The organism is Bacillus sp. UNC322MFChir4.1 (assembly GCF_000746135.1).
Lineage (GTDB): Bacteria > Bacillota > Bacilli > Bacillales > Bacillaceae_G > Bacillus_A.
In genome coordinates, this window is the sequence record NZ_KN050811.1 from 31,035 (window position 1) to 88,705 (window position 57,671).

The 57,671-nt window shown below is 35.6% G+C and carries 63 protein-coding genes, 2 pseudogenes, 1 riboswitch and 3 other annotated features (1 of these 69 only partly in view); of the genes and pseudogenes, 19 read left to right on the plus strand and 46 right to left on the minus strand.

The annotated features are described in order from the left end of the window. Nucleotides 1–552, plus strand: a 552-nt coding sequence (locus tag BR72_RS27210; protein WP_035436482.1) for an IS3 family transposase, incomplete at its 5' end; no start/stop codon positions are given. A gap of 68 nt (nt 553–620) precedes the next feature. Here the strand turns inward: BR72_RS27210 and BR72_RS20790 are convergent. The 4 genes and pseudogenes from BR72_RS20790 to BR72_RS20800 all read right to left on the minus strand — a co-directional run bounded on the left by BR72_RS20790 (nt 621) and on the right by BR72_RS20800 (nt 4,981). Continuing rightward, nucleotides 621–2,351, minus strand: coding sequence for a right-handed parallel beta-helix repeat-containing protein (locus tag BR72_RS20790; RefSeq protein WP_051957374.1), 1,731 nt, complete (start codon nt 2,349–2,351; stop codon nt 621–623). Nucleotides 2,352–2,512: 161 nt separating this feature from the next. Beyond that, nucleotides 2,513–2,752 (minus strand): SH3 domain-containing protein, encoded by a 240-nt coding sequence (locus BR72_RS27215; RefSeq protein ID WP_051957375.1) that lies wholly within the window; start codon nt 2,750–2,752, stop codon nt 2,513–2,515. A 192-nt stretch (nt 2,753–2,944) separates the two neighbouring features. After that, nucleotides 2,945–3,155 (minus strand): annotated as a pseudogene (locus BR72_RS27220) (N-acetylmuramoyl-L-alanine amidase); the annotation flags it as partial. 839 nt (nt 3,156–3,994) lie between these two features. Continuing rightward, nucleotides 3,995–4,981: a tryptophan--tRNA ligase gene (locus BR72_RS20800; protein WP_035436484.1), complete on the minus strand. Its 987-nt coding sequence runs from the start codon at nt 4,979–4,981 to the stop codon at nt 3,995–3,997. A gap of 41 nt (nt 4,982–5,022) precedes the next feature. Next, nucleotides 5,023–5,236 (minus strand) — a binding site (T-box leader). A 136-nt stretch (nt 5,237–5,372) separates the two neighbouring features. Between BR72_RS20800 and BR72_RS20805 the strand changes: the two genes are divergently transcribed. The 3 genes from BR72_RS20805 (at nt 5,373) to BR72_RS26835 (ending at nt 7,463) form a co-directional block, all read left to right on the plus strand. After that, entirely contained in the window at nt 5,373–6,527 is a 1,155-nt protein-coding gene (locus BR72_RS20805) for a 1-deoxy-D-xylulose-5-phosphate reductoisomerase (RefSeq protein ID WP_035436487.1), read from the plus strand. Between the two features lie 64 nt (nt 6,528–6,591). After that, nucleotides 6,592–7,044, plus strand: a complete 453-nt coding sequence (locus BR72_RS20810) for a GNAT family N-acetyltransferase (protein ID WP_035436490.1) — start codon at nt 6,592–6,594, stop codon at nt 7,042–7,044. A gap of 36 nt (nt 7,045–7,080) precedes the next feature. Further along, nucleotides 7,081–7,222: riboswitch (cyclic di-AMP (ydaO/yuaA leader) on the plus strand. A 97-nt stretch (nt 7,223–7,319) separates the two neighbouring features. After that, nucleotides 7,320–7,463 carry a hypothetical protein gene (locus tag BR72_RS26835; protein WP_090997202.1) on the plus strand — a complete coding sequence of 48 codons (144 nt, stop codon included), beginning with the start codon at nt 7,320–7,322 and terminating at the stop codon, nt 7,461–7,463. Between the two features lie 38 nt (nt 7,464–7,501). Here BR72_RS26835 and BR72_RS20815 read toward each other — a convergent pair whose 3' ends face one another. Then, the gene (locus BR72_RS20815) at nt 7,502–8,023 is read right to left on the minus strand and encodes a CGNR zinc finger domain-containing protein (protein ID WP_035437029.1); all 522 of its coding nucleotides are present in this window, start codon (nt 8,021–8,023) and stop codon (nt 7,502–7,504) included. A 139-nt stretch (nt 8,024–8,162) separates the two neighbouring features. Between BR72_RS20815 and BR72_RS20820 the strand changes: the two genes are divergently transcribed. The 3 genes from BR72_RS20820 (at nt 8,163) to BR72_RS20830 (ending at nt 10,260) form a co-directional block, all read left to right on the plus strand. Next, the gene (locus tag BR72_RS20820; RefSeq protein WP_035436492.1) at nt 8,163–9,350 is read left to right on the plus strand and encodes an MDR family MFS transporter; all 1,188 of its coding nucleotides are present in this window, start codon (nt 8,163–8,165) and stop codon (nt 9,348–9,350) included. A gap of 121 nt (nt 9,351–9,471) precedes the next feature. After that, entirely contained in the window at nt 9,472–9,903 is a 432-nt protein-coding gene (locus BR72_RS20825) for a DUF5391 family protein (protein WP_231559744.1), read from the plus strand. 36 nt (nt 9,904–9,939) lie between these two features. Then, nucleotides 9,940–10,260: a YqfO family protein gene (locus BR72_RS20830; RefSeq protein ID WP_035436495.1), complete on the plus strand. Its 321-nt coding sequence runs from the start codon at nt 9,940–9,942 to the stop codon at nt 10,258–10,260. 317 nt (nt 10,261–10,577) lie between these two features. On the opposite strand, the gene BR72_RS20835 is transcribed toward BR72_RS20830, so the two are convergent. Further along, nucleotides 10,578–10,967, minus strand: coding sequence for a hypothetical protein (locus BR72_RS20835; RefSeq protein ID WP_035436498.1), 390 nt, complete (start codon nt 10,965–10,967; stop codon nt 10,578–10,580). Between the two features lie 741 nt (nt 10,968–11,708). Between BR72_RS20835 and BR72_RS20840 the strand changes: the two genes are divergently transcribed. Then, on the plus strand, nt 11,709–12,725 hold the full coding sequence (locus tag BR72_RS20840) for a response regulator aspartate phosphatase (RefSeq protein WP_231559740.1): 1,017 nt from the start codon (nt 11,709–11,711) through the stop codon (nt 12,723–12,725). 113 nt (nt 12,726–12,838) lie between these two features. Here the strand turns inward: BR72_RS20840 and BR72_RS20845 are convergent, their stop codons facing one another. The 5 genes from BR72_RS20845 to BR72_RS20865 form a co-directional block, all read right to left on the minus strand. Next, the gene (locus BR72_RS20845; RefSeq protein WP_035436501.1) at nt 12,839–13,411 is read right to left on the minus strand and encodes a histidine phosphatase family protein; all 573 of its coding nucleotides are present in this window, start codon (nt 13,409–13,411) and stop codon (nt 12,839–12,841) included. 84 nt (nt 13,412–13,495) lie between these two features. After that, complete coding sequence (locus BR72_RS20850) at nt 13,496–14,212, minus strand: class I SAM-dependent methyltransferase (RefSeq protein WP_035436503.1); 717 nt, start codon at nt 14,210–14,212, stop codon at nt 13,496–13,498. A 133-nt stretch (nt 14,213–14,345) separates the two neighbouring features. After that, entirely contained in the window at nt 14,346–14,702 is a 357-nt protein-coding gene (locus BR72_RS20855) for a hypothetical protein (protein WP_051957377.1), read from the minus strand. Between the two features lie 120 nt (nt 14,703–14,822). Beyond that, complete coding sequence (locus tag BR72_RS20860) at nt 14,823–16,145, minus strand: hemolysin family protein (protein WP_035436505.1); 1,323 nt, start codon at nt 16,143–16,145, stop codon at nt 14,823–14,825. Nucleotides 16,146–16,269: 124 nt separating this feature from the next. Continuing rightward, nucleotides 16,270–16,677, minus strand: coding sequence for a MerR family transcriptional regulator (locus tag BR72_RS20865; RefSeq protein WP_081904956.1), 408 nt, complete (start codon nt 16,675–16,677; stop codon nt 16,270–16,272). A gap of 239 nt (nt 16,678–16,916) precedes the next feature. Between BR72_RS20865 and BR72_RS20875 the strand changes: the two are divergent. Then, nucleotides 16,917–18,066 (plus strand): annotated as a pseudogene (locus tag BR72_RS20875) (IS3 family transposase). Between the two features lie 336 nt (nt 18,067–18,402). Here the strand turns inward: BR72_RS20875 and BR72_RS20880 are convergent. Then, nucleotides 18,403–18,954 carry a cysteine hydrolase family protein gene (locus BR72_RS20880; protein WP_035436509.1) on the minus strand — a complete coding sequence of 184 codons (552 nt, stop codon included), beginning with the start codon at nt 18,952–18,954 and terminating at the stop codon, nt 18,403–18,405. Between the two features lie 106 nt (nt 18,955–19,060). Between BR72_RS20880 and BR72_RS20885 the strand changes: the two genes are divergently transcribed. Together BR72_RS20885 and BR72_RS20890 are read left to right on the plus strand one after the other, a co-directional pair. Next, nucleotides 19,061–19,507: an Lrp/AsnC family transcriptional regulator gene (locus BR72_RS20885; protein WP_231559741.1), complete on the plus strand. Its 447-nt coding sequence runs from the start codon at nt 19,061–19,063 to the stop codon at nt 19,505–19,507. Nucleotides 19,508–19,642: 135 nt separating this feature from the next. Further along, a complete protein-coding gene (locus BR72_RS20890) occupies nt 19,643–20,575 on the plus strand; it encodes a DMT family transporter (protein WP_035436515.1) in 933 nt (310 codons plus the stop codon). A gap of 56 nt (nt 20,576–20,631) precedes the next feature. On the opposite strand, the gene BR72_RS20895 is transcribed toward BR72_RS20890, so the two are convergent. Continuing rightward, complete coding sequence (locus BR72_RS20895) at nt 20,632–21,090, minus strand: Lrp/AsnC family transcriptional regulator (protein WP_035436518.1); 459 nt, start codon at nt 21,088–21,090, stop codon at nt 20,632–20,634. 138 nt (nt 21,091–21,228) lie between these two features. Between BR72_RS20895 and BR72_RS20900 the strand changes: the two genes are divergently transcribed. Continuing rightward, nucleotides 21,229–21,402 carry a DUF1272 domain-containing protein gene (locus BR72_RS20900; RefSeq protein WP_035436521.1) on the plus strand — a complete coding sequence of 58 codons (174 nt, stop codon included), beginning with the start codon at nt 21,229–21,231 and terminating at the stop codon, nt 21,400–21,402. A 59-nt stretch (nt 21,403–21,461) separates the two neighbouring features. Here BR72_RS20900 and BR72_RS20905 read toward each other — a convergent pair whose 3' ends face one another. The 3 genes from BR72_RS20905 to BR72_RS20915 are packed head-to-tail and all read right to left on the minus strand — an operon-like array spanning nt 21,462 to nt 23,375. After that, nucleotides 21,462–22,031, minus strand: a complete 570-nt coding sequence (locus BR72_RS20905) for an SGNH/GDSL hydrolase family protein (RefSeq protein WP_035436524.1) — start codon at nt 22,029–22,031, stop codon at nt 21,462–21,464. A gap of 46 nt (nt 22,032–22,077) precedes the next feature. Continuing rightward, nucleotides 22,078–22,902 carry an MBL fold metallo-hydrolase gene (locus tag BR72_RS20910; protein WP_035436526.1) on the minus strand — a complete coding sequence of 275 codons (825 nt, stop codon included), beginning with the start codon at nt 22,900–22,902 and terminating at the stop codon, nt 22,078–22,080. Between the two features lie 20 nt (nt 22,903–22,922). Further along, nucleotides 22,923–23,375, minus strand: a complete 453-nt coding sequence (locus BR72_RS20915) for a DinB family protein (RefSeq protein WP_035436528.1) — start codon at nt 23,373–23,375, stop codon at nt 22,923–22,925. A gap of 365 nt (nt 23,376–23,740) precedes the next feature. Here BR72_RS20915 and brnQ point away from each other — a divergent pair, with 365 nt between their 5' ends. Then, on the plus strand, nt 23,741–25,108 hold the full coding sequence (gene brnQ, locus BR72_RS20920) for a branched-chain amino acid transport system II carrier protein (RefSeq protein WP_035436530.1): 1,368 nt from the start codon (nt 23,741–23,743) through the stop codon (nt 25,106–25,108). Nucleotides 25,109–25,136: 28 nt separating this feature from the next. On the opposite strand, the gene BR72_RS25075 is transcribed toward brnQ, so the two are convergent. Genes BR72_RS25075 through BR72_RS20935 form a run of 3 tightly spaced genes read right to left on the minus strand, consistent with a single transcriptional unit; the run spans nt 25,137 to nt 27,919 of the window. Further along, complete coding sequence (locus BR72_RS25075) at nt 25,137–25,838, minus strand: hypothetical protein (protein WP_051957378.1); 702 nt, start codon at nt 25,836–25,838, stop codon at nt 25,137–25,139. A gap of 54 nt (nt 25,839–25,892) precedes the next feature. Continuing rightward, a complete protein-coding gene (locus BR72_RS20930; protein ID WP_035436533.1) occupies nt 25,893–26,993 on the minus strand; it encodes a DUF58 domain-containing protein in 1,101 nt (366 codons plus the stop codon). Then, nucleotides 26,990–27,919 carry an AAA family ATPase gene (locus BR72_RS20935; protein ID WP_035436536.1) on the minus strand — a complete coding sequence of 310 codons (930 nt, stop codon included), beginning with the start codon at nt 27,917–27,919 and terminating at the stop codon, nt 26,990–26,992. The genes BR72_RS20930 and BR72_RS20935 overlap by 4 nt, the downstream gene beginning before the upstream one ends. A 260-nt stretch (nt 27,920–28,179) precedes the next feature. After that, nucleotides 28,180–28,411: a binding site (T-box leader), on the plus strand. 42 nt (nt 28,412–28,453) lie between these two features. Beyond that, nucleotides 28,454–28,683, plus strand: a binding site (T-box leader). Nucleotides 28,684–28,729: 46 nt separating this feature from the next. Here BR72_RS20935 and thrS point away from each other — a divergent pair. Then, on the plus strand, nt 28,730–30,652 hold the full coding sequence (gene thrS / locus BR72_RS20940) for a threonine--tRNA ligase (protein WP_035436538.1): 1,923 nt from the start codon (nt 28,730–28,732) through the stop codon (nt 30,650–30,652). Between the two features lie 224 nt (nt 30,653–30,876). On the opposite strand, the gene BR72_RS20945 is transcribed toward thrS, so the two are convergent. The 6 genes from BR72_RS20945 to BR72_RS20965 form a co-directional block, all read right to left on the minus strand. Then, nucleotides 30,877–31,386 carry a GNAT family N-acetyltransferase gene (locus tag BR72_RS20945; protein ID WP_035436540.1) on the minus strand — a complete coding sequence of 170 codons (510 nt, stop codon included), beginning with the start codon at nt 31,384–31,386 and terminating at the stop codon, nt 30,877–30,879. Between the two features lie 257 nt (nt 31,387–31,643). Next, nucleotides 31,644–32,168: a P-loop nucleotide/nucleoside kinase family protein gene (locus tag BR72_RS20950; RefSeq protein ID WP_035436542.1), complete on the minus strand. Its 525-nt coding sequence runs from the start codon at nt 32,166–32,168 to the stop codon at nt 31,644–31,646. A gap of 76 nt (nt 32,169–32,244) precedes the next feature. Beyond that, the gene (gene tsaA / locus BR72_RS20955) at nt 32,245–32,700 is read right to left on the minus strand and encodes a tRNA (N6-threonylcarbamoyladenosine(37)-N6)-methyltransferase TrmO (protein WP_035436545.1); all 456 of its coding nucleotides are present in this window, start codon (nt 32,698–32,700) and stop codon (nt 32,245–32,247) included. A gap of 60 nt (nt 32,701–32,760) precedes the next feature. Then, on the minus strand, nt 32,761–33,639 hold the full coding sequence (locus BR72_RS20960) for a methyltransferase domain-containing protein (protein ID WP_035436548.1): 879 nt from the start codon (nt 33,637–33,639) through the stop codon (nt 32,761–32,763). A 69-nt stretch (nt 33,640–33,708) separates the two neighbouring features. After that, nucleotides 33,709–33,837: a hypothetical protein gene (locus tag BR72_RS27375; protein WP_268865104.1), complete on the minus strand. Its 129-nt coding sequence runs from the start codon at nt 33,835–33,837 to the stop codon at nt 33,709–33,711. 87 nt (nt 33,838–33,924) lie between these two features. Continuing rightward, complete coding sequence (locus tag BR72_RS20965) at nt 33,925–34,671, minus strand: WecB/TagA/CpsF family glycosyltransferase (protein ID WP_035437045.1); 747 nt, start codon at nt 34,669–34,671, stop codon at nt 33,925–33,927. A gap of 182 nt (nt 34,672–34,853) precedes the next feature. Between BR72_RS20965 and BR72_RS20970 the strand changes: the two genes are divergently transcribed. Then, nucleotides 34,854–35,528, plus strand: coding sequence for an alpha/beta fold hydrolase (locus BR72_RS20970; protein ID WP_197059961.1), 675 nt, complete (start codon nt 34,854–34,856; stop codon nt 35,526–35,528). Between the two features lie 65 nt (nt 35,529–35,593). On the opposite strand, the gene BR72_RS20975 is transcribed toward BR72_RS20970, so the two are convergent. From BR72_RS20975 to tatA, 14 genes are all read right to left on the minus strand, one after another. After that, entirely contained in the window at nt 35,594–36,304 is a 711-nt protein-coding gene (locus BR72_RS20975; RefSeq protein ID WP_081904957.1) for an HAD family hydrolase, read from the minus strand. Between the two features lie 141 nt (nt 36,305–36,445). Further along, entirely contained in the window at nt 36,446–37,447 is a 1,002-nt protein-coding gene (hypE, locus tag BR72_RS20980) for a hydrogenase expression/formation protein HypE (protein ID WP_035436553.1), read from the minus strand. Next, a complete protein-coding gene (gene hypD / locus BR72_RS20985; RefSeq protein ID WP_035436556.1) occupies nt 37,447–38,559 on the minus strand; it encodes a hydrogenase formation protein HypD in 1,113 nt (370 codons plus the stop codon). The genes hypE and hypD overlap by 1 nt, the downstream gene beginning before the upstream one ends. After that, nucleotides 38,531–38,767, minus strand: coding sequence for a HypC/HybG/HupF family hydrogenase formation chaperone (locus BR72_RS20990; protein WP_035436559.1), 237 nt, complete (start codon nt 38,765–38,767; stop codon nt 38,531–38,533). Before BR72_RS20990 ends, hypD begins: the two co-directional genes overlap by 29 nt. Beyond that, complete coding sequence (hypF, locus tag BR72_RS20995) at nt 38,758–41,037, minus strand: carbamoyltransferase HypF (RefSeq protein WP_035436560.1); 2,280 nt, start codon at nt 41,035–41,037, stop codon at nt 38,758–38,760. The genes BR72_RS20990 and hypF overlap by 10 nt, the downstream gene beginning before the upstream one ends. Further along, the gene (hypB, locus tag BR72_RS21000; protein WP_035436562.1) at nt 41,025–41,681 is read right to left on the minus strand and encodes a hydrogenase nickel incorporation protein HypB; all 657 of its coding nucleotides are present in this window, start codon (nt 41,679–41,681) and stop codon (nt 41,025–41,027) included. The genes hypF and hypB overlap by 13 nt, the downstream gene beginning before the upstream one ends. Next, nucleotides 41,681–42,037 carry a hydrogenase maturation nickel metallochaperone HypA/HybF gene (locus BR72_RS21005; protein WP_035436564.1) on the minus strand — a complete coding sequence of 119 codons (357 nt, stop codon included), beginning with the start codon at nt 42,035–42,037 and terminating at the stop codon, nt 41,681–41,683. Before BR72_RS21005 ends, hypB begins: the two co-directional genes overlap by 1 nt. Nucleotides 42,038–42,042: 5 nt before the next feature. After that, nucleotides 42,043–42,471, minus strand: coding sequence for a Rieske (2Fe-2S) protein (locus tag BR72_RS21010; protein WP_035436567.1), 429 nt, complete (start codon nt 42,469–42,471; stop codon nt 42,043–42,045). Beyond that, nucleotides 42,468–42,953: a HyaD/HybD family hydrogenase maturation endopeptidase gene (locus BR72_RS21015; protein ID WP_081904958.1), complete on the minus strand. Its 486-nt coding sequence runs from the start codon at nt 42,951–42,953 to the stop codon at nt 42,468–42,470. The genes BR72_RS21010 and BR72_RS21015 overlap by 4 nt, the downstream gene beginning before the upstream one ends. Then, nucleotides 42,940–43,734 (minus strand): Ni/Fe-hydrogenase, b-type cytochrome subunit, encoded by a 795-nt coding sequence (gene cybH / locus BR72_RS21020; protein ID WP_156107967.1) that lies wholly within the window; start codon nt 43,732–43,734, stop codon nt 42,940–42,942. Before cybH ends, BR72_RS21015 begins: the two co-directional genes overlap by 14 nt. Nucleotides 43,735–43,747: 13 nt before the next feature. Continuing rightward, nucleotides 43,748–45,472, minus strand: coding sequence for a nickel-dependent hydrogenase large subunit (locus BR72_RS21025; protein ID WP_035436572.1), 1,725 nt, complete (start codon nt 45,470–45,472; stop codon nt 43,748–43,750). Beyond that, entirely contained in the window at nt 45,469–46,542 is a 1,074-nt protein-coding gene (locus BR72_RS21030) for a hydrogenase small subunit (RefSeq protein WP_035436575.1), read from the minus strand. The genes BR72_RS21025 and BR72_RS21030 overlap by 4 nt, the downstream gene beginning before the upstream one ends. Nucleotides 46,543–46,677: 135 nt before the next feature. Beyond that, entirely contained in the window at nt 46,678–47,442 is a 765-nt protein-coding gene (tatC, locus tag BR72_RS21035) for a twin-arginine translocase subunit TatC (RefSeq protein ID WP_035436578.1), read from the minus strand. 107 nt (nt 47,443–47,549) lie between these two features. Then, entirely contained in the window at nt 47,550–47,756 is a 207-nt protein-coding gene (tatA, locus tag BR72_RS21040; RefSeq protein ID WP_035436588.1) for a twin-arginine translocase TatA/TatE family subunit, read from the minus strand. A 391-nt stretch (nt 47,757–48,147) separates the two neighbouring features. On the opposite strand from tatA, the gene BR72_RS21045 reads away from it, so the two are divergent. Next, nucleotides 48,148–48,864, plus strand: coding sequence for a HoxN/HupN/NixA family nickel/cobalt transporter (locus tag BR72_RS21045; protein ID WP_035436591.1), 717 nt, complete (start codon nt 48,148–48,150; stop codon nt 48,862–48,864). 7 nt (nt 48,865–48,871) lie between these two features. On the opposite strand, the gene BR72_RS26535 is transcribed toward BR72_RS21045, so the two are convergent. The 3 genes from BR72_RS26535 to BR72_RS21060 form a co-directional block, all read right to left on the minus strand. Then, nucleotides 48,872–49,030: a hypothetical protein gene (locus tag BR72_RS26535; RefSeq protein ID WP_156107968.1), complete on the minus strand. Its 159-nt coding sequence runs from the start codon at nt 49,028–49,030 to the stop codon at nt 48,872–48,874. A 344-nt stretch (nt 49,031–49,374) separates the two neighbouring features. Then, nucleotides 49,375–49,620: a hypothetical protein gene (locus BR72_RS21055; protein WP_035436597.1), complete on the minus strand. Its 246-nt coding sequence runs from the start codon at nt 49,618–49,620 to the stop codon at nt 49,375–49,377. A gap of 83 nt (nt 49,621–49,703) precedes the next feature. After that, the gene (locus BR72_RS21060) at nt 49,704–50,570 is read right to left on the minus strand and encodes a PhzF family phenazine biosynthesis protein (protein ID WP_035436598.1); all 867 of its coding nucleotides are present in this window, start codon (nt 50,568–50,570) and stop codon (nt 49,704–49,706) included. 140 nt (nt 50,571–50,710) lie between these two features. On the opposite strand from BR72_RS21060, the gene BR72_RS21065 reads away from it, so the two are divergent. After that, nucleotides 50,711–51,430, plus strand: coding sequence for an alpha/beta fold hydrolase (locus BR72_RS21065; protein ID WP_035436600.1), 720 nt, complete (start codon nt 50,711–50,713; stop codon nt 51,428–51,430). Nucleotides 51,431–51,475: 45 nt separating this feature from the next. Here BR72_RS21065 and BR72_RS21070 read toward each other — a convergent pair whose 3' ends face one another. Genes BR72_RS21070 through BR72_RS21085 form a run of 4 tightly spaced genes read right to left on the minus strand, consistent with a single transcriptional unit; the run spans nt 51,476 to nt 55,629 of the window. Further along, entirely contained in the window at nt 51,476–51,973 is a 498-nt protein-coding gene (locus BR72_RS21070) for an NUDIX hydrolase (protein WP_035436602.1), read from the minus strand. A gap of 18 nt (nt 51,974–51,991) precedes the next feature. Further along, on the minus strand, nt 51,992–52,738 hold the full coding sequence (locus BR72_RS21075) for a Nif3-like dinuclear metal center hexameric protein (RefSeq protein ID WP_035436604.1): 747 nt from the start codon (nt 52,736–52,738) through the stop codon (nt 51,992–51,994). A gap of 38 nt (nt 52,739–52,776) precedes the next feature. Next, nucleotides 52,777–53,415, minus strand: a complete 639-nt coding sequence (locus tag BR72_RS21080) for an ABC transporter ATP-binding protein (protein ID WP_035436607.1) — start codon at nt 53,413–53,415, stop codon at nt 52,777–52,779. A gap of 9 nt (nt 53,416–53,424) precedes the next feature. Then, entirely contained in the window at nt 53,425–55,629 is a 2,205-nt protein-coding gene (locus BR72_RS21085; RefSeq protein WP_035436609.1) for a bacteriocin-associated integral membrane family protein, read from the minus strand. A gap of 364 nt (nt 55,630–55,993) precedes the next feature. Between BR72_RS21085 and BR72_RS21090 the strand changes: the two genes are divergently transcribed. Further along, nucleotides 55,994–57,037 carry an ArsR/SmtB family transcription factor gene (locus BR72_RS21090; protein WP_035436611.1) on the plus strand — a complete coding sequence of 348 codons (1,044 nt, stop codon included), beginning with the start codon at nt 55,994–55,996 and terminating at the stop codon, nt 57,035–57,037. A 4-nt stretch (nt 57,038–57,041) separates the two neighbouring features. After that, on the plus strand, nt 57,042–57,671 hold the 5' portion of the coding sequence (locus BR72_RS21095; RefSeq protein WP_035436621.1) for an MFS transporter. 603 nt of this gene lie beyond the right edge of the window; only the first 630 of its 1,233 coding nucleotides appear in the window; its start codon is at nt 57,042–57,044; the stop codon falls past the right edge of the window.

Consider the following 57,671-nt stretch of genomic DNA (forward strand, 5'->3'; position numbering starts at 1 on the left):
TATAAAGGAACTGTTGGAAAGATTGCACCGAATATTTTAAATCGCAACTTCCAAGCTGAAAAACCAAATGAAAAATGGGTTACAGATATTACGGAGTTTAAATTGTTTGGAGAGAAGTTATATTTATCACCGATGCTAGATTTATTTAATGGCGAAATTATCACGTATACAATTGGATCAAGACCAACTTATTCACTAGTTTCAAGGATGTTAGACCAAGCTTTTGAACGCTTAACAGATGAGGACACACTCCTTATCCATTCTGATCAAGGTTGGCACTATCAAATGAAACAATACCGGCATTCCCTCAATAAACGTGGCATTACACAGAGTATGTCCCGTAAAGGGAACTGTTACGATAACGCAGTGATTGAAAACTTCTTTGGCATCATGAAGTCAGAATTACTTTATCTAAAAGAATTTGAAAGTGTTGAACACTTTAAGCAAGAATTAGCAAAGTATATTGAATACTATAATCATAAAAGAATTAAGGCAAAACTAAAGGGCATGAGCCCGGTACAATACCGAGCTCATGCCCAAGAAGCTGCCTAATGAAATAATCTGTCTAACTTTTCGGGTTCACTACATAAGAGCCGGCTTTTTTCCATCTCGTCCTCTACTTATACAGGGCTAGAAACTAAAGTACCATTATTGTCAATGGTTACTTTTCTTTTTACACCATTCGTATCATAAGCGAAGAAACCAACAAATCCTGCAGATGAGGATACTAAAACACAACCTGTTTTCCCTTCCACATCATTATTAAATACTTGTACATTAGAACATGTAGGAGTAACTTCAATCCCATATTTATTTTTATTTTCGGTAGTTGACATCCTCACTCTATTATCACGAATGTACCCTTCTTTAGAAGCACTACCAACTAAAATAGCACTACGTTGATTGTCAGCTTCAAGCGAAGTATTGCGAATGTTATTCTTATCAATAAAGAATCTTGTAATAGATTGGAGGAAGATCCCTACACGACCTGAGTTAATCATAATATTATTAGAAATATCAACATCCTCTAAAAAATCAGTGTTATCTGAAGAAGTTAATGCTGTATTATAGATGAATTCATTTCGTGAATCTTCAAAAGAATTATATTTAATTTCTAACTTTCTACATTGTTTGAAAAGAATATGTCTAAATGATTTCTTGAATGTATTACCTCTAATTTTACATCTGTCAACATACGAAAGTACGATAGTAGCAAAATCTTCGGGTGAATTCCTCTCTTTAAATTCATTATCAATAATTTTAACGCTATCAAAGAAAGCTGCTTTCTTATCATTTTGCCATCCAACAATATAGATATCTTCTCGTCTTGTTCCTGAGAATGTATTTTCTTTTACAACAAAGTTATAACCTGATTCTGGCATTCCTGTGTCATTACCTTCGCGGTCTTTTTGCCCCTCACCAGGACTTCCATCAGGATTCGAATGTGCTATAGCTCTCTCACAATTTAAGAATGTATTTCCTTGTATAGTCATATCGCCAAATTTTAAAGCACGAACACCTGCATAAGTTGCATTCTCAAATGTATTATTGATAACTTTAATATTTCTATTGAAAAGGAACATTACAGAAGAATGATTTCCTATTCCCGTGGCTATCGGATTCATCCCTTTCGTATCACTACTACCAAAATAACAGTCACGAATAGTTATATTATCACAAGGTTCTCCATCCCATGCTCCAAAATCAGAAAATCCTAACTTAGTATGGTTAGAGATTTGAATAGATTCTGCATACCCTCTTGATTTATCCGTGGTTGCATCTTTGTAGCCTAAAAACTTACATCTCTCAATTACAACATTACGACAAGCGTTAATATCCATCATATGAGCATTAATAACATCTTTGAAAGTAATATCTCTAAACGTTAGATTTCCCCCTCGAGCCCATCCTGTCATGTTAAACCCTTGGGGAAACTCAAGGACATTACCATCAAACGTTCCACCTTCAATACTTATGTTGCCGTTACCATTATAACCTTCAAACAAATCTCCTGAATTTCCATTTTTCATAATACCTCCTGGATGCCCTCTTAATAAAATCGCATTTTTCCCCAGACGTATTTTCGTATTTTTGTAAACAGTTAAATATTTTGTTATACGATAAATACCTGAAGGAATAAAAATATCAACTCCTCCTTCATTTAATGCAATATCTAATGCTTTTTGTATAGCTTCGGTTGTTAATGTACCTTGTGTTCCGTCTGCTTTTGCACCATACATTCTTACATCAACATAAGGAAAAGTTGAGTCCTCAGTTTTCACATTAGTTTCCATTTCAATATTCTCGTTACCTAAGGATTTATTTGAATTATTATCTATTTGATGAAACATGTTATCTCTCCTTTTTATAGAAACAGTTAAAGTTATATAATATTATATTATATTGTTATATATTTATCTTACTAGTCGTAATATAAAAGATTTCCCCTCACTACGTGATTTTAAAAACAAAAATACAGAAAAAATCCGACTCATAAGAGCCGGCTCTCGTCTTATCTAAGCCAATTTACATAAGATTCATCAAAATACACCCAACCTTCAACACCTTCACCTGCGACATAAATCCAGTCAGCATATCGATAATGTACTTCATAAGCAGAACGTTTTGTAATTTTATTGATGACAACATCGCCAGCACTTGCACCTTTTCGAAGGTTTACACCAGTAGCATTTACCCATACAACACCTTTCGTTTTACCATCCTTGTTAATTGATACAACATCATCTCTCATCCAATTGTCAATAGCTACCTTATACCAAAAATGAGTACCATCATATGACCACTAATAATACGTATGCCCTTGCCCTTTTGTGGCTTGATGCATAATAGTTGCATTTACATTAGGCTCTTTACGAATATTAGCTACATCAGCAGTCGTTGTAAGGTATCCTAAAACTTCTACTTGTGGAGGAACAAGTTGAGAATCACTTCCTATAAACCATTCTAGTGACTTATCGCCATTTAAACGGTTCACATCACAATTTCCAATTCCTTCAACATAAATCTGCATATTGCCAAAGATCACAAGGATATGCAGGTTTTGTCCCATAACGAGGAATCCAAAGGAAATCAGCTTTTACATTTTGTAATCCATAGGAACTATACATATGATGAGATACATAGAAACCTACTTCTGTAATGGTTACTTTTCCTTTAATGGCTTCTGCTTGTGTTTCAAGTGTTGCTTGTGTCCGCTTTATTTGTTCACCTTGTGTTGTTTGTGTTTTAGAAATACTTTCTATACTCTGTTTAATAGAATCAGTTGTACGAGTAAATTCTTAGTCTCCACTTCCCTTGAGCCTTCGCTATCTGCTCTTTTTTCAAAACAAATTAGCTATATTTACTAATGTTATTTCTCGAAAAATCATGTTAAAGTTGCATAGCATAAGTTTTTACATGTCAGTATTACATTTTAGGTCTCGTATATTAACGAGACCTCTTTTTTAGCGCAAATACGAACCTTTGAATTGGACACATTTACCAATATAATTTTTTGAAAATTCATGTTAAATTTACTTAGTCGAGTACGCCATTACTTGACACATTACCCGTAGAAGTCCCGTATACCCCGGACTTCTTTTTTAAGCATTCCTGAGTTAATCAACAAAAAATTATGTTTCCTTTTTAATTGCTTCAATATAATTTCCAAGATGCGGATGTCCAGTTGGTTTAATTCCTGTTAACATAACCTTTTTATTCACAACTCCCCCTCCTTTTACATATAAAAAAGCCCCTCAATCCTAAAAAGGACGAGGGACTCCCGTGGTACTACCTTTATTAGCTACAATTTCATAGCTCTCTTTATGATCTGAATAACGTCGAAACAACCGTCAAAGCCTACTCAATTCAGCTTACAGCTCCAGAGTCCATTCCATATTTTTCCCTTTTGTTTTAACCTATAATGCTCACTTTTGTGCAGGTCATAAACGCCCTCCACACCTAAGTGAAATAAATCCATTGGGTGGTTTTCACCTTAACACCCAATCCGTTTTTTTATTTCCGCTAAATTCCCCTTAGCAATTTCCCTTGCCCGCTCTACCCCTTTTTCCATTGCTTCTTGAAGTAAGTGCGGTTTATCCATATACATTTTATATTTCTTCCTCGGCTCTTCTAACTCACGATTGATGACATGAAATAGTTCTTTTTTTACATCACCCCAGCCGATGCCTGTTGCGTATTTTTCTTTCATTTTTGCGATTTCCTCAGTTGTCGCAAATTCTTTATACAATATAAATAATGTTTCAAGTTCCTTCGGTTCACTTGGTAAGGAAGAATCTGTTTTAATTTTGAAAATCAGTTTTTTCAGCTTTTCTTGTTCTTCAAATAATGGAATGACATTTCCATAGCTTTTACTCATTTTTCGTCCATCAAGGCCTGGTACAATTGCTCCTTCTTCTTGAATGATGTACTCGGGCAATGTAAAGATTTCCCCAAATGTGTTGTTAAAATATGAAGCAATATCTCGCGCAATTTCTACATGCTGAATTTGATCTTTTCCAACTGGAACATAATTTGATTGAAATAATAAAATATCAGCTGCCATTAAAATAGGATACGTATATAATCCCATGTTTACACCAGTATCTACATCTACTCCTGCTTCTATATTTTGATCAACTTTTGCTTTGTAAGCATGAGCACGGTTCATTAAGCCTTTCGGAGTAAGGCAAGCTAAAATCCAGTATAATTCTAAGATTTCTGGTACATCTGATTGACGATAAAAGATTACATGCTCATCCAAACCTAATGATAACCATGTCGCTGCTACTTCCTTCGTATACTCACGAAACTTACTTGGATCTTGTACAGCATTTAATGCATGATAATCGGCAATAAAATATAACGCTTCCCCTTTTCTTTGTTTAGAAAGCTGTAATGCTGGTTTAATTGCTCCAATATAATTTCCAAGATGCGGATGTCCAGTCGGTTTAATTCCTGTTAACATAACCTTTTTATTCACAACTACCCCTCCTTTTACATATAAAAAAGCCCCTCAATCCTAAAAAGGACGAGGGACTCCCGCGGTACCACCTTTATTAACTACAAATTCATAGTTCTCTTTATGATTCGAATAACGTCGAAACAACCGTCAAATCCTACTCAATTCGGCTTGCAGCTCCAGAGCCCATTCCATATTTTCCCCTTACTGATTCCCACCAACCATCAGTTCTCTGCGAAGTTCCAAATATGTACTCTTCTCTTTCATCGCTTTTTCTTTAATTTCCCCTTATTATACCACAGTTTTTTAGATAAAAGGGAACTTTCTGTCTTATTAAGCAGGAATTTTCCTTTTTTTATCTAATTACATATAAGTTCACGGAAAAGATTCATTCAACTATGGAGGATTTATTATGGTAAAATACATTTCAATTCTAGGATCAACTGGTTCAATTGGGACATCAGCTCTAGATGTAGTCGCTGCTCACCCAGAACATTTTCAAATTATCGGTTTAACTGCAAATGAAAATATTGAAATGTTGGAACAACAAATCCAAACATTTCAACCACGTATTGTAAGCGTGAGTAAGAAAGAATTAGCAGATACACTGCGCTCACGAATTTCTACTCAAACAAAAGTTGTATACGGAGAAGATGGCTTGATTGAAGTTGCTACGCACCCCGATAGTAATCTTGTCTTAACTTCTGTCGTCGGTGTAGCAGGACTGCTTCCAACAATCGAAGCATTAAAAGCGAAAAAAGACATTGCGATTGCGAATAAAGAAACATTAGTGGCAGCAGGTCATATTGTTACAGAATTAGCAAAGAAAAATGATTGTCGCCTTATTCCAGTAGATAGTGAGCATTCTGCTATTTTCCAATGCTTAAATGGTGAAAATAATAAAGAAATTGAAAAGTTAATTGTAACAGCATCTGGCGGTGCATTTAGAGATAAAACACGTGAAGAAATGAAACTTCTCAAAGCGAAAGATGCGCTAAAACATCCAAACTGGCTAATGGGAGCAAAATTAACAATTGACTGTGCAACATTACTAAATAAAGGATTTGAAGTAATGGAAGCACGTTGGTTATTTGACGTTCCCTATGAAAAAATCGATGTTATGATTCATAAGGAGAGCATTATTCACTCTCTTGTAGAGTTTGTAGATGGCTCTATTATGGCTCAGCTTGGGGCATCTGATATGCGTATGCCGATTCAATATGCATTCCACTATCCATCGCGTTTAGCATCTTCTTTTAAAAAATTAAATTTATTAGAAGTTGGCAGCTTGCATTTTGAAAAACCTGACTTAGAGAAATTCCCTTGCCTTCACTATGCTTATGAATCCGGGAAAATTGGAGGGACAACTCCGGCTGTATTAAATGCTGCAAATGAAATTGCGAATGCTTTATATTTACAAGATAAAATTTCATTTTTTGACATTGAAAAAACGATCTATTCTGCATTAGAAGCTCATCATAATATTGCGACTCCTTCATTAGAAGAAGTATTAGCAGCAGATCAATGGGCACGCCGATATGCCAATGAATTACTGGTGAAGATGTAAAAATAATGATACGAAAGAGTGAGAATCTTATATTCTCACTCTTTTCATAAAAGGAGACCTTTATATGATTCGAAAATTATCTCCTTCTTCTATTGAAGAAGCTACTAAAATTTTAGAAGTTCAAATTCCCGCATATAAAATTGAAGCACAGTACCTTGAAAACAATTCAATTCCACGATTATATGACACAATTACTGATATTCAAAATTGCAATGAAGTCTTTTACGGATACTTCATTGATGATACGTTAGCTGGATTTATTTCATTTTTAAATGCGGATGATGTCGTTGATATTCATCGCCTCGTTGTTTCTCCTACGTATTTTCATAGAGGAATCGCAACCGCACTACTGCAACACCTATTTCAACTACATGAAGAAACGACAAACTATATAGTACAAACTGGTAAGAAAAACGCGCCTGCGATTTCTTTATATAAGAAGTATAATTTTATAGAAACAAAAGAAATTCCATTACCAGACGGTCTCGTTCTTGTACAATTAACAAAGCTAAAATAGATTGATTAACTTGGATCAATATGTTAATTTTATTTATATAACCTTTTGTTGAATCCAAATTTTGGAGCGGGGAAACCACTTCTGTGGCATATGCCACTTGGGGCGAATCTTATTAGTAGGGATACTCTCACATTCCGAGTCCGACAGCTAACCTCGTAAGCGCATTGAGAGAGGAAGGTGCTTTTTACTTATGCTACCAAGCATTCCTCCTTAACTCTAACAATATGTTTTTTATGTAATTCAATTATATTGTTAGATAAAAGGAGATGATTTTCATGTTACGTATATCCGACCATGACAAGAAAACAATGGAGCAAAGAGTAAAATTAGAACAACAACGTCCGTATTATACAGCCAAAACAGCAAGTTGCATTCAACATAAATATGTTATGCAGCATATTGTTCAGTCCAAAAATTGAGAAAATAACAGAAGCCTTGCATAACTGCAAGGCTTCTACTATTTTATATAACTTGAACTTGCTTTTCTCTTCGCTCGGTGCCTTTTTACTTTTGCGATTGTCCCGCAAGCTCGTCCCCCTTCTCCTTCTGCATACATACCACACCAACGTTTACTACCGTTACGAGATTGATCGTAAAATACCCATTTACAATCTGGACAAGCTTTCAATCTTTCCCACTGTTTGTTTGTAATCGCAGAGATTATAATTCGCAATGAAAACGTATATAAATTTTCCTCACCAATTGCTCGATATGTAATGATGTCAGCTTCATCCATCGTCATTACTTGCAATGGATATTTTTCAAACAATGGCTTTAATGGCTTTTGTTGTTCCACTGCCTCACGAATCGTATCCCGGAAATTTTTCACTTCATTCACTGAACCAAAAGGGAGTTTTTCATTCCACTGTTCAATCATAAACTGATGTATATCTTCTTCTGATTCAAAAAAATCAACTGGTTCTCTCGTCTCATTTGGTATTCGCCATGTATTTAAAAGTGACCTTATACTTTCTAACATCTCTGGTGCAGTTTGATTGTTACTCAAAATCACCACCAACTTTCCAAAGTTTACTTTATCTCTTATTTTCAGTATAATCATAACATAAAATAGTTAACCATTAAAAATAATAGATGGTTAACAAAAAGGAGTGAATACTTTGAGATCTTTTTCATTACCTATTCGTTTTGTATTATTTTCTTCTTTTTTCATGACGCTCGGTCATTTTGCTGTGATGGCTTTTCTTGCTATCTATTTATCTAATTCTTTACATTTTTCCGCTATGCAAGTTGGTACAATTTTAACAGCCCTTACGATTACCTCTCGAATATTCCCACTATGTACTGGAATACTTGCAGATCGGATTGGCTATATTACAATGATGATAATCGGAATGATTTTAAGAGGGATCGGTTTTCTTTCTTTAGGCATATTTTCTGGATTCCATCCCATTATGATTGCAACAATATTCATTGGATTTGGAACGGCTTTCTATGAACCTTCTGCACGCGCTGTCTTTGGTTCCCAACCAGCCCATATTAGAAAAGATACCTTTACATACTTAAACCTCTTTCTAAACGGCGGAGCAATTATTGGACCGATCGTAGGGAGTATATTGCTTAAGTGGAATCCTATGTACCCTTTTATATTTACCGGATCACTCATGTTAGTTCTAGCATTCCTATTCTTTCTTCTTAGATCTCGCTTTCATGTTACAGTGCATGAAACACAACTTTTAACAGGAATAAAAGCAGCTGGACAAAACAAATCCTTTTTATCCTTTTCACTGATCATGGTGTTTTTTTATTCGATGTTTACACAACTTACGGTTGCATTACCTCTTCATATGAATAATATAAGCCACGATCAAAACTTAGTAGGACTCGTCATTACAATAAACGCCATTACAGGTTTTTTATTTATGATCACATTTAAATATCTCTTCAAAAAATATCATGCTCTTTCTCTTGTAAAGTATGGTGTATTACTAATGGGGATCTCTTTTCTTCTCATCCCGTTTTCTTTTCATCCAAATTGGCTACTAATGTGTGTCGTTTTATTTACAATCGGAGAAACACTTGTATTACCGAATGCCGATATCGCTGTTGCAAACTTTAGCAACGAACAATACACAGCAACCTATTTTGGTTTTTTCCAACTATCACTTGCCCTTGGATTTACGATTGGCAACTATACAGGAACTTTCTTTACGAAATATTGGCAAAATATGAGTTTCCCTTGGATTATTTTTGGCCTTTTAGGCGTTGTTGGATTTTCACTTCTTCATTTTTTAAATCGAGCTGTTAAAATGGATGAAAATCTATTGCATATAAAACAGAGTATGTAACATTTTTACATACTCTGTTTTCACCTTCGTATACGTTAAGTCACTCTATAAAATTCCAAATATAACCTCTTGTTCATATATTTGTTATAATGTGAATAGGGAATAAATTACTTTGAAAGGAATGAAACAGATTATGACAAAAGACACAAACAAATTTCGTGTTATTTTCATGACGTTAGTTTCCGCGTTACTCTTTTGCTCTTTAATAGTCGCAGGTTCACTTTCTCCACTTACTGATTCTGGGCCTAAAGTCAATAAATTTGGTACTTACGGTATGTGGGCAAGTATAGGTATGATTCTTGTATTTTATATTCTGCCTTTAATTTTATATATGGTAGGAGTAAATGTAATGAAAATCATCATGGCCGTTTTTTGTGGATTTGGGATTCTCGCAATCTTGACAATACTCGCGGTTATTTTAACGATGGGTAAATCCCCTATTTTACTAGTACTTTGCATTGCTACATTAATCGCTAATATTCTGTGGTATTTCATGGCTTTTCATTCTCCCTCAAAGCTAAATCAGCAAAAACGCATTATCGTAAATAACTAGTTATTTACGATAATATTTACTTTAAGGAGCCAAAAAATGGAAATTACATTTGTAAAGATTGAGGTGTTATTACCAGAAGGATACATAGAAACATTGAGAAATAAACTAAACGAAGTGGGCATTTTAGCGGTAGGTAAGTATGATCATGTTCTTTCTTACTCACTTGTTAAAGGATCTTGGAGGCCGTTAGAAGGAGCGAAACCTTTTAGTGGTAATACAGGTGAAATATGCTTTGGCACGGAATATAAAATGGAATTTAGATGTTTGTATGAGAAAATTGAAGAAGTGTTAAGTATTATCAATAGTATTCATCCTTATGAGGAACCCATAATTCATGTATTGCCATTATTGTTCTGAGTAAAGCATAATAAAATCTGTTTAACATTTTCCCAAAAGAATTTCCCTTCCTCAAGGAATGAGAAGGATGTGAAGTGGTGGGTAGTTGACCTCTTGAGCAAATTCTACTATCTCCCTTCTTCTTATCCAATTTATAATTATTTCTTTTTCATTATTTCAGTAACATTCAAAATCGTTTTTATCGTGTAAAAAACCTCTTGGAAAGCCTTTAAATAATTTATTTACAAATGTGAACCAACTATGTTGTTCTTCTTTTAAATGATTTAGCCAAGCATATCAATTACCTATTGAATGTAAATGAAACTGAGATTTGATTTTTAACAATTTGCAAATACATAATACCCTTTCTGCCATCGTACTTTTAACCATCTTAATTTATATTCCAGGTTGGGTTCATATAAAGCAGCTGATTCCATAAGATTAAATTGCTCTACTATCTCCAGACATCTCTTAGGTTTGGTAAGCCTACGTATAAAATCAATGTCTTCAGTCTCTAATGATCCCCATATAACCCCTTTAAAACTGACTGGGAGTAACTCTAATATGTCCTCTCTACTTAATCCCGATGACTCCAAAAAATTTTGAAGATAGGATAATGATAAGTATGTCCACATGGTACTTTGATATTCATCTTCAAAAGGTATATAAGTGTAATTCTCTGCAGTATTAAATTCGATATTCTTAATTGCTTCTATTCCCCATTTCACATTTACCCCTCCAAAATTATCATTTCTTTAGATGACAAACATTTATAGACATAAATCCTTTCCACTTACTTTTCATTATTAGAATAGATATCTTTATCTCTGCCTTTCAAACAACGCATATTAAGATAAATTGTACAAAATATATTAAATATCATTACTGGAAAACTATAAAAAACTGTAATTCCTAAAATGTCAAAAAACAGTAAAATTACCATACAAAACACATAAGCAAATAACAGCCTGTCCAAGATAGACAAATGTCATTACCCCTTTTTATAAGTAATACTTTGGTTTATTTTTTCCTCTTATAGTTCGCTGGCAATTTCCCTAAAACCATTATTCCACATTTAGACTTATCGCTATAATCAACACTTGAATTAAAAATCATAATGGATTTACTGATTCCCTCCTTATCTTTAAATAAGACAAGCAACATACCCGTTTCCCTAAAATTTTCTTTTACTTTAAATATATATAAATACTCATAGTAAATTAAGAGTTATAAAAATTTATCACTATTTTTTATAGATAAAAAATAGTGCCTAGTTTCAATTAATAAACTAAGGTATATTTCATTCAACAAAGTAATGGATTTACTTTACAATTTCAAATATATATAAAAGCAAAAAATTTTTCTTTTTCCAAAAAAAACAATAGCATTTTCATGAAAAATAACTTCCTCAATAACTAAATATCCCAAAATTTGGTACAATTAAATGAATATATTAGGAGGGGTTATACATGGAGATTACAAAAGTTACGTTAGAACAACTCACATCTCTACTAAATAAATGGTATGATTCAATTCGTAGTCAAGATACTGTTCTTGCACTTGAAATTAGAAATGATATAAAGGAGAAAATTGACAGGATTGATGAAAATCAAAACATTTTACTATACTATTCCTTATTAGAATTTAGATATCAATTACTTATAAATGATTATAAAGAATCAAAAACTTTACTAGAAAAAATTAATAGCTTTGAAAAACCAGCTGATGATTTTATCACGTATTACTATTATTTTTTTAAGGCAATACATGCTACTGAGGTTGGTAAATTTAAAGAAGCTAACGAGTACTTTAGCAATGCTAAAGAGTTATTAAAGAATATACCTGACGAAGCTGAGAAAGCTGAATTTTTCTACAAAGCTGCAGCATTCTACTATCAAATTCGTCAACCGCTTGTGGCTATCAATTATGCAACAAAAGCCAAAAAATATTATCAAAACTTATTAGGATATGAGATTAATATTGCTGGTTGTACAAATATTTTAGGACTTACATGTACTTCTTTAAGTCAATATGAAGCAGCTGAAGAATATTTCATAAATGCTTTAGATATTGTTAATAAAAAGAATAATACACTACTTGCTCAAAAAATCAGACATAATTTAGGTTTCTTATATGCCGAGCAAAACTTATCTGAAGCTGCTATTAGAAATTTATCTGCTTCCATTGAAGATCCGGAAACTGACTATAAATGTACCTTCCTATTAGCAAGAGAGCATTTTAAATTAGGTCATACTGAAGAAACAAATAAATTTATTGAAAAAGGATTGGAAATTTGTAATCGTTTACAAGTGGTTGAATATAAACACCACTTTTCCATCCTTCATGCATTAAATACAGAAGTACCAACTAATACATTTGAAACAATAATTAAAGAAGGAATTCAATACTTTGAGGAAGAAGGTTTATTAGGGTTCGTACATGACTATTCTAAACGCGTCACCACGGACACACTTGTCTTAAGCTAATCGCTACTACTGCCTTCACGACTCGGGACTTGAACCTTAGAGAATAGACGCATGCTGGGCACACAACGAAAAGGCGAAGCTGCTCAGCTTCGCCTTCTTTAAAATAGTCAAAATCATTCTGCCCATAATCTCTTTATATCAATTAATTCCTCACCATTAAATTTCATCCTGTATACATCCGGTTTTGATGTCTCCATTAAAAACTCATATCCATATCGACTATCAAAATGTTCCATCATTAAAGTCATAACAAGTCCATGAGTACCCATTACAATTTTATGCCCTCTAAAATCCTTTAATATTTGCTTCAACACTGCCACAGCACGGCTCTGACAATCTGTTTTTGATTCCCCGCCTTGTAATGCAAAATCCGGACTCGAAAACATTCTCTTTACAAGCGGATATAATTCCTTATCTGATATTATCGTATCCCCACTTGTAAACATACATTCTTTAAGGTTTTCGTCTACTAATATTTCCTTCTCGTAAAAATGAGCTAACTCCTCTATCGTCAACATAGCTCGGCTATATGGGCTTGAAATGAACGTGTCTACTCCTTCATCTTTCAATAATTCAGTTACTCTAATTGCATCAATTTTTCCCTTCTCAGTCAATCCGCGTGTTCGTTCGTCTCCTTCTGTTTTTGGCGATTCACCATGTCTAACCATGTAAATGTATGTATACATAATTTCCTCCTGAAATTATTGTAATTTTTTATTTATCGACACCACTAAAATGTAACATCTTACACGACAATTTCCATTGCATTCTTAGAGTCTCTTTTTCTTTGCCTTTATAATTAAAAAACTTGGTTGTTTTAATAACTTTTCATAAGATGATGGGTAATTTTGTCTTAATTCTTCTGTTGGGATCGGTTCAATTATTTTTTCAATTTCAAAATGATGAAGTGTATCATTTATAATGTCTTGCAGTGGTCGGCGATAAAAATACATATCAATATACTTACCGCTTTTCTTCCATTTATCATGAAGAAATTCACAGTTAAAGTATTCCTTATTCTCCGATAACTGAATATCCATCGCTGGATGATGAACGGAAAACAAAAGTGTTCCATTTTGTTTTAATACCCTCTCAAATTCAGCAAATGTACGGTTCCAATCTGCAATATAGTGAAGAGCTAACGAACTGACAATGCAATCAAATGTACTATCCGCAAAAGGTAACGTATTTTCAAAATCTAGTTGATAAACCTCTGCTTTCTCCCCTATTCTTCTTTTGGTAGCCGCAACCATCTCGCTACTAACATCAATCGCCATTACATTTGCTTCCCTAGTTAGAAACTGTTCTGTATACCATCCTGCTGCACACCCTGCATCGAGTATATTCATCCCTGTCATACTGCTAGGCAACTGACTCATCATAGCCGGACGTTCATAATCTGTATTATACGGACTCTCATAATCAACACAATGTTCATAATGACTAGCTAATATATCGTATGCATCAATAATTTGCTGTTTATTCATACTCTATCTTCCTTTCTTAATTGAAGACGTAACTTTCATTCTAACAAATTTTATACACTTAAAGACATTAACCAAAAACACTCTACTCTTTAAAAAGAGCCACTAAAAAATCCTCAAATATGCAAAAGAAAAGCTATTCTTTCATAGTTCTTTCCATTCTCTTCCGTTTAAAAAGGCGAAAAAGTAACCAAATCAGCAACAAGGTCCAAACTAGAATATATATATGCCCACCAAGTGTATAAAACGTCCAGCTTTCTCCTTGAGAGACAGACAACTTAATATGATCCCACTCATTTCCCTCTCTTGCAATACTGTTCAAGGCTGAGAACACTGGAACAAACAAAATACAGCAAATATTAATGATACTGCCTATCATACTGATGCGTTGTTTCTTTTTCTGGGAGAGGTAAAGACAAGAAAGGCTGAATGCGATTAATAAACCACCATAGTAGATTGCCCAAAACCAACTAGGTAAAGAAGAAAATATCATAGGACTCCACCTCCCGTTTGAAAAGACGCAATTTTCATTTTATCACAATTACAAATAATTGAAAATATTCAAACATAACACAGGTCATTATTTTCACATGAATATAAGAAGAAGCAGCAACTATACAGTTGCTGCTTCTTCCTGTTGTACATCCATTTTACGAATTTCGATACGCTTGATTTGATGTGCATCTTTTTCTAAAACTTTAAATTCATATCCTTCTGCTTCAACCGATTGTCCTTCTTGAATTTCGTGATTTTGTGTCATCACCCAACCGCCAATTGTATCAACTTCTACTTCATCAATGTGTAATCCAAATAAATCTTGAATTTCACTAATCAATACTTTACCATCGACAATTTTATGATGCTCATCAACATGATGAATTGGAGGATGCTCATCTTCATCATATTCATCACGAATTTCACCAACAATTTCTTCTAATATATCTTCGAGCGTCACAATTCCCGCTGTCCCGCCATATTCATCATATAACACAGCCATTGGAATTCGCTTCTTTTGCATTTGCAGAAGTAAATCATGGATTGGAATTGTCTCCATTACTTCAATAATAGGACGCATAAATGTTTTGATAGATTGTAGGTCTTCTTTATCGTTTTTCATATAACGAATAAAGAAATCTTTTACGTTTACCATCCCGATAATATCGTCTTTATCTTCTCCAAAGATTGGGTAACGTGTGTACTTTTCACTTCGGATTACTTTCATATGATCTTCTACTGAATCTTCAAGATAGAAACCAACGATTTCTGTCCGTGGCACCATAATCTCTTTTGCAATACGATTATCGAACTCAAAAATATTGTTTACATATTTATACTCCGCCTGATTAATTTCCCCATTTTCATAGCTCTCTGAAAGAATTAAACGTAATTCCTCTTCCGAGTGCGCTACTTCATGCTCAGATGCTGGTTTTAATCCGAATAACCCCGTTACAAGACGCGCCGATTTATTTAACATCCAAATAAACGGGAACATGATTTTGTAAAACATGATAAGCGGTGCTGCAAACAACATTGTAATTTTTTCTGCCTTTTGAATTGCTACTGTTTTCGGTGCTAGCTCACCAACAACTACATGTAAAAAGGTAACCGTTGCAAATGCAAGAATATACGATACTGAATTGGCAACTGTATCTGGAAAATGTAGATCTTGAAATAACGGCTGTAATATACGATGAACCGTAGGCTCTCCAAGCGATCCGAGCGCAAGAGCTGTAATAGTTATCCCTAATTGACACGCCGATAAATATTCATCTAAATTCGCTGTTACCTTTTTGGCTGCTAATGCGCCTCGTCTTCCCTCTGCGACAAGTTGATCAATACGACTTGAACGCACCTTAACCATAGCAAACTCTGCTGCCACGAAAAATCCAGTAAATGCGATTAAAATCGCAATCATAACTAAATTAAATATTTCCAAAGAATCCCCCTTAGTTTGAAAACTAAGGTGTCCACCTCCTGTATAAATAATTACTTTCTTTTACTCTTTAAATTTAGAAAATAAAGCGCTATACAGAAATTAAAAGCGTGGATAGCTCTATCTACTATAATAGTAAGATAAGAGATTGGATTAAAGCTGTCGTTTGAGTTGATAAATGTTTCGTTAGTTTTTCGCGCTGTGAATCTGTTAACCCATCTAATAACGGTTTTAATTCTACTAATTCCGTCTCCAAACGGTGGATACGCTCTGTTACATCATTTACTTGTTCCGAAACGTTTTCATTAACACCGAGCAGCTTTGTTTTCTCCTCGATCCTATCCTTAATTTCAGAAAGCGGTATATGCATTTCTTTACATCTCTCAATAAAACGTAATGTTTCAATTGCTGTTTCGTCGTAGTAGCGATAATTGGATTGAGATCGCTCCGCTTTCAAAATACCTAGATTCGTATAATAATCAATCGTTCGTTTCGAAACATGAGCCATGTGAGCCAACTGTCCGATTCGGTACACCTTCCCAACGACCTTCCCTCCCCAGTATGTGTTACAAATATCATACAATACATAAACTGTACAGTCAAACGTTATGGTTAAGAATAACATTTTATAAATATATTAAGATTTATCTTTTTCTGGTCAAAAAGAAGCAGCTATAAAGTGAAACTTTGTAATGCCCCAGTAAAATGAGACAAGGATAAAACACCCCATCTGTCGTATGTAGATGTAAACGACAAATTGGAGGTGTTTTTTCTATGGGTAAAAAGAAAAATTATTATCCTGAATTTGTGAAGAGACAAGTGATTGAATTGAAGTTGGAGGGAAAGTTAACCAATCGTGAAATTATGGAGAAGTTCGGTATTCGTGATGTATCGCAGATCAAAAGATGGATGAAATGGTTTCGAAATGGGGAAGAACATCGATTAGCACAACCAATCGGCAAGCAGTATAGTTATGGGAAATGCCCTGCAGACTTAACGGAAGTGGAAGCGTTAAAACGAACAAATGCTTATCTTGAGATGAAAAAAAAGTATCAGGAAATCGAAAGGAGATGGTCCCAGAAATCATCATTACACTCGTAGAGGAAATGAAAAATCGTTATTCCATCGGTCTTATCTGTGAATGCATGGGAATCTCCCGTGCTACCTATTATCGCTGGAGGAAAAAGTCATGGGACTTGTCTCCTTTAGAAAGCAAATTAAAAATTTTTGTATAACTTACAAATTTCGAATTGGACACCGCACCGTTACGGGGTTATTACGAACAAAATTAACAATAAACGTTAACCGAAAGACAGTACAAAGAATTATGCAAAAATACAACCTTCAGTGTAGCGTAAAACCAAAACGAAAAGTGAAGATAGTAGGAGAAAGTCAGAAAGTGGTACCAAATCGTTTAGAACAAAACTTTCAAGCAGACAGACCGAATCAAAAGTGGGTAACGGATATTACGTACTTACCTTTTGGTGAGTCTATGATATATTTATCGACGATTATGGACTTGTATAATAACGAAATCATTGCGTATCGGGTGAAAGAAAGTCAAGATGTATCTCTTGTGCTAGAGACTTTACAAGCTGCTTGCGAGAACCGTGAAGTAAAAGGAATCACGCTTCATAGTGATCAGGGATCCGTCTATACTTATTATGCCTTTCAGAATTTAGCCGAAGAAAAAGGCATTATCACAAGCATGTCCCGGAAAGGGAACTGCTTCGATAATGCCGTCATAGAATCCTTCCACTCCACCATAAAGTCGGAAGAATTCTATACCCCAAAAAGGGTACGCCTTACAAATTCTATTGTACTAGAAAAAGTGAATGATTTCATGCATTATTATAATCACATGCGACCGTTTAAAAAATTAAACTACCTGTCCCCGATTGAGTATAGGGAACAGGTAGCATAGGTGTTTTATTCCTGTCTCACATCAGTGGTCCAGTTCACTTTAATCAGTGGGGTTTTTTTTCATCCCCCACTGATTATTAGTTGAACCAATCGGGCTTTTACGGGCAGTTTATCTCCCACCTAACTTCTTAAGAAAAGCAGAAGCGGCTCGTTCAGAATCGCAGGACGCCCACGCCCCTGACAAAGAGGCGCTTTTTGCCTCGTCCGAGGGGGCGAAACGACCGGAGATTCTAGCCGCTGGAGCTGGACAATGCTTTCGCTGAATTTTGAGGTGGGAGTATTACTGCCCGTTAATGCGGGATAAATCTACTTGTCGTAGAATAGCTTCAATTTCTTACTACATTTTACTTGATAAAAATTCTGTTGTTTTTATTACATTTGCAAACATTTTTTCTAAAGCACCCATGAATGCCGTATGAACACGTTTAGCCTGAATCGTTTCATCGTTAAATACAAGGTCTTTTGTCGTACAGGCATCTTCAATTACTGTACATCCAAACTCCAAATCACTAGCAGCTCTAACTGTTGTATCGATACACATGTGCGTCATCATTCCGCATATCACCAAATGTTCAATCCCTTCTTGTTTAAGTAACTCGAATAAATTAGTTTCTCGAAAACTATTCGGATAATTTTTTTGTACAACAAATTCATTTTTAAGAGGCGCTATATGAGGATGAATTTTTACCCCTTCTGTATTCGGAATAAAAAAAGTAGCCCCTTCTTTTACTGATATATGTTGCACGTGAAATATAGGTAAATTCATTCCCCTAAAAAAACCTATCACTTTTTTTGCGTTTTCTACCGCTTTTAACGGTTCATGTAATTCACACCTGCCTCCTGGAAAATAATCATTTTGTATATCAATTAATACAAGTCCTGTTTTCATTTTCGGCCTCCAATATTTTGAAAATTAAGTTATAATCTTATTATAGAGCTTTATCGAGTTAGCCATAACATTCTCATGAAAGACTTTGACGTCATATGATTTCACCATGAAAGGGTTTGGAACCATGATTGATTCAACAGATTTGCAAATTCTTGATTTACTAAAGAACAACTCTCGAATGCAGTGGAAAGATATTGGAAAAAACGTTCATATGACAGGCCAATCCGTTGGAAACCGTATTCGAAAAATGGAAGATGGAGGAGTAATAAAAGCGTATACCATTTTAGTAGATCATTTGAAATTAGGCATGCAGTATACTGCTTTCATCACGGTTTTTATGAAGACAAATGAACATACTACATTCACGTCATTTATTACAAAAGAAGATTCCATCGTTGAAGCTCATAAAATTAGCGGTGAAGGATGTTATTTCCTCAAAGTACAAATAGACTCCCAAGAAAATTTACATAATTTATTAAATGAAATTTTAAGATTTGGCAACTATCGCTTAAATTTATCCATTCATCAAATAAAAGAAACTTATTCAAGATAGAAAGGAGAATTGTGATGTATTACAACAACTTATTCGAAAATGATCAACCAGTAATCCGTCTCTAAGACGGGCATACTATTGCTTCGTCTTAAGGATATTTTTCTCTAATCCTAAACTAGACGGAGGTCTTATGATATGAAACATTCATTACTCGGGACATTATGTTTATCGCTTGCTGCAAGCATTTGGGGAGGCATGTACGTTGTTAGTAAATACGTACTCGAATATGTTCCCCCGCTTACGCTTGTTTGGTTACGCTTTGTTATCGCTTTTGCGATTTTATTTATCATTTTACAAATCACGCAGCGAAAACAGCAAACAAAGATATCAATCAAGAGAAAGGATTGGTTATTATTTGCTTGGATCGGTTTTATCGGTTATTTTGTTTCCATTGCCTTTCAATTCATTGGAACAAAATTGTCCGATGCTCATACAGGTTCTTTAGTAACATCAGCAACACCAGCCTTTATGATCATTTTTGCAAGAATAATAATTAAAGAACGTATTACCATACGTAAATTTATTTCCGTACTCCTAGCAACGTTAGGTGTTTCTATTGTTATCGGATGGGATATCAAAATTGGAACGTATTTCACTGGAACAATCATTTTAGTCGGGGCCGCTATTACGTGGGCATTATTATCGATATACGTCAAAATCGCCTCGCAGCGTTTTTCGTCCTTAATCATTACTACGTACGCCATATTTTTTGCGATTTTGTTTATTACGCCTTGTATGATATGGGAATTACAAACATATCGCTTACAGAGCCTTAATACATTGTTGATCTTAGGAATTATCTACCTTGGTATCATCTCAACTGCTGGTGCTTTTTTTCTTTGGAACAAAGGTTTGGAATTAATGGATGCAGGAATTGGCTCACTCTTTTTCTTTTTCCAACCTCTTGTTGGATCATTTCTTGGATGGTTACTACTGGATGAAGAGCTAAAAACCACATTTTTTATCGGAGCTATACTCATTGTAGTGAGTGTTCTTATCGTTGCAATTGATAAAAGAAAGACATCTTCACATAATAAACATACAATTTTATATATCAATGATAAATAAAGAAAACAAGGGTGGTGTAAATGCCATCCTTGTTTTTTTATAGCTTATTTTATTCGTTACATTTCATCTGGACTATAATAATCTAACACATTATTACCTATCCCTACTTCTGAAAAAATAACATGTGTAACCGTTTCAGCAAATTTTGAAACATCATCAATAAACGCTTCTACTTCTTGAAAGCTTCGGACAGAAATTTTCACTATATAACTAGCAGGCCCTGCAACGCGATAACAAAAAACAGCTCGCGGATAAGCTTTCATGTATACTCTAAACCTTTCACACTGTCCATTTTTTGTTTTCACTTCTAATACAGCATGGATATGAAAACCTAACTTATCATAATTAATTTTTGTTGTATAACCTTCAATAATCCCCTCATCCTCTAACTTCCGTACTCTTTCAGCTACGGAAGGCGCAGACAAATTAACTTTTTTAGATAATTCACGAATGGAAAGACGAGAATTTTGATTTAAACATTGTAAAATTTGTGCGTCAATTACATCTATTTTCATTTGTAATGTCCCTCTCATAAATTTGTTTTAACCACAAAGAAAAATCATAGAATGCATTATGAACAGAAAGGAAAATAGCTCCATCCTATATTATCATATACTTATAAAACTTATTACTCTATGTAAGGAGGCAACCCCATGGCACTAGAAATGAAAGCGAATTGTCAAACTTGTAATACTGCCCTTCAAGAAGATTCAGAAGCATACATATGTGTATATGAATGTACCTTTTGCTCACATTGTACAGAAAGCACAAACCACGTCTGTCCAAATTGTGGTGGTGAATTAGTTCGAAGACCGAAAAAGAAATAACAGTTTATGCAACAAAAGCGCAAAATCTTATAGATTTTGCGCTCTTTACTGTTATTTTTTCACCACTTAATTTCTTTTATCTTTTCAATGATTACTTCGGCTAAAAATTCATATCCATGTACTCCAAAGTGTAGTCCATCTTGCTTTTCATTCTCTAAAAGAAGCTTATAATTCGGTAGTTCAATGATAGATGTATATAAATCAAGAAAATTGCTACCAGTTCGAGCAGCTACATCTGATACAACTTCTGCATATTGCTTTAAAACAGCATTTGTTCTTGCATTTTGCCTTTCCTCATCAATTGGAGCTGGGCTAATTAGTAATACTTTGTGTGGTGAAATTCGTTCTACAATTTCTTGTATATTTTCTCTATATTCTTGTAATGGTATTTGTTTATGGAATGCAGCATCATTCGCACCAAAAAATACAATTACAAAACTAGGCTGATGAGATAATACATCTTCTTCAAGCCTTTTGAGTGCATCATTCGTATTATTACCTGAAATACCCGCATTCAAAATTTCCCATTCAGGAAAAGCGTTTCGCAATCTAGGTGTTAACCGCAATGCCTTATTTTCAAACATTTCTCCTGCTGTTATACTATCCCCAAAACAAATTAACCTTTTCACTTTCTACACCTACCGTTTCTATTTATAACCTATCTTTTTAATGATATTATTTATCAAGTAACTTTCCTTCAAGTGCCTCTATATACCTCTTCGCTGATTTTTGAACAGCTTCATTTGCTTTTTCCTTCACAATTCCATGAAATGCATTATACAATCGGTTAAAATTCAACTCTTTTACGTTCTCAGCCATTTCTTTCACTTTCCATGCTGGTAATGGAATGAGATTCGGATAACTGTACATAAAGCTTACCCATCTTGCATCAGCAACAACTTGAATAATATCTCCAGTTAATAGAACTCCTCTTCCTTCATCCCCAGTTTTCCAATGTAAAACAGAACCACCGCTAAAATGCCCACCTAGACGGTATAATGTTACGCTCTCGGAAATTTCCAGAGATTCTCCAGACCAATATACAATTCGTTCACTTGGACGTATTACCCACTCTTTATCATCTTCATGAATGTAGATAGGAACATCAAATCGTTCCGCCCATTCTACTTGTGTAGAATAATAATGCGGATGTGATAAAGCAATCGCATGAATTCCGCCTAACTCATTTATTTTGGCTACTGTCTCTTCATCAATGTAGCTAATACAATCCCATAACACATTACACTTATCTGTTTGAACTAAATACGCATTTTGGCCGATTGCAAACTTCGGTTTTGTTGTGATGCTATATAAATTTTCTTCTTCTTTTACAATCTCATTCTTATATGTTTTGCTTTCCTGTAGACTCTCTAACGTTGTCCATGTTTGTCCCATTGGATTTACATATTGACGTTCTTCATTACAAATTACACAGTTTACAGGTGGTTCATTATAAAGTGGGTATTGTACACCGCACGTGATACAAACATAATGCTTCATCTGTACATCTCTCCTTTAAATTAACTAGAAATATCATAATCAATATGTAGTCCAGTTAAGTACACACTTAATATCCCTTGATGCGTACATTCAAAGTGAACTAACCAATTGAAACATCTTTCGATATCAGGATCATTCATTTCTTTCCAAACCACAGTTCTTTCCCACTCGATTTGTCCCGAGGTAAATAATTTGTAACCATTCTCTAATTCACTATAATACGCTTTCAACTTATCGAGATTTACGGCCATTTCTGAATCCATTCGTTTTTCCCGCCATGATGGTCCTTTTTTATTCATCATCGCACGCAAATAAATTTCACGTGCATCTGCAATATGGCGAAGCTCTTCACCTAATGTTTTCATAGATTCATATGGACGAAAAGAAAGATCTTCTGAACTTAAGTGCTTCAATAAACCATTAGTAAGACTAGAATAATAATCCCAATATTCAACAATTGATGTTTGAGCCATATCTACCCTCCCGCAAACATTTGTTCTTTTTACAGAATATCACAAAATTAACTATTAAATCAAATTATTTTTTCGATAATTACAAAATGATAGAAGATTCAATTTGTTTTTCTGTTTGTTATACAAAAATAATGACTATCATAAAATACTCTGTAATACACCACGGAAAGAAAGCGCTTAAAATACGTAATTAATTGAATTTTCTATACAATAAAATTGATAGAAAAAATAAATTTACGAAAAATTCATTTTTGTCTTGCATAATAATTTATTTTTGTTATTATCGTAGTAATTCGACAAAAAATGACTTTGTATTGTAATTGCTGTACAAAAAATTCAAAATATTTAAATTTGGAGGTTTTTTCGTGTCAAAAAATGTACAAACTTCACATATCTTTGTGATCGGGCTTATGCTCTTTGCCCTTTTCTTTGGAGCAGGTAATTTAATTTTCCCTGCTATGTTAGGACAAACAGCAGGAAGTAACGTATGGGTTGCTACCGCTGGATTTTTAATTACAGGAGTTGGTGTACCACTACTTGGTGTATTAGCATTTGGTGTTTCTGGTAGTGATGACTTACAAGCAATGGCAAGTCGTGTACATCCATGGTTTGCGAGTGTATACGCATTTATTCTTTATTTAGCAATTGGTCCTCTTTTTGCTTTACCTCGAGCAGGGAGCGTATCATTTGAAATAGGTGTAAAACCATTTGTAGGAGAAAATAGCGGTCATTTACCTTTGATTATTTTCACTATTGTGTTTTTCGGCATTACGTGTTTACTCTCTTTAAATCCAACAAAGATTGTTGATGTTGTCGGAAAGTTTTTAACACCGATTAAATTATCATTTATCGGCATTTTAGTTGTTACGGCTGTTGTAAAACCAATTGGTGACATTCAAGCGCCAACACAAGAATTTGTTACAAATTCTTTCTTCAAAGGCTTTCAGCAAGGCTATTTAACAATGGATACACTCGCAGCTTTCGTATTTGGTATTATCATTATTAATGCAATCAAAGCGCAAGGTGTAAGTGACCAAAAAGTAGTTATCAATGTTTGTATAAAAGCAGCACTAATTGCCGCTGTCGTATTAATTGCTGTTTACACTTCACTTGCATTTATGGGCGCTTCTAGTGTTTCTAAATTAGGACACTTAGAAAATGGCGGTGAAGTTTTATCAAAAGTAGCAAATTACTACTTCGGTTCTTTAGGAAATTTATTATTAGGAATGATGATCACTGTAGCTTGTTTAACAACAAGCGTTGGGCTTACTACAGCATGTTCATCCTATTTCCATAAAGTATTTCCACAAATATCATATAAAACATTCGCTGTTATTTTAGCTATATTCAGTGCTGTCATTGCAAATCTTGGCTTAACAGAGCTGATTACCATATCTGTACCTGTATTAACAGCGATATACCCGTTAGCGATTGTATTAATTTTCTTAACGTTTTTACACCGCGCGTTTAAAGGAAGATCAGAAGTATATCAAGTAAGCTTACTGTTTACTTTTATCGTAAGTCTCTTTGACGGACTAAATGCTGCAAACCTAAAAGTTGAAGCAATCAATTCTTTATTCTCTCGCATTTTACCTTTATATGATGCTGGACTCGGATGGATTATGCCAGCACTTATCGGAGCGGTATTAGGCTATGGAATTAGTTTATTACGAGTAAAGAATACTTCTAGTGTAGATACATCTCATGATCTTGCACGAAAAAAAACATCCTAAACTTTTCAGTTTAGGATGTTTTTCATTTTCAATTTTCTTCTGTCCACTTTTTCACTTTCTCTACATTTTCATTAGAAGCATCAAAATGTCCGTAACGTACATCTTCGTAGATCGAAACAATATCTTTACTTTTCCTTATACGAAATAGCCATTGTTGAATGGTTTCAAAAGGACGACGTTGTTCATATTTTGGTAATGTTCTCTCCCACTGTGCAACAGCAGCCCTAATTTTATTTATCGGTAAAGGAGACAAAACTTGCTGAATAGTAGCTTCCCCCCCTTTTAGCTCACTGCCCATTTTAATAATTTCTTCTTCACTTTTCCCTCTCTTTCTCTTCAAACGATATAATACAATTAAAACTAGTACGATTGTGATAACTGAAATCACAAGGATCATTTGCTGTTTAGGAAAGGGTTTACTATCAACAGGAGGCGCTGTGATTCTTCTTTTTACTTCGCTTTCCACTTGTTCCATTGGCTCCCCTTCACCTTTTTTAACATTCGATTTTGTTTGTGTCCGTTTTTCCTTCTCCCAAGGAGGTACTTCTTCTTTGTTCTTAGATATTTTAGGGGGCTCCCACCCATCCGTATTAGGTAGTCGCTCTTGTTTCAACAATTCTTTTAATATTGTTTGCGTATAAAGCGCACCGCTTGATATACACATAGCAAGTACTAAACAAATACTAACTAAAAGCATCTGAAATACAAAACGCTTTCGCTTATATACCATACTTGTATGCCCCTCAGATCAATACAGTAAAAACTATCGATTATCCCCTCTACTTTATCTCACCACTTGCAACCATCCTCCATGTTTTTCAGGTGGATTCCCAATTATAATTGGAATAGCTCCAGCTTCTTGCTGGCGGAAACCTGTTTGATAGAAATAAGACGAGGATAACGGAACATCTCGATCTGTTAAGGACGACAATAATTGTAATGTTTTGTGTAATTGTTTTCGGTATTTACCAGATGTTATATGGACTATTCCATTTTCACACATGCTATTTACCCATAGTTCAAATGAACAATCTTGCGCTATTAGTTGCCGGCAAACGCCCGCTGTTACTTCAATTAAATACTCTATATCTGGGCGCAGTGTATATCCCGTTGAACCTAATACATTTAAATAGACCGCATATCGATCACCTTGCGTATATTCATACTTTTTTGCACTTAATACACCTGTTTTTGCAGTTGCTCCCCAATGGATTGCTCGAAATGATTCCTGTTCATATGCCTTTACGCCAATGATTTTCGTTTCATCATAAAGAGGTGATACAGCGGCCGTTCGAAATCCGTGCTTCCAGCTGTTTGTTTCTGGAATATTTACTTTGGCAATGCGAGGATAAATACGAAAACACGGCATTTGTTGTTTTCGAATCGGGATGTGAATTGTAATGAGATGAAATGGATCAGACAAAATGATTTCAGCTTCTTGCCAGCTTTGCAGTCCTCTTTGCTGCGCAGATACATGTAAATCGATCTCTACCGTTTCCTGCTTTTTCAGTTGCAATGGAATACGATACGAGTGAACTGATTGCTCTAATTCTCCTTCTGGCCATTGCCATTTCATATGTTCATCTGAGCGAAACCGAAAAGCAACTTCAAAAATTGGCAGTTTCGTTGGATTTACAATATGTACACGACAATGCCCAGTCTCATCGATAAATAGACGTTCGTGTTGCTGTGTTATTTCACAATATATTTGCGTAGTTTTTCGAATATACCAATGAGCAAAACTAACCATCAGCAAATAGAAAAAAGCAATTACAAATAGAAAGAAATTTTGTACAAATAGCCACATGAGTATTGTAATAAAAGCGACACTCCATGCAACATACGCTTCCACAAGCGGACGTTTAATTATTAATTTCTCTTTCATACATTCTCCACTGGAACAGCTACTTGCTCCAAAATTTCTTTCATTACATGTGCTTTCGTTGTTTTCATATCCCCTTCAATACTAAGAGTTAACCGGTGCGCACATACTGGCTCTGCTAGCGTATAAAGATCATCCGGTGTACAAAATTCTCTTCCCTTTAATAGCGCCCGGGCCTGTGCTGCTTTCATGAAAGCTAATGAACCACGCGGACTTACCCCAATTTCAACGAGTTCATGCTGTCGTGTCTTTTCTACAATATCCAATAAGTAATCTTCCACTTCTTCGTGAATTTCAACTTGCTTTGCTTGTTCTTGCAAAGATAAAATATCTCCAAGAGACACGACACTTTGCAGATTGCGCATCGGGTCTTGCTGGCGAAAGCGGCGTAACATCTCCTTTTCGTGCACTCGATTTGGATACCCTTGCCTGATTGTTAATAAAAAGCGATCTAACTGCGCATCTGGAAGCGGAAATGTGCCGGCAGACTCTAATGGATTTTGCGTAGCAAGTACAATAAATGGCTGCGGCAACACATGCGTTTCTCCCGCAATCGTAACCGTACGCTCCTCCATTACTTCTAATAAAGCGGACTGTGTACGCGGAACAGCACGATTAATTTCATCGACAAGCACAATATTCGCAAAAATCGGTCCCATCCTTGTTTTAAAATCAGATTCTTTCATATCGAAATACTCTAAACCTACAACATCTCCTGGCAATGTATCTGATGTAAACTGTACACGTTGAAATTTCCCATCTATACTTTTCGCTAAACTTTTCGCTAATGATGTCTTCCCCGTTCCCGGAACGTCTTCTAATAAAACATGTCCGTTTGCAACTAATGCAATCATCGCTAAATCGATAACCTCTTCTTTCCCTACAATCACTTGTGAGACATTTTCTCGAATTCTCTCTAAAATCGACATACTCTTCCCCCTCCGTTTATTATTTTCTGTGTTTTCTGACATTTATTAGTAGTATATCAGAATTTATATATTTACTGTTTGGTTTTTGAAACTTTTTGTAAAATAAGTTTTCTTTTTACATATACTACTTGTAAAAAAGATTCACGCTACAAACCCTAATCAAAAACGAAATCCCTAAAAAATTCGCAATTTATTCCAAAAAAAAGATTTGCAAAAATAATTTATATACTGTATATTATGAATCAACATACTAATGCTATAAAAAAGCAACGAAAAGGACACGAGATATTCTTTACGGTTTTACAGAGAAGGAAGAATTGCTGAGATCTTCCTAAACGCAGGAGAATATACTTACCACCTTGGAGCTGTATTGGGGAATTATAGTATCCAATACCGTAGACGCTACGTTACAGTGAACGGAGCCATCGACGCTTGTTAAAGTACGATGGGAATCTGGGTGGAACCACGGGTTTTAACGCGCTCGTCCCTGTTTTAGGGATGAGTGCGTTTTTTATTTTTCTCAATTCCATATAACAATTAGCTATGAAAAGGACATGAGGTATTCTTACGGTTTTACAGAGAAGGAAGAATTGCTGAGATCTTCCTAACGCAGAAGAATATACTTACCACCTTGGAGCTGTATTGGGGAAACAGAGTATCCAATACCGTAGACGCTACGTTACAGCGAACGGAGCCATCGTCACTTTTTTAACTGCGATGGGAATCTGGGTGGAACCACGGGTTTTAACGCACTCGTCCCTGTTTTAGGGATGAGTGCGTTTTTTTATATTATGAAATGGAGTGATAATGATGAGTAACAAAATGATTCAAATTCGTTTTCCAGATGGTCGTGAACAGGAATATATAAAAGGAACTACATTAGAGGCAATTGCCGAATCGATTAGTCCTGGGCTAAAAAAGAAAGCTATTGCTGGAAAAGTGAATCAGCAACTATTTGATTTACGTAGAGGCATACAAGAAGATGCAGAAATTGAAATTTTAACTGTAGAATCAAAAGAAGGCTTAGATGTAATGCGTCATTCAGCAGCACACATATTAGCGCAAGCAGTTAAAAGAATACACGGTCACATTAATTTAGGTGTTGGTCCTGTTATTGAAAATGGATTTTATTATGATATGGATCTTCCGAATAGTATTGCAGTTGAAGAGTTAGTTCAAATTGAACAAGAAATGCAAAACATTATTGATGAAAATTTGGAAATTCAACGAATCGAAGTAAGTCGCGATGAAGCAAAACAAATATTTGAAGAGCTCGGCGATCATCTAAAACTAGAGCTATTAGAAGATATCCCTGCTGATCAAAACATAACTCTTTACAAACAAGGTGAATTTTTAGACTTATGCCGCGGACCACATTTACCGTCTACTGGCTTTATGAAAGCTTTTAAATTAACAAATGTTTCAGGAGCATATTGGCGCGGTGACAGTAATAACCTAGTTCTTCAAAGAATATATGGGGTTGCCTTCCCTTCTAAAAAGGAACTAGATGAGTATGTTATCTTTTTAGAAGAAGCCGCAAAACGCAATCATCGTAAATTAGGCAATGAATTAGAATTATTTATGTTCTCTGAAGAAGCACCAGGAATGCCATTTTATTTACCAAAGGGACAAATTATCCGAAATGAAATGGAAGCTTTTCTAAGAGGGATTCAACAAAAGCGTAATTATCAAGAAGTACGCACTCCTTTAATCATGAATCAAAAACTATGGGAAAACTCCGGTCATTGGGATCATTATAAAGAAAATATGTATTTCACAGAAGTTGATCATGGAAAATTTGCATTAAAGCCAATGAACTGCCCTGGCCACATGCTGATGTTTAGAAATAAGCTGCACTCTTATCGTGATTTACCGGTTCGAATAGCTGAATTTGGGCAAGTTCATCGCCATGAATTTAGCGGTGCTCTAAACGGACTTCTTAGAGTTCGTACATTCTGTCAAGATGATGCCCATATTTTTGTAACACCTGAACAAATTGAAAATGAAATAAAAGAAGTAATTGATTTAATCGATTATGTATATCGTATATTCGGTTTTGAATATGAAGTTGAGCTCTCTACAAGGCCGGAAAATTCAATGGGAGACGACGAGTTATGGAACAAGGCGGAAGGCGCGCTGCAAAATGTACTAGAAGAACTAAATTTCCGCTATAAAATCAATGAAGGTGACGGAGCATTTTACGGCCCGAAAATCGACTTCCATATTAAAGACGCCTTAAATAGAAGTCATCAATGTGCAACTGTACAGCTCGATTTCCAAATGCCCGAGAAATTCAACTTAAGTTACATTAATGAAAAAAATGAAAAACAACGTCCTGTTGTCATTCACCGTGCTGTATTTGGTTCAATCGATCGATTCTTCGGTATCTTAATCGAACATTTTGCTGGGGCCTTCCCAACATGGTTAGCTCCCGTACAAGCAAAAATTATTCCTGTATCAGTTGAAGTACATGAACAATACGCAAAAGAAATAGAAGAAAAGTTAAAAAATGCTGGTGTACGCGTAGACCTTGATCTTCGCAATGAGAAACTTGGTTATAAAATGCGAGAAGCACAAGTTCAAAAAATCCCATATGTCCTTGTCGTTGGTGATCAAGAAGCTGAGCGAAACGAAGTAAACATTCGAAAATACGGAGAACAACAATCTATAGCTGTACAATTTAACGAATTCTTCGCTAACATTCAGCAAGAGATTCAAAATAGAAGTTTATAACAGAAAAAAAAACGCAAAAAAGCCACAAAACTGTAGGTTTAGAATAAAGGTTGATTAAAAATCACTCTAAACTATTAATTTCACTGCATATAAAAAGCTATCGTTTTGAATGAAGATTGATCAAAACGATAGCTTACTTTTATTTTTAAGAGCTGTTTTTTATAAAAAATTGTAATCATTTTAATGCTCCATATTCCACTAAAGCACCTATTAGTTCAAGAAGACTAATTGATATTTTTATAGTAAAAGATCGTAGCAGCTAATTCGCCATTCTCAGATTTCGCATAATTAGGAATCTGCCCAGCTCGAATATAATCTAATGAAGTATATATTTTATTGGAAGGGTCTCCTTCTCTTGTATCAAGAACTAATAATGACCTATCCTTCTGCTTTGCTACTTCTTCAGCCCTTTGCATAAGTAAACGACCAATACCATTACGTCGATAATTGGGGTGTGTCATTAATTTTGCGATTTCAGCTCTATGACTTCCATTTTGCTTCGTCGATAAATGTAACTGTACACTTCCAACAATTTGATTGTTTAATTTAGCAACAAATAAAATCACTTCAGGGCTAAGAACGGTTTCCCAGTACTTCTCTGCATCTACTTTTTTCATTGGTGGTAAGAATCCAATCGAAGCCCCATCTTCTACAACCTTTATTAAAAGTTCTGAAAGCTCATTAAGATGTTCTTCAATTAAAAATAATTGTTCAATTTTCACATCAATATTCAAGACAATCACCTCTTTATTAAATTTGTAGCTTAATGAAAATTAGGTGTATCTATATTACCTATCTAATTTCATTAAAATAACCATTCGGATATATGACCACTCTCCATTTAGGCCAGAAACACTTCGTACATCTTTGTTTTAAACCTTGCATGTGGCAGAAGAAGGTTCTGACCGCTTCTATGCATGGCCAGATGCTCTTGCCAGCCTAAAAAGAAAGAGGGTTTTTATGTCGATTTTTTATTTGTATGTATATATTTTTAACTATTAATATATGTAATCACTTCATTTAAATAAGAATCTAAAGGTTGTCCAGAATCAACAACCAAATAATGATAATCAGATGGTTTTTTACTATTTTCAACCCAGTTCTTAAATAACGTTTCAGATTCTACCTGCTGAATTTGAGTAATCATCCGCTCACGATTTTTTAATCGATAATTAATTTCCCGCATATCATTCAAATAACATTCAACATATTTGTATTTTGCATGATGTTTCTTAGACAAAGCTGTCCCCTTCTCCACCATTTCTACATATAAACAAGGACTATCAAGTATCACATCATGCCCTTGCGACAGGTGAAAATCTATTAACGCCCACTCAATATCATACGAAATTTTACCAGCAACGCTTGGATCGATATCATCTACTCCAAAAGATTCTAATAGTGCCGTTTTCACAATATCATGGTCTATGATAATTGCACCTGTTATTTTTGCTATTTCCCTAGACAAAGTAGACTTACCCGAACCTGGAAAACCTGACATTTGAAGAAAAAACATACGAATACACCTTCTTTATACTTTATTTTTCAACTCTACTTATTAGCGCAAACTACTTTCATGATAATCAAGTAAATTAGAAATAATCTTTCATTAATTCCTTCATCCATATTGGCGAAAAAGTATTTTCCCTTGAATCAAACTCTGATACATATGGCTTAATGTCTAGAACTGGCGTCTTATTATTCGCATCTAATCCTTTTACAATCATTACATTATCGTCAATTGATATGATCTCAACAGTAGAAATCCCGATAGAATTCGGGCGATATTTTGTTCTTTGTGCAAAACAGCCCTTTTCATCTAAAGCTTCTATGCCTCTTGGTTTTCTAATCCAAGACTGCGTTTTTTCCTTAAATTGATCCATATAAAAAATAACGATCGCATGTGAATAATCTTCTAATCCAACTAGTCCATCTTTATATTCTGGATGAATTATGATTGTTGAAACAACTTCTCCCCACCGTTCATATACCTTTTCATCAATAATTGATGCTACTTCACCAATAGAAGTCATATTTATTGAACTCAAATTAGGTTCCTTCTTTCTTTACATGGTGTACACTTATCAGCAGTAAATAAACTATCTACCTCATTTTTTCACAACCCCAAAAGTAATTTTCATACTTGGAGCATAATTTAAAGACGAATTAATGTTAAATACCTCAGAAAACCGTAATTCCGCTTTATATTGTTCATTTGCCTCATTAAATGTGGCCCCTCGATTTATTAAACGTTCAAGAAATTCGTCTTTTTCAGCCGGAGCTATACCTAGTCCTTCTTCTTTGAGAGAATCATATAATCTCTGCTTATCTGTTTGGTTTGCGTTAGAGTCAAGAAAATTAACTTTATCGCTAACTCGGCAATCAATATTTTTTACACCTAATTTACTTAAGTATGTCGGTAATTTAATCCCGATGTTCCCATCTTTTCCATTGCGTTTTGTATCTTCTTCAAACAGTTTCTGAAGAAAGCCAAGCTGCATAATTTCTGATTGATCGTATTCACTAAGATGATATGAAGACATATTAGAAATCCAATGTGGTTCAAAACATATAATATTCCCTTCATTAACAACCGAATGTATCATTTTCTGCAACATTTTTATTGGATCAGTCATATGCAGTAGAAAAGCATGGCAAACTGCTATATCATATTTACTTTCTAATTCAATTTCAGTAACATCAGCCACTATGAATTCAGCTTCGTAAGGAAGAGTTTCAAACAATTTTTTTGCATCATTAATCAATTTCTGCCCTTTATCAATACCCGTATATCTTGAACCTTTTGGTAACAGTGGTAATAACTTAAGCCCTAGATATCCATACCCACAACCAAAGTCAATGATATGTACAGGCTTAGAAATTTTCCAAGCTGAATTCACCAAAAACCCTAAATAGTCATCATTATAATATAAATCTCTTGTGTTTTTTAAATAATCCAATTTTTCATCCCAATAATAATCTTCCAATTCAACATCCTCCTTTCCCTACATTTTTAGTATTTTCAGTTTGTATAAAATTCGTCAACAAAAGTGAAATTATATATCTTTATCTTCTTTTTCTAATATACGTTTCATATCGTTTCTAAAAAATTTCAGCTCATTTTTTGTCTTAATGAGTTCATATAGTATAAAAAATAACGCTAATAACGTTAAGATATCCGTCATAATAGTCACATCCCTTTCAAATTGTGGTTGTAAATTTCACAAATGGGGGCTGTACTTGTTGTAAATTTGAGATCAAATGTCTTTAATTCATTGTTTTCTAACTCGATCCGCCATAACTGACAACAAAAATTTTGGGAGTACAAGCTGCCGTTTGATTCTCTTCGGCTGTGTTACCAATCTATATAACCATTCTGTTCCCGTATCTCTCATAATCTTTGGTGCTCTTTTGACATTTCCTGATATAATGTCAATCATCCCGCCAATACCAATGGACAATGGTACATTTAGTTCTTGAAGATTATCATAGATAAACATCTCTTGCTTAGGAGAACCTAGACCTACTAGCAGCAAATGTGGTTGAAACTGTTTCATATGATTTTTAACTTCTCCGATTTGTTCCTTACCTATAAAACCGTGTTGTCCTTGAAAAATAGCGTGTGGATAGTTCATTTTTAAATTTTCAATTGCTTTTTCATTATTTTCTGGAGCAGCCCCAAATAGAAACACGCGATACCTGTTTTGATTACAAAATTCTATTAAGTCATAAGTTAAATCAGCACCTGTAACTCGCTCTTTCAAATGGCCATTTAAAATTTTAGAACCGAGTATAACACCAATTCCATCAGCTGTAATTAAATCCGCTGATAACAAAATATTTTTGAAGTGTACAGATTCGGCTGATATCTCTTTCGCAGACATCACAATTTCAGGATTGGCAGTCACAATAAATCTTGGTTTCTCGTTCTTTTTTGATAACCAATTTTTTAACATATTTGCTACTTGTTTGTACTCCAAACTACAAAATGGTATTCCTTTTATGTATTGTTTTTTCATTTCCAAATATAATTCCCCTTCATATGTTTCTATCATTATGTAAATAAACTATATAATTTTTTACAAACACCCTTCGGAAAAAAATCAGAAAATAAACTATAATATATATATTCTATACAATAGAGGTGGTTATATGCAATTACACTTTGAAGGATATGGATACGGGGAGCCTGTTATTTTTTTTGCATCCAAGCTTAGAAACAGGACAGACAAGCTTTCAAAATCAAATTGATTATTTTAGTAAGCGTTTTCGTATTATTGTTCCCGATCTAAGAGGACACGGTCATTCATACGCTGAAAATTTCACTAATTATTTTCAACAAGCCGCGCTTGATATACTAGAATTAACTGAGCAGCTCCATTTAGAAACATACCATATTGTTGGTACCTCTTTAGGTGCTCTTATTGCCGTTCATATATTACAACTTAACCAACAAAACATTTCTTCCTGTACTCTTGCAGGTATTATGTTAGAAAAACCAGCGGAATGGGAGACATTAAACAAAGAGAACGCACAACGGTCACAATCATTAATAAAGGAACCCGGTACAATACATTATTTTAATCAACTTCATATGAAAAATGATTGGAAAACACTCATTGAAATTAGTTTTCATAGTAACTGGTATCCTTTTGAGCAAGTTCAACAATTAGAAGAGATAAAAATACCTACTCTATTAATCGCAGGAGCAAACGCTGAATTTGATACAAAAAATTTATTTTCACATTTCAACAATTCTACCTTTATTGAAAAAGCCATCGTTCCTAAAGCTGGCCATTTAGTTCATCACGATGCTCCTAATCTCTTTAATAAAATCGTTGAAGATTTTATACACAGGAGTGTTCATGTAAAATAGAAAAAGCATGGCAAAAACACCATGCTTTTTCTATTTTTTGTCTATTTTCCTTTTAAATGAGTAATTTAGTTATTGCCTAGCAATATATCCCTTATTTCCGTCACATCTGATACGATTGCAATCGGAATATGTGCAGTAGTTTTTGAAAGGTTCTTTGCATTAACCCAAATGGCGTCCATCCCAGCTTCTATTGGTCCAACTACGTCATGAGTCCAAGAATCACCAATAAAAAGAGTTTCTCCTGGCTTTTTACCAAATCGTTCTAATGCCATTAAATAGATTTCTGAATCTGGCTTTCTATAACCTAATTGTTCCGCATGAAATATTGTGTCGTTGCTGAATACTTCCGACAGTCCCATTTGGAAAATTTTTAATCGCGGATCATATAATCCATTGCTGACTATTCCAAGGTTATAATGTGTTTTTAACTCATTTAATAAACTTGTAATTGAATTATTTATACCAATGCAAGACATACTAGTTTTAAGAAACAATGCATCAATCTCATCAATAACTTCTACATCAGGTAACACATGAAAATGAGCAAAAGCATGCTTCCACCTAGCTCTCCTAAATTCAACTGGGGTTAGTTCTCGATTTTTAAAACGCTCCAATAAAGACTTAGGGATATGCAACTTTTTCTCAAGGAATACAGATACGTCAAGGTTTTTTGTTATAGGATGCATTTCAAGAGTCTTAATTAGTCCAGCGTTAAACCAAGTGGAATCAAGAAGTGTATCGTCCAAATCGAATAAGAGTAAACTATATTTATTCAATTCTCTCCCCCTCTATATCATGTTATTTCCTGCAGTGATAATATTCCAATTAAGGAAAAATCTTTTATATTCCCTCTCTATTATACTACACATACTAATCTCAAAAGCATAAAAAAACCTCCAAATAAAGGAGGTTTTCATTTAGCAAATGCGCGGGAACATAGTGCCCGATAATCGATTCAGCATTCGTTTAGAACCAATGGGAGTTTCCAAAAGTAACTGTCCTTTTCCTTTGCTTGTAATGCTGCCAATGATGGTAGCATCTTTTCCTTCGGGGCAGGATTTTAATATATCGATTACTTTTTCTTTCTGGCTGTCTGCAACGATAAAAATAGCTTTCCCTTCATTTGCAAGATAAAGAGGGTCGAAGCCGAGAATGTCACAGGCACCATGTACCTCTTGTTTAATCGGCAGAGACCGTTCATTAATTGTCATCGTAATTTGAAAATCTTCGGCAATTTCTACAAGTGTTGTAGCAAGACCACCTCTCGTTGGATCCCGCATAATGCGAACAGTCCCGCATTGCTGAAGTACACTGTCAATCATGCCATTTAGTGAAGTACAATCGCTTAAGGTAGGAGCTGTTATCCCTAAATCTCCTCTTGCTGTTAGAACTGCAATGCCGTGATCACCAATCGTTCCTGAGATGATAATAGCATCGCCTTCTTCAAAAGCAAGGCTGCAGCCTTTATTGTGTTCATACACGCCAATGCCCGTGGTGTTAATATACACACCGTCGGCACTTCCCTTTTCAACTACCTTTGTGTCACCAGCAACAATTGTAACACCCGTTTTTTTCGCTTCATTCGCCATATCGATTACGATTTTCTTTAAATCAACAATTGGAAAACCTTCTTCAATAACAAAGCCGCACGTTAGATAAAGCGGCCTTGCACCACTCACAGCTAAATCATTGATCGTACCAGCAACGGCTAATTTCCCCATCGAACCGCCTGGAAAGAAAATTGGCTTAATGACGAAGGAATCGGTTGTGACAGCAACGTTTCCGGTTGGAATATACAAGGATGCCGCATCAAACAATGCTGTATCCTTCTTACCAAATGCAGCTACAAATACATCACGAATGAGACGATGCGTCAATTCTCCCCCATCTCCGTGCGCTAAGTTGATGAACGGTTCCATTACAAACTCTCCCTCATATATTGATAATAGGCAGCGCAGCTACCCTCTGCCGATACCATGCATGGACCAATTGGATTTAGCGGCTGACATGCTTTCCCAAATAAATGGCATTCACTCGGTGAAATCAAACCTCTTATGACTTCCCCGCAACGGCATTTTGTTTTCCGAGGTTCTCCTACTTCCACCTTAAACCGCTTTTTTGCATTATACAAATCGTATTCTTTCTTTAAATCTAATCCGCTATTTGGAATAACGCCGATGCCGCGCCATGCTTCATCACAAGTCGTTAAATATGTTTCCATCCATTGCTTCGCAACTTTATTTCCGCTTTCGCTTACAACCGATGAATAATTATTTTCAATAGCAGTCTTTTCTTGTAATGCTAAATCAATGAGTTTATAAATGGTAGACAGCAATTCAGCTGTTTCAAATCCTGTGATACTACCTGACATATTATACTCTTCAACTAAATAGTTATAGGATGATTCCCCTAACACAATAGACACATGTCCTGGAAGGATAAAACCATCGAGCTTTACATCCCCTGCTTCTAGTAAATAGCGCAGGACGGGTTCTACCAATTTCGTTGTCATCCAAATGGAAAAATTTGAAATCCCTCTCTTCTTTGCTTCTCCAACCATTAGTGTAAGAATCGGAATGGTTGTTTCAAACCCAACACCTAAAAAGATGACTTCTTTATCCGGATTTTCTTCAGCGATTGTAACCGTATCGATTGGAGAATAGACAACCCGAATATCACTGCCGGCAATTTTTTTATCTAGCAGGGTTTTGTTCGACCCGGGTACGCGCATCATATCACCAAACGTGCAAATAATACGGTTATCTTCATCGCTAAGCGCAATCATTGCATCAATAGACTTTTGATCCGTTACGCAGACCGGACATCCTGGACCAGATATTAAATTTACATCAGCCTTTAGACATTGCTTTACTCCCGTTTTAGCAAGTGCCATCGTATGAGAACCGCATACTTCCATGAAAGCCGGCTTCCGTCCAAACTTCTTTTGAAATTCCTTCGCTTTTTCAAGAACTGCTTCCACAAGCGGCATACATATGCCTGGATCATTCGACTGTTTCAGAATTTCGAGCATCGACCAACTTCCTCCATTCCAACACGCTATCTTTTGCATATTGTTCATCGACAATACTCATCGCTTGACCTGCATGAACAATAACAAATTCCCCTTCTTCTACTTCTGGGACGAAAATAATCCCAACGGTCGTTTGTGATCCCATCACATCAACTACCGCCGTATATTCCATTTTTTTCACAACCTTCGCCGGTACTCCTACACACATGACTGCCCCCTCCTTTTCGCCGCTGCAACGGCCAGTTGACCATATGATAAAGCGCCATCATTGCACGGCACTTGTTCTGGTACATATATGGTAAACTTTCGTTTCACTAATTCTTCTCGTAATCGTTTACGCAAATAACGATTGTGTAAGCTACCACCGCCGAGTATGACGACTTTGCTTCGCTCAGGTTGTGTACTAGCTATCCTTTCTATTGCGATAAGAATAGATTGGACAACCGTTTCATGAAAGCGACCGCTAATATTTGCTGCCTCTTCACCTGCTAAAACGTCACGCACAATTTCCTTAATCATTTCCTTCATTTGAATTGTAACAAGCCCGTCTTCTATGTATTCATACGAATATGGCTCGTACACGCATGTTTCATCCACTAATTCCGAAAGCAATATTGCCGCCTCTCCGTCATAGCTCGCAATTTTCGTAATCCCGCATAGCGCGCTAACTGCATCAAACAAGCGACCGCATGTACCAGCTTGAATAATATTTATATGGTTTTCTATCATTTTCTTTAAAATATGTATTTCTTTCTCTTTATCTGGAAATAGAAGAATTGCTAAACCTTCTCCTTCTTCCCCAAGCAAAAATAGCAGCATAGCGACCGCATTTCGCCACGGTTCACGAATACACGCTTCCCCGCCAGGAAGAGGTGTATATTGCAAATGAGCAAGTCTTTTTGCACTACTAGCATCTCCATAAAAAATTTCAAATCCCCAAATATTTCCGTCAAGTCCGTATCCGGTTCCATCAAGGATAACTCCATAAGCTTTTCCTGTAAGATGGTGTTCCTCCATACATGCGGCCATATGGGCATGATGATGCTGCACTTCTAGCACTGTATGAAATCCTTCAATAAGCTGTCTCGTGACATAGTCTGGATGCGCATCGATAACTGCGATATCCTGCTTTGTATCCATCCATTTCATTAAATGGTTATACTCCTGCCAGTAATGATTCATTGTTTCCACATTTTCCAAATCACCAATGTGCGGTCCAAGAAAAATTTGCTCATTTCTTCCAATTGTAAAAGTTGTTTTCTGTTGTCCACCAAAGGCAACCATTCCAGATACATCATGACTTGCCGCAAAAGGATCAGGAACATAGCCCCTAGCTCTTCGGAAAAAATCTAAGCGACCGTCGTTTACTTGCACAACCGAATCATCAACAGGGTGAAGGATGTCTCGATCATGAACAAGAAAATAATCAGCGATTCCGTCTAAGTAAGTCAGCGCTTCATTATCTTTATAGAGAATCGGCATCCCAGAAGGATTGGCACTCGTCATGACAAAGCAACCATTCTCATTATACTTAAAGAGTAGATGATGAAGCGGTGTATAGGGAAGCATGACGCCAATTGTCGTCATGTTTGGCGTTACATTCCCTGCAAGTTTACCTTCTTTTTTCTTTACAATTACAATCGGTGCTTCTGGACTTTTCAACAATTTTCTTTCTGCCTCATTCACATAAGCAAAAGCATCAATTTCAAGAACAGAAGCAGCCATAACCGCAAGTGGCCGTCCTGGGCGTTCTTTTCGTTTTCGCAAAAGGGCTACAGCATGTTCATTTGTTGCATCGCAGCAAAGATGATAGCCGCCGAGCCCCTTTATCGCCAGTATATGTCCCTCTTGTATCAACCGCACTGCTTGTTGAATCGGTTGCTTCGTTTCAAGTTTATGTCCATGCTGATCCAAAAGTGTAACTTTCGGACCACATGCAGGACAAGCGATAGGTTGAGCATGATGGCGCCGGTTCGTTGGATCTTCATATTCTCTTTGGCAATCTGTACACATCGCAAAGTTCTTCATCGTCGTGTACGGCCGGTCATAGGGCAGCTCTTCAATAATGGTATATCGCGGTCCACACTGCGTACAATTGATAAACGGATATTCATAACGGAAATTGTCCTTATCATTCATCTCTTGTAAACAATCATCACATACTGCAGAATCAATTGGAATGACAAGGGATGAAGTTCCCTGACGCTCGCTATCAATAATGATAAACTCAGCTCTATCGGTTGGTTCTATATTTATTACAGTTATGTTATGAATACACGAGAGACGGGGTGCTTTGCTTTGCAGCTCTAACAAAAACTGCTGCACATCCGCCTCCGCTCCTTGTGCCGTAATTCTTACGCCGTCCATATTGTTTTGTACCGTTCCCGCTAGATGATATTGGTGGGCAAGCTGGTATACAAATGGACGAAATCCAACCCCTTGTACCCTCCCGCGGATACTAACTTTTACTGCGTACATTTTTTATACGCCTCTTGAATCCATTCATACCATTCTTCCAGTCCGATTTCTGATCTTGCTGAAAGAGGAATAAGGGTTGAATTTGGGTTAATCTCCATTAAATCCTTCTTCGCTTCCTCCACATTAAAATCAAGATAAGGAAGTAAATCAATTTTGTTAAGAAGCACTAGCTCCGTTCGTATAAACATTTGCGGATATTTCGGAATCTTATCATTTCCTTCAGGAACGCTCAGAACCGCAACTTTATGGTTCTGTCCTAAATCATATCCAGATGGACAGACAAGGTTGCCTACATTCTCAATAAATAATACATCAATCTCATCTAAATCCAGTTCGCCAAGGCTTGCTGCAACCATTCGTGCATCCAAATGACAGCCGCCATAAGTGTTAATTTGGACAGCCTTTGCTCCCATTGCGCGGATACGATTAGCATCTCGCTCCGTTGCTAAGTCTCCTTCAATAACAGCAATACGATAAGATCCGGATAACGCCTTTACCGTTTCCTCTAACAACGTCGTTTTACCAGCTCCAGGAGAACTCATTAAATTAATCACAAGTGTATTTGTTTTTTCAAAAAGATCGCGGTTAAATTCAGCTGCTTTATTATTGTTCGTTAATACATCTGTTCGTAACGTTATATTCATCAATCATCGTTCCCCTCGTAAGATAAAATTTGAAAAGTTTCCCCCGCTAATATCTTGCCAGATGGAATGTTACAGTTCGGACACAAAGCGATTTTCTGAGTAGGATGATACGTCAAACCGCATATAACACATTCCGCCTTCGCTTCCTCTATATGAATAATTAATTGCGCAGCATAGCTAAATAGATGCAGGTTTTGTTCACGAAAAATTTCAAAGGCCATCTGCAATGCATCTGGCATCGCATTGCTAATTTCCCCTACAATTAATTCAATTTTCTTTATTTGTATGATATTTCTTTTTGCGGCATCATCTTGAACAAGCTGCAAAATATCTCCCATCAATGACATTTCATGCATCGCGATCACCTTTTACTGTTGTCTGTAAAACCAACAACATACAGTTGGTCCTTCCTTTTTATCTGTAACCTTTGGACAGATAATTCTCCGCCCAGCGTTTTAAAATCGTATTCCTTGTCACAGATCGGACATATCGCCCGGTGGTCATACATACGAACCTGAATGAGAGTGGAGCAAGTTGGACAAATACCGCTAATCGCATGAAGCTTTTCTTCATGCGAGAAAACGATAATCGATTTGCCAAAAGCAAAGCGAACTTCCGGCCCGACAACCATTTCATCAACTTTTATCACAGGTATCCATGTAATTCCAAGTGCTCGATCTGCCGCTTCTTCCATTTTTTCTAAATCATCCTTTAAAAAGGGCTCATACACATATTTCATGGTTTGAAATATGCTTCCTGTCACCTCTTTTAAGAAATCGAGACGATTCATGATCTATGTCTCCAACGATTTACTTGATTCATAACCGCTTCCGCTAGGTCCCCTAGTTTTGCCTGGTTCGTTTCCGTTAGTTCTACACCAAGCTCTAATGAACTAGGCTGCATCCCAAACATAATAATCTTTTTCGGATAGCGCTCTCTGAATTTCGCTGCAAATAACACTTCCTGGAAGCCCATTTGATGAACGGACATCTTTATACCAAAATAAGCAGGAATTTCATCCCCTTCTAATGAAAGAATAGTTCCGCCTTCTACACCTGCATTAATCGCATCAATAATAATAAGATTTTCCGCTTCCTCAACCGGACCTAAAAGCTTCATTCCATCCGTTAATCCCTCTATAATCTCAATTTGTTTATCATCCTTATACGCTTCTTCAAGCAGCGGTAATAAATGAATACCAACACCCTCGTCTGTGAAGAGGGTGTTACCAATTCCAAGTATCGTGATTTTCGCATTCTTATTTTGATTCATCATTCTTATCACCAACTAATTTTTTTGGTTCAGTCTTGTAACCTGTAAATATCGACGAAATGGTGCCATTCCGTTCCATATAGTCATCACGAACTGCCATATAGACATGAATTACTGTAAATAACATAAATGCCCATGCCACTAAGTGGTGCCAGGAACGAATCGTATAGCTATCTCCGCCAAACAGAATCGGAACCCAAACAAATAGCTTAGCCCAAAACGATTCTGGCTGCGGCTCAAAATACATATAATAGCCTGTTAGCATCATTACCCAAGAGCCAAGACCGATAAAAATCCAATAACTAAGCTGTGCCAACGGATTGTGGCCAATGTAATGCGGCTTTTTATTTTTTAAGAATAAGTAAAATTTAATTGTTTCTAGTACTTCTTTCCAAAACACCAAGCGAAATGGGTTCGATGTGGCAAATTTATTTCCTATAAACGCCCAGAACAATCGATAAAGAAGATTGATTGTGAAAAGAAATGCTGCAAAAAAGTGTATATATCTCGCCCATCCCATGAGATAGGAGTAATATGCTTCCTCTTGTACACTTGAACTAACAAATGGTTTTCCAATATAAATTCCTGTTATCATAAGCAAAATAATTGCCACTACGTTAATCCAATGAAACACTCGAACCGGTAATTGCCATACATAAACTTTGACGACATCTTTTGTTTTCTTATATTGAATTGGACGTTCTGGGTGAAGCGTCACCTCGCTGTTTTTTTCTGGAACAATCGTATTGGTGTTATGTGTTGTTGGCATGAGGTCTGACATAATGTGTCTCCTCCTAACCTAATCGAATTTCAGTTGTTTTATTAGACTCTAAATCTGTTAAATGCACTGCACAAGCAAGACAAGGATCAAAGGAATGAATAATCCTTAAAATTTCTAATGGCTGCTCCTTATTCAGCATCGGTGTTCCTTTCAATGCCGCTTCATAAGCTCCGAGATTATTGTTATGATCACGAGGCGATGCATTCCAAGTAGATGGAACAACAGCTTGATAATTTTTCGTTTTTCCATTTTCAATATCAATCCAGTGCCCTAGTGCTCCGCGCGGCGCCTCAACCCAGCCAACTCCTTTTGTTTTCTTCGGCCAAGTGTTTGGCTCCCATTTTGTACGGTCAAATGTGACTTGGTTTCCATTCTTCACATTATGAAGTAATTCATCCATATCATGTCGAATCCAATTCGATAGAAGAATCGTTTCGAGCGCGCGTGCCACTGTGCGACCAAGTGCTGATTTCATTGCAGTAATTGGAAGACCTAGCTTTTTCAGCGTATCGTCCATCAAGCTTATAATCTCTTTATCTCCTGCTGCATAACCAACCATCATCCGAGCAAGCGGACCTGTTTCCATCGGCTGATTCTTCCAGCGCGGTGTTTTCAGCCAACTATATTGCTTATTCGTATCCAGATTCTTATACGGTGCTTTCGGTCCTGTATAATGAAGAGACGTTTCTCCTTCAAACGGATGCTTTCCAATCCCACTGCCTTCCTTGCCATCATATGTATACCAAGAATGATCAATAAACTCTTTCACCTGTTCAGGATCTTTGAGATCTATATCATGTACTTCATTCATGTTTCCATTTAAAATAATTCCTCTTGGGAATCGATATGATTTCGTATCATATATGCTGCGCGTAGAGAAATCACCATAGCATAAATAGTTATCTAACCCGCCGCCATATGTCCAATCTTTATAGTAAGAACCGATAGCAATTACGTCAGGCACATATACTTGACTTATGAATTCACGAGCTTGGTCAATGATTTGAGATACATGCATTAATCGCTCTGCATGAATACCATTGTCACTATTAATATCAAGTGGAGTTGCCATACCGCCTACTACATAGTGAGGATGCGGATTTTTGCCTCCAAAAATAGTTTGTACTTTTACAACTTCTTTTTGCCAGTCCAATGCTTCTAGATAGTGAGCAACTGCTAATAAGTTCACTTCTGGCGGAAGTTTATATGCATTATGTCCCCAATATCCATTCGCAAATATGCCAAGCTGTCCGCTATCTACAAGTTTCTTTACTTTGTTTTGCACATCTGCAAAATAGCCGGGGGAAGATTTTGGCCAACTTGAAATCGATTGTGCAATTCGTGATGTTTCAGAAGGATTTGCATGTAACGCACTTACTACATCGACCCAGTCTAACGCATGCAAATGATAGAAGTGAACGACATGGTCATGAAAGAAGATTACCATATTCATAATGTCCCGTATCAAATGAGCATTTCTCGGAATTTTAATTTCTAATGCATCCTCAACAGCCCGAAGTGACGCAAGAGCATGAGTCGATGTACAAACACCGCAAATACGTTGAATGTACGCCCATACGTCACGAGGATCACGGTCTCGAACGATTAACTCCAGTCCTCGAACCGCTGTCCCTGAACTAAATGCATCCTTAATCATTCCCCTATCATCGATATCTACCTCAACGCGAAGATGGCCTTCAATTCTCGTAACTGGATCTACTACTATACGCTCGCTCATTCGTCTTCCCCTCGTTTATCATCGATTTTTTTCTTAATTACAGTTCCTGCTGCATGAACAGCAATACCTGCTGTCGTAACACCAACGGCCGCTAATCCAATCGTATCCGGATTAATCGTTGTTTGTGAGCCAGGAATTTTCGCTCTTCTTGTGTAGAAAGGACCATTATCCCAGAATCCCTTTTCCGAACAGCCAATACACGGATTTCCCGATTGAATCGGATAGCTAACCCCGCCATTCCAGCGCATTTCAGCACAGGAATTATAAGTTGTTGGCCCTTTGCAACCAACCTTATATAAGCAATACCCTTGCTTTGCTCCTTCATCATCGAAGGACTCTACAAACAAGCCTGCATCAAAATAGGCACGGCGATTACATTTATCATGGATACGATGGCGATAAAATGCCTTTGGACGTCCGAGATGATCTAATTCCGGCAATTTTCCGAATGTTATAATGTGAGCTATCACACCAGTCATTACTTCTGCAATCGGCGGGCAACCAGGAACGAGAATAGTAGGTGTGCTCGTTTGAAAGCTCGTAATTGGTTTTGCACCAGTTGGATTCGGATAAGCAGCAGGAATGCCACCCCATGCAGAACAAGATCCATAGGCAATGACTGCTTGTGCGTTCGTAGCCATTTCAATAAAAGTATCTTTTCCTGATTTTCCCCCTATGTTTAAAAAGCCCTCTTGGGGAATGCTTCCTTCAACAGCAAGAACATACTTTCCTTTATATTTTTTCAGTACCTGTTCCATCGCTGCTTCAATTTGAAATCCAGATGCTGCCGAAAGAACTTCTGTGTATTCGAGTGAAATCATATCAAATAAAACGCTTTCAACCTTAGGTTGAGAAGAACGGATAAACGACTCTGAACAGCCTGTACAATCTTGGAATTGCAGCCATACTACAGGAACTCTTGTACTCGTCTCCATCGCCTTTACAACTTTATCAGTTTTTGAGAAATCGAGACCAATCGCCGCAGCCAGTGCGGTGCACATTTTCAAAAAATCTCTTCGGGTAACCCCATTATTCATCGCAGTTTCATAGATTGTTTTCTGCTTTTCCATTTACTAACCCCCTCCATTTTCCACGGAACAAGTAGATAATACTTTGAAATTCAAGATAAATGTAATATATGAACTACATTTTCATCCTGATATGGAAGAGTTGTTTACCAAAAACTCTTTCATCACTTTTCATAACTATTTGATAGCGTCCCCTTGCTCGTAAACAGTCCATTCTTTCTCTTCTTCCTGTCTGTGCTTCAATTGCTTTCGAAAAACAAACTTAGAAAGCGAAATACTGATTTCATACAGCACGAATAACGGGATTGTTACGATAAAATCTGACACGAAATCTGGCGGCGTAATGAAAACAGCAATTACAGCCAGAACAAAATAGGCATACTTCCGAATGCTTGATAATACATAAGGGTTTAAAATACCGAGCGAAGTTAAAAACATAACTACGACTGGAAGCTCGAATAAAACCCCAAACGGCAACGTCACACTCATCAGAAATTGAAAATATTTCTCCGCTGTAAATTGAGCCACAAACATATCCTGACCCAGATGAAGCAAAAACGAAAGAATCATAGGAAATATAACAAAATAACCAAACGCAAGTCCGATGATAAATAAGAAAAAGAGTGCTGGTACATACGTAAGCGTAGCCTTTCTCTCCTTCGGCCGCAGCGCAGGACGTACAAACAACCATATCTGCATTGCAATGACAGGGATTGTTCCTGCAATTGCAACCACTGTCGCAAGCATAAAATACACCCATAATATATCACTTGGTCCGAGTACCGATAGTTTCATATCTATCCCCTTTGCAAACCATTTATAAATATCAGTGGCAAACATAAACCCAACAATAAAAAAAACGACAAATGCAACAGCTGATATAATAATCCGTTTGCGCAATTCCTCTAAATGGTCCACAATCTGCAATTCTTTATCTATCATCCTCTTCCCCTACCCATTCACAATGGTTACAGCTACCGCTTCGCAAAAACGAAAACGCTTTCACAAAAAGCAAAACCGCAGACATTCCAAATTCTTTCTACTACACCTTACTTTGTTTCAACTTTTTGCTCTTCCTTCTTCTCGATCTTTACTTCACTTACTACATCATCCCTGAATTCGGCTGTAGATTTCTTAAATTCTTTCAACGTTTGACCAAGCGCACGACCAATTTCAGGGAGCTTCTTAGGGCCAAATAAAATAAGTGCAAGAATTAAAATTAAAATTAAACCAGGAACACCCATATTAGAAAACATGCATATTCATCCTTTCACTTCTGATGTCTATTTCCAAATTAATTATAGTATTATTTTGGTAAATAACATCCTAAATAGTGGAAAGTTCACAAGAAGTTCGAATATGAACGAAATGTGTCTGTTTTGTCGTTCGTGTAAAAAGGTACTCTCACCTTCCTAAAAAGAAAGAGGGTTTTATATAGATTTTTCAATTTATATTTATATAATTTAAGAAGAATTTTTGAATTTATGCACTTTTATAATAGTAATCTATTTTCATCTGTTATAATTTACCTTTGAAATGACATTCCTGCATTGTATTTGGTTGAATGTTGCTTCCCATTTACTAACATTTATAACGTGCTTTGAAACTTTTAATCCCACAATTAATATTATTAAAGGAGGTATATGAATGGAGATGAGTTTTCTATCCATTTTGGCTTTAGGATTTGTACTTGGAATCAAGCATGCAATTGAGCCGGATCATGTAATCGCTGTTTCTACTATTGCTAGTCAAAGCAAAAAATTATTTCGCTCCACTTTAGCGGGCGTATTCTGGGGAATAGGTCATACTGCTACATTATTTATCGTTGGAATTATTCTTATTTTTATGAAAGGTGAAATACCAGAAAAGTGGGCTATGTCATTAGAATTTTTAGTAGGTATAATGCTCGTTTATCTTGGTGTGACCACCGTCTTCTCTTTAAACAATCTTCATGTTCATCAGCACGAACATGACGGAGAAGAACATAAGCATATCCACTCTCATATACATAGCGGTAAACATGAGCATAAGCACCAACATAAAAATGTTTCATATTTAAAATCCATGTTCATCGGCTTAGTGCACGGACTCGCTGGAAGCGGAGCAATGGTTATATTAACTATGAGTACGGTAAAGAGTGTTTGGGAAGCGGCTATTTATATTCTTATATTTGGTGTAGGAACGGTTATCGGGATGCTTTTCTTTACAACAATTATTGGTATTCCATTTGTTTTTAGTTCTCAAAAAATAAGTCTGAATAAAACACTCACCCAAATAACTGGGAGCATTAGCATATTATTTGGAGTATATTACATGTACAACCTTGGGGTAACAGAAGGGTTGTTTAAACTTTGGATCCAATAGCAATTCTTTAAAAATATAAAAAGAGATGGGTTTCCCATCTCTTTTTATACTTTTTATTCGTTGTTTTTCTAACCCTATCCGCCATAACTGACAATAAAAACTTCGGCAGTACAAGCTGTCGTTTGTATGTTCCATGTTTTAAAACCCCTATCCATACATTCATCATTCGTTTACACCCTTTTTAATAGTGGAAGTCAAAAATTAAAATTCTGAATAAGGAATTGAAGTTCTTGTTTTAAATTACTCTTTTCACAATCCTTACTCTGTCCCTCATCTTTCTCTTTAGTCTGTAAGGAGGTTTTGTCTGCTTCCATTAAGAAATATTTCAATTGCAAGTAACTGCTTAATGGAAATTCGTGTTCGGCCCATAAATTTTGATAACCAACTATTCCATGTTTAAATAACAATTGATCAGCTTCTTTTATAATCATTTTTGCAAATTCAAAAAAATCACAAGTGGTATCTACAATGATTACGCCTTCCTTCCCCTCAATATAGTCAAATGTGTCTTCATATTCTGTAATAGTTAGGGATAATACCGTCTTGAAGTTTGAGTCTCCAACTTAATCCAATAGGTTCTTCCTCCCATAAAAAAGTTACAACACGTTCTTCACCATTTGACAAGTCCGTTAAACCACCCAACAAATTTCCAAATGCATCAGTTATATAACTGGGGCTAAATGAAATTTTTTGGGAATTTAGTTCAATAAATCCGTTTGCCCAACCGGTACCAATTAACTCATATTTAAATTGCATATATACCTCCGACATTATTAATCTTAAAATATGGCTCTCGTTCTTCACATAAGTATGATTATTAATCATTAATATTTCTTAATTTATATAAATATATATTCCTCTTGAAAATTAGAAGCAAAGCCTCCTACTTGAACATCTGTAATATTACCAAGGTTAGTAGATACATTTACAGCAATTTCTGAAGGTTTATCCATTACATAGCCTTGTTCAAAGGTGAAGGTATTATATTTTTCAAATTTTTTATTATGTTTTATTAAATAACATGCTAGTGCTGCATTTGATGTACCTGTAGCACTTTCTTCTGGGATATCAAACAAAGGTGCAAAGTTTCTACAATGGGCTGTGGAATTATGCAGTGTTTCTAATGTAAATACATGATAACCCGTCACATTATATGTTTTACTTATTTCAGCAATCCTTTTCAGATTAGGGGTAATCTTTAACAGGTCTGACAGCCTTCTTACCGGTATAATGATGTCACGTAAACCTGTGGAAACAATTTGAATAGGCATATCAGGTATTAGGTTTTCTTTATCTAAATTTAAAGATTTTATAATTCCTTCACAGGGAAGTGTTTGAAGAAATTCCGGAAGATTTTGCTGTAAAGAGATCATTTTATTGCTATTCATCTGTACACTTAGTGTCCCTGCTTTCGTTTTTATGGTGTATATCTTTGAGTTTACTCCTCTAATCTGGGCTAATAAGGAGAAAGTAGCAATTGTGGCATGTCCGCATATAGCAACTTCTTCATTTGGTGTAAAATATTTAATTTCATAGTCTGTATTTACAGAAGGAAGTACAAAGGCAGTTTCAGAAAAATTTAATTTATTTGCAATAGCTTGCATAGCTTTTGTTGTTAAACCTTTTGTGTCTAAAACAACCCCAGCTGGATTCCCACCTTTTCCGTCTTTAGTAAAGGCATTTAACATATATGTTTGAATCTGCAATCCGTTATCTCCTTTTCTACTTGATTAGGCTAATCTCACTATGGTTAGAAGTCTTATGGCTTCATTTTTAAGATTTTGTCCCGGTTAAAATTCAGAAAATAAATTATAATATATATATTCTATACAACAGAGGTGGTTATATGCAATTGTACTTTGAAGAATATGGAAACGGAGACCCTATCATTTTTTTGCATCCAGGTCTAGAAACTGGACAGACAAGCTTTCAAAATCAAATTGAATATTTCAGTAGACATTTTCGGGTTATTGTTCCTGATTTACGAGGTCAAGGGAATTCATATACTGAAGACTTTACTGATTATTTAAATGTCGCTGCACTAGATGTACTAGAATTAGCTGAACATCTCCACTTACCAACATTCAATATTGTCGGTGTCTCCTCAGGTGCTCTAATTGCTGTTCAAATGTTACAACTTAACCAACAAAACATTTCTTCCTGTACTCTTGCAGGTATTATGTTAGAAAAACCAGCAGAATGGGAGAAATTAAACGAAGAGAACGCACAACGGTTACAATCATTAATAAAGGAACCAGATACGATACATTATTTTAATGAACTTCATATGAAAAATGATTGGAGAACACTCCTTGAAATTTCTTTTCATAGTGACTGGTATCCTTTTGAGCAAATTCAACAATTAAAAAAGATAGAAATACCCACTCTATTAATCGCAGGAGCAAACGCTGAGTTTGATACAAAAAATTTATTTTCACATTTTAACAATTCTCCTTTTATTGAAAAAGCTGTCGTTCCTAAAGCTGGCCATTTAGTTCATCACGATGCTCCTAATCTCTTTAATGTTATCGTTGAAGATTTTATACATAGGAGTGTTCATGAATAATAGAAAAAGCATGGTTATAAATACCATGCTTTTTCTATTATTCATCTATTTTCCTTTTAAATTAAGAGCACAATGGAATATTTCTTCATATAACGCATTCCATTTCGAATAATAATGGTTCACTTTGCTTGGCTCTATAAATATTCTATTCATTGATTCATATTTCCCTGCAAAATCATGTACTGTTGTAATATCCATACAATAGAATGGTTGATAGCCAATCTTAGGATATGGACTTTTCTCATTCCAAGACATATTCTCACTATGATCTACAATAATATAACCTAGGAAAGTACATATACCTTCCACATATCCTTCTTCCATAACCTCACGTTGAAAACAAGATTCTGGTGTTTCATCAAGTTCGATATGCCCACCCGGGAAGTCCCAACCTCGTTCATTTAAATTGACCAACAAAACTTCATTATTATAAAAACAAAATCCGTGAACGCTTGTAATGAGTTCACGGGGCGGAAGTTCGTTCACTTCCTTCCATGTTAACTTTACCGTTTCTAGGCCATAATTTGCATAAATCGTTGTCATGAATTCATCACCCTTTATCTATTCCATGTGCTCCTCATACAATCGAACAACCTCAAGCGAGTTATCACACTCCTGCAATCTTTTCACTAAACTTTCCACACCAAATATTTCGGTAAATGTATGACTACCTACGATAAGGTTAATCTTTTTAAACTGTGCATATTGAACTGTATATAACGTCTTCTCTCCCGTAATGTATGTATCACAGCCACTGTCTAGCGCCGCTTGAATATGATCAGTCGAATGGCCTGCGCCTGTTATAATACCAACTCGTTTTACATCTTTATCATTATTTTTCCATGCCTTCACTTTTTCACCGAGTTTATTCTCTACTCTTTCTACAAGCTTTGAAAATGGCAATGGATTTTTATATTCACCAACGCCCGGTAATTCTTCTTCATCATAAGAAGAATACGTTATCATTTCATCAATTTCGATTGTATGAAATAACGAAGTACACGTTCCGAATTCAACAAAGTCTAACGGTAAATGTACCCAAAAGTGATTGATGTTATATTCTTTCAGTTTAGTTTGACAAGCTTCTTCCATTCCGTATAAAAACTCCCATGCATCATGATGTGTAATCATCATATCGACATTTTCTTTCTTTGCTTCTTCAATCGTTTCAAGCGTTAAATTAGTAGCATAACCAATCTTATGAAAATGTTCATTGCTTACGTTTGTTATCCCAAACTGATCGTCGTATTTACGTAAATGTTCTCCAAATAGTTCTTCAATGTGCTGATTAAATTGTTGTATATGCATATTTTCCTCTCCCCTTAATAATCTCATTTCCGTAATAATTATAATTCTATGACTCTATCGCATACTTGTGCTACATATGGATCATGCGTGACAATAACAATTGTTTTCCCCTCTTTATTTAGGTTTTTTAAAATTTGTATAATTTCATTTCTATTGTTATCATCTAAAGAGCCTGTTGGTTCATCGGCCAATATTAACTCGCAAGGTTTTAGAAGTATCCTTGCTATGGCGACCCTTTGTTGTTCCCCTCCTGAAAGCTCGTGTATTTTTTGTTGTAGTGATACATTCAGTCCAACTTTTTCTAAGGCGGCTGTTTTCAGTTCTTTCTTTTCCTTCTTTGTTTTTTTCGCATAAATCAAGGGAATTTCTAAATTTTTATTTACAGTATCATTGTCGATAAGTGCGTAATTTTGAAAGAGATATGACATTCTTGTTCTCAAAAGTTTATTCGCTTTGCTAGAACCCATACTTGGACTTTCTTCACCAAATAATTTAATGACTCCACTATCAGAATATTCGAGCATTCCCATAATATTAAGAATCGTCGTTTTACCAGATCCGCTCTTTCCAGTAATCGCAATCATTTCCCCTTCACAAATTTTCAAATTAAACTTATCTAATATCGTACGATCTCCATAACTTTTACTAACATCTATCAGTTCACATATATATTGCATTCGTTTCTATTACCCTCCCTTTATCACCGTTTTTTTATTTCTTCGTTCCATAGTGATTAATGCGATAATTGAGGCAGTAAATTCAATTAAAACAAGCATTGCCACTACCATCAGTAATTTCATATCAAACTCTTTTTTTACGATGAAGCAAATTGATAGTTGTATAATCCAAGTTAATACAAATAACAATATGTACCACCTATACGTTCTAAAAAAACCTATGCCAAATAAGCGATACACCACTATTTTCTGCTGATTTTTATTGAAATATATAATCATATTTTGTGTGACCAAAAATAATATGCCAACAATTAGTCCACTAGTAACCGTCAATAGTATTTTCATTGTTTTTTGCAGATCGTATATATCTTTTAAAATATCTTGGTCAACTGTTACAAGATATTTTAAATTATCATCTAGCCCTAACCTTTTAAGCTCTGGTGCCAATGTCTTATATGTTAATCCTGCATCTCTGTCAATTAACTTAATCTTTAAAGGATCCTTCGCTCCTCCGCCTAATATAAGATCTCTTTCTCCAACAAAGCTATTCTTCTCTGTCATTACCTCAATAATTTCATCTCTAATTTTGTTATTGTCAGATTTATATACATCTGGATTGAAACTAAAGATTTCCTGATTATTCTTTACCCAAATCATTTCTATTTTTCGGTTGCGTAAATGATTTGGGACCTCTCTATGCATTCTTTTTTCTTCATATTCTATTGCTGGTTTTCTCCGTTCTTCAAAAAAGCGAAGAATTTCCTTTTCCCTGTTTCGGTATTTTTCAGGCACTAATAAAATCCAGTTTTTTGCATCTTCAGAAACTTGCACTTGCTTATCATTCATGTCATATAGGGGAAATTCACGAAGATAATTATTATTCACTGTAACTGACCGTATTCCTTTATAATCTTTATTTCTGGCCAATTCTATTTCTTCATAATCCTTGGAATCAATTAATACCGCTCCCATTTTATTTAAAATAGGATACAGATCACCATTTATACTTGACTCCATTTTATGCATCCCTTGTTGATCTTCATCATTCCCTACAGAAAGCGGATAAAAGACACCATAATCTTTGTTTTTCTCCCAGTTTTTTAAATTCTCTTCTTTTTCTTTCACCGTAATATACTGTTCTAAAATAGGTGCTCCTAATAAAATAAATATGATAGAGCAAGTTACTTTCAACAGCGTATTTAATACAAATATACCTTTTGTATCTTTTCTATTTTTAATAATTTGATTGACTTTAATTTTGGAAATATAAAAATATGAAACGAGAGATAATATTGTAATGATGAGATACGTTTTACATTGATCGAACACAATGGTGTATATAAACCCTGAGGTTACATTTTTTACGAAAGCAGCTGCAAGTATGGAAATACATAACGATAAAACAAACATACTAGCAATGGTTCTACCTATAACGATAAACCATAAACGTACATTCGATATGCCGTGCATTTTTATAATACCAATTCTTTTTGATTCATTAAAAACATAATAAATCAGAAAAAGTAAAAGAACGATAAACACGATATATTGAATATAGGATAAATAGCTCATGGGTGAACCGATAGCATCTCCGTGATTACTAAGATTACGTTTAAAATCATCAGCAATAATATACTGTTTCGGCTTAAAATGCTGATTTAGCTTTTTGGAAAAAAGCTTCAAAAAGGCATTGTATGATTCATCATCTACTACTTCTACGAAGTATCTCCCTGCCATTGGAAATTGTTCATAAGACGCTTGAAGTGGTCTCATTGTAATCTTATGATTATCCCCAAAATCTTTTATAACCCCTTTTTGGCTTGTATCCTTCGTATGTACTGTCGATAAAAAAGCATTACTTTCGAACGTGTCTTTTGGCGTTAACACATTCCCTCCACTTAACTGAAACTGCTTGAAATATGCCGTTTCAGTTGTTAGTAACACATACTTCAAAATTTCTGCTTGTTCATCTTTGTGATACGTAACATTTGTACGAAAAATATTTGTATGTGACTCCTTTGCGGCCTCAAGCAATATAGGATAAATTTCACTAGGGTTTGCAAAAACCAGCACATCTGGGATAACGAACTCTTTACCTATCTTCTGTTCTACCTTTTCCATTTTTTCGAATTCTTTATGATCAGTTTGTTGAAATGCAATAAACCCTGACAATATAGAAGCTACAATAAGAAAAAACACAACAACTTTTTTCATGACATCCTCCTCTGTCATATTTTAGTATATTTTTAGAAAAATGGAAACGTTAGGGCGGATATTGTCTAAATGTAAATTGATATTCAACATATAAGTCGTTGCTATGCAAAGTACAACATGATTGTTACTTGCATGTGGTAGGCCCAAATGCTCTCGCTCGCCTAAAAAGAAAGAGGATTTTTATATCGGGTTTTTAATTTGTATTTATATAGCTTTATTTTCAATCATTATTTTTCACTTCAAAATGAAATCTATTAATAGCTAGCAAATTAAAAATGTTTACTAAACTTGCACATAATTATTCGAAAATTATTGAAAATAAAATTCGAATAATATAGAATAAAATAAAAAAGGAGGATGAGCAATGAAAGTAATGAACTTAAATGCAACAAGAGAAACTTACTCTGTTCAAATTAAACATTCGATTTTATTCGAAATGGGATTAGGGATTGCGGCTTTTACGTATTACGATTTTCATCATACCTTCGAAAAGCCAATCGAGTATTGGAAGGACATCGATAAAAAATTACCTGCGGCCGTTCGCAAAGAACTACAGTATACACACAAACACAACACATGGTTTGCTTTACTGCAATTACTTCACTCCCGTATTTTTGATTCGCTTGAAAGTTTCTTTTATTTTCTTGATGAATTAACTGAAGAGGAATTACGCTGGCACTCTCTACCTTATATCGGATTGCAGCATGAAGATAACCGCCAGAAAGCATCCCAGCAAGACAATGCAGCTATTACCTCCCTTATAAAAGCTTGCCAACATCATAAGTTCTTTCCAGCATACATGAAACATATTTCATCCATAGATACTTCCTTACTAAAACAACATTTAAAAATCATCTCTGAAGGTTGGTATGAAACAGTAATACAACCTAATTACGCTGAGTTTACTAGCATGCTTGAGCGGGATGCCCAGCAAAAACGCGCGCTTCAATCAACGTATCATCCAGAAGAACTTGTTAAATTTATAACCGGTAGTCCATATCAACCTGAGCCTTCTATTCACCAAGTGATACTTATCCCGCAATATGTGTACCGGCCTTGGAATGTAGAAACAACTTTACCGGGGATAAAAGTGTTTTATTATCCGATTTCAGACGAAAATGTAAGTTTAATAGAAGATCCGTATTCCCCGCCTTCTACATTAGTTCATAGTTATAAAGCTCTTGGAGATGAAACGCGATTAAAAATTATCAAGTTGCTAACAGAAAGAGATCGCTCACTTCAAGAGCTAACCGAGCAACTCAAAATCCCTAAATCAACGCTTCATCATCATTTGTCATTACTTCGAGCAGCACGCATCATTAGTGGAAAAGGTTCTCGGTATTATATACAGCTTGATTACTTAACTGCTCTCCAAGAAAAATTACAGCGTTTTCTAGAAAAGAGGTGATGAAATGAACGAAAATCAACATGTATTTAAGAACCGCTCTTTTTTATGTTTATGGCTCGGAGAAACCATTTCTGAATTTGGAGGAGCGATAGGCGCTCTATGTAATTCATTATTATTGTACGAGCTGACCGGATCAAAATCGGCTATGGGAACTCTATGGTTAACGTATTTTATCCCGTCTTTAATTTTCCAACTGTTTATCGGGCCTTTCATTGACCGGATAAGTCGTAAATACATTATGCTGTGGTCTCAAATTTTAAGAGGAATGGTGTTTTTTATACCCGTTCTTCTTATGGTGTCGGGTCACATTGAGATATGGAGTTTGTTCGTTATTCAAATCGTACTCGGCATTTTGCAGCCTCTGTATGTTCCAGCTGCATCGGCTCTGCTTCCTACAATTGTCGAACATAATAAACTAACACAAGCAAATGCTTGGCTTGACGGTACAGTCCGAACAATGAGCTTCTTAGCTCCTACATTGGGAGGACTCATCATTGCTTACATAGGCACTTCATCTACTTACATATTGGTCGGAGTTTTATTTCTTATAAGTGCGAGTAGCCTTGCTTATCTTCATGAGCCTTCCGTTACACATAATAATAAAAAAACTACTTGGTTAAAACAAATCGTTTCA

Excerpts from the sequence above, each read along its gene's own strand:
- BR72_RS20790 (WP_051957374.1), bottom strand. The coding sequence starts at position 2,351 with ATGTTTCATCAAATAGATAATAATTCAAATAAATCCTTAGGTAACGAG.
- BR72_RS27215 (WP_051957375.1), bottom strand. The coding sequence starts at position 2,752 with ATGAGAGATGATGTTGTATCAATTAACAAGGATGGTAAAACGAAAGGT.
- BR72_RS20805 (WP_035436487.1), top strand. The coding sequence starts at position 5,373 with ATGGTAAAATACATTTCAATTCTAGGATCAACTGGTTCAATTGGGACA.
- BR72_RS20810 (WP_035436490.1), top strand. The coding sequence starts at position 6,592 with ATGATTCGAAAATTATCTCCTTCTTCTATTGAAGAAGCTACTAAAATT.
- BR72_RS26835 (WP_090997202.1), top strand. The coding sequence starts at position 7,320 with ATGTTACGTATATCCGACCATGACAAGAAAACAATGGAGCAAAGAGTA.
- BR72_RS20815 (WP_035437029.1), bottom strand. The coding sequence starts at position 8,023 with ATGTTAGAAAGTATAAGGTCACTTTTAAATACATGGCGAATACCAAAT.
- BR72_RS20825 (WP_231559744.1), top strand. The coding sequence starts at position 9,472 with ATGAAACAGATTATGACAAAAGACACAAACAAATTTCGTGTTATTTTC.
- BR72_RS20830 (WP_035436495.1), top strand. The coding sequence starts at position 9,940 with ATGGAAATTACATTTGTAAAGATTGAGGTGTTATTACCAGAAGGATAC.
- BR72_RS20840 (WP_231559740.1), top strand. The coding sequence starts at position 11,709 with ATGGAGATTACAAAAGTTACGTTAGAACAACTCACATCTCTACTAAAT.
- BR72_RS20845 (WP_035436501.1), bottom strand. The coding sequence starts at position 13,411 with ATGTATACATACATTTACATGGTTAGACATGGTGAATCGCCAAAAACA.
- BR72_RS20850 (WP_035436503.1), bottom strand. The coding sequence starts at position 14,212 with ATGAATAAACAGCAAATTATTGATGCATACGATATATTAGCTAGTCAT.
- BR72_RS20855 (WP_051957377.1), bottom strand. The coding sequence starts at position 14,702 with ATGATATTTTCTTCTTTACCTAGTTGGTTTTGGGCAATCTACTATGGT.
- BR72_RS20880 (WP_035436509.1), bottom strand. The coding sequence starts at position 18,954 with ATGAAAACAGGACTTGTATTAATTGATATACAAAATGATTATTTTCCA.
- BR72_RS20885 (WP_231559741.1), top strand. The coding sequence starts at position 19,061 with ATGAAAGGGTTTGGAACCATGATTGATTCAACAGATTTGCAAATTCTT.
- BR72_RS20890 (WP_035436515.1), top strand. The coding sequence starts at position 19,643 with ATGAAACATTCATTACTCGGGACATTATGTTTATCGCTTGCTGCAAGC.
- BR72_RS20895 (WP_035436518.1), bottom strand. The coding sequence starts at position 21,090 with ATGAAAATAGATGTAATTGACGCACAAATTTTACAATGTTTAAATCAA.
- BR72_RS20900 (WP_035436521.1), top strand. The coding sequence starts at position 21,229 with ATGGCACTAGAAATGAAAGCGAATTGTCAAACTTGTAATACTGCCCTT.
- BR72_RS20910 (WP_035436526.1), bottom strand. The coding sequence starts at position 22,902 with ATGAAGCATTATGTTTGTATCACGTGCGGTGTACAATACCCACTTTAT.
- BR72_RS20915 (WP_035436528.1), bottom strand. The coding sequence starts at position 23,375 with ATGGCTCAAACATCAATTGTTGAATATTGGGATTATTATTCTAGTCTT.
- BR72_RS25075 (WP_051957378.1), bottom strand. The coding sequence starts at position 25,838 with ATGGTATATAAGCGAAAGCGTTTTGTATTTCAGATGCTTTTAGTTAGT.
- BR72_RS20930 (WP_035436533.1), bottom strand. The coding sequence starts at position 26,993 with ATGAAAGAGAAATTAATAATTAAACGTCCGCTTGTGGAAGCGTATGTT.
- BR72_RS20935 (WP_035436536.1), bottom strand. The coding sequence starts at position 27,919 with ATGTCGATTTTAGAGAGAATTCGAGAAAATGTCTCACAAGTGATTGTA.
- thrS (WP_035436538.1), top strand. The coding sequence starts at position 28,730 with ATGAGTAACAAAATGATTCAAATTCGTTTTCCAGATGGTCGTGAACAG.
- BR72_RS20950 (WP_035436542.1), bottom strand. The coding sequence starts at position 32,168 with ATGTTTTTTCTTCAAATGTCAGGTTTTCCAGGTTCGGGTAAGTCTACT.
- BR72_RS27375 (WP_268865104.1), bottom strand. The coding sequence starts at position 33,837 with ATGACGGATATCTTAACGTTATTAGCGTTATTTTTTATACTATATGAA.
- BR72_RS20965 (WP_035437045.1), bottom strand. The coding sequence starts at position 34,671 with ATGAAAAAACAATACATAAAAGGAATACCATTTTGTAGTTTGGAGTAC.
- hypE (WP_035436553.1), bottom strand. The coding sequence starts at position 37,447 with ATGGAACCGTTCATCAACTTAGCGCACGGAGATGGGGGAGAATTGACG.
- hypD (WP_035436556.1), bottom strand. The coding sequence starts at position 38,559 with ATGCTCGAAATTCTGAAACAGTCGAATGATCCAGGCATATGTATGCCG.
- BR72_RS20990 (WP_035436559.1), bottom strand. The coding sequence starts at position 38,767 with ATGTGTGTAGGAGTACCGGCGAAGGTTGTGAAAAAAATGGAATATACG.
- hypF (WP_035436560.1), bottom strand. The coding sequence starts at position 41,037 with ATGTACGCAGTAAAAGTTAGTATCCGCGGGAGGGTACAAGGGGTTGGA.
- hypB (WP_035436562.1), bottom strand. The coding sequence starts at position 41,681 with ATGAATATAACGTTACGAACAGATGTATTAACGAACAATAATAAAGCA.
- BR72_RS21005 (WP_035436564.1), bottom strand. The coding sequence starts at position 42,037 with ATGCATGAAATGTCATTGATGGGAGATATTTTGCAGCTTGTTCAAGAT.
- BR72_RS21010 (WP_035436567.1), bottom strand. The coding sequence starts at position 42,471 with ATGAATCGTCTCGATTTCTTAAAAGAGGTGACAGGAAGCATATTTCAA.
- BR72_RS21015 (WP_081904958.1), bottom strand. The coding sequence starts at position 42,953 with ATGAATCAAAATAAGAATGCGAAAATCACGATACTTGGAATTGGTAAC.
- cybH (WP_156107967.1), bottom strand. The coding sequence starts at position 43,734 with ATGTCAGACCTCATGCCAACAACACATAACACCAATACGATTGTTCCA.
- BR72_RS21025 (WP_035436572.1), bottom strand. The coding sequence starts at position 45,472 with ATGAGCGAGCGTATAGTAGTAGATCCAGTTACGAGAATTGAAGGCCAT.
- BR72_RS21030 (WP_035436575.1), bottom strand. The coding sequence starts at position 46,542 with ATGGAAAAGCAGAAAACAATCTATGAAACTGCGATGAATAATGGGGTT.
- tatC (WP_035436578.1), bottom strand. The coding sequence starts at position 47,442 with ATGATAGATAAAGAATTGCAGATTGTGGACCATTTAGAGGAATTGCGC.
- tatA (WP_035436588.1), bottom strand. The coding sequence starts at position 47,756 with ATGTTTTCTAATATGGGTGTTCCTGGTTTAATTTTAATTTTAATTCTT.
- BR72_RS21045 (WP_035436591.1), top strand. The coding sequence starts at position 48,148 with ATGGAGATGAGTTTTCTATCCATTTTGGCTTTAGGATTTGTACTTGGA.
- BR72_RS26535 (WP_156107968.1), bottom strand. The coding sequence starts at position 49,030 with ATGATGAATGTATGGATAGGGGTTTTAAAACATGGAACATACAAACGA.
- BR72_RS21055 (WP_035436597.1), bottom strand. The coding sequence starts at position 49,620 with ATGCAATTTAAATATGAGTTAATTGGTACCGGTTGGGCAAACGGATTT.
- BR72_RS21065 (WP_035436600.1), top strand. The coding sequence starts at position 50,711 with ATGCAATTGTACTTTGAAGAATATGGAAACGGAGACCCTATCATTTTT.
- BR72_RS21070 (WP_035436602.1), bottom strand. The coding sequence starts at position 51,973 with ATGACAACGATTTATGCAAATTATGGCCTAGAAACGGTAAAGTTAACA.
- BR72_RS21075 (WP_035436604.1), bottom strand. The coding sequence starts at position 52,738 with ATGCATATACAACAATTTAATCAGCACATTGAAGAACTATTTGGAGAA.
- BR72_RS21080 (WP_035436607.1), bottom strand. The coding sequence starts at position 53,415 with ATGCAATATATATGTGAACTGATAGATGTTAGTAAAAGTTATGGAGAT.
- BR72_RS21085 (WP_035436609.1), bottom strand. The coding sequence starts at position 55,629 with ATGAAAAAAGTTGTTGTGTTTTTTCTTATTGTAGCTTCTATATTGTCA.
- BR72_RS21090 (WP_035436611.1), top strand. The coding sequence starts at position 55,994 with ATGAAAGTAATGAACTTAAATGCAACAAGAGAAACTTACTCTGTTCAA.